Source organism: Burkholderia sp. S171, assembly GCF_009766085.1.
Taxonomy (GTDB): Bacteria; Pseudomonadota; Gammaproteobacteria; order Burkholderiales; family Burkholderiaceae; genus Caballeronia.
Window position 1 is genome coordinate 57,672 of record NZ_LMUF01000013.1, and the last position, 53,130, is coordinate 110,801.

General features: G+C 58.5%; 62 protein-coding genes, 1 tRNA gene and 2 pseudogenes (2 of these 65 running past the window's edge). 19 read left to right on the plus strand and 46 right to left on the minus strand.

Annotation, left to right across the window (positions count from 1 at the left end; all coding sequences use genetic code 11):
* A protein-coding gene (locus GSQ93_RS08760) for a UvrD-helicase domain-containing protein (protein WP_158935279.1) crosses the window boundary here: on the plus strand, positions 1-791 show its end. It extends 1,315 nt beyond the left edge of the window; only the last 791 of its 2,106 coding nucleotides appear in the window; the start codon falls outside the window, past its left edge; the stop codon is at positions 789-791.
* A gap of 86 nt (positions 792-877) precedes the next feature.
* Here GSQ93_RS08760 and GSQ93_RS08765 read toward each other — a convergent pair whose 3' ends face one another.
* On the minus strand, positions 878-1,783 hold the full coding sequence (locus tag GSQ93_RS08765) for a cytochrome c5 family protein (RefSeq protein WP_158935280.1): 906 nt from the start codon (positions 1,781-1,783) through the stop codon (positions 878-880).
* A 321-nt stretch (positions 1,784-2,104) separates the two neighbouring features.
* Here GSQ93_RS08765 and GSQ93_RS08770 point away from each other — a divergent pair.
* Positions 2,105-2,180, plus strand: a tRNA-Arg gene (locus GSQ93_RS08770).
* 65 nt (positions 2,181-2,245) lie between these two features.
* Here the strand turns inward: GSQ93_RS08770 and GSQ93_RS08775 are convergent.
* From GSQ93_RS08775 to GSQ93_RS08800, 6 genes and pseudogenes are all read right to left on the minus strand, one after another.
* Positions 2,246-3,325, minus strand: a complete 1,080-nt coding sequence (locus tag GSQ93_RS08775) for a site-specific integrase (protein ID WP_158935281.1) — start codon at positions 3,323-3,325, stop codon at positions 2,246-2,248.
* Positions 3,326-3,390: 65 nt separating this feature from the next.
* A pseudogene (locus GSQ93_RS38030) lies at positions 3,391-3,540 on the minus strand (helix-turn-helix domain-containing protein); the annotation flags it as partial.
* A 5-nt stretch (positions 3,541-3,545) separates the two neighbouring features.
* On the minus strand, positions 3,546-4,118 hold the full coding sequence (locus GSQ93_RS08785; protein WP_158935282.1) for a hypothetical protein: 573 nt from the start codon (positions 4,116-4,118) through the stop codon (positions 3,546-3,548).
* Positions 4,112-6,880 carry a toprim domain-containing protein gene (locus GSQ93_RS08790; protein WP_158935283.1) on the minus strand — a complete coding sequence of 923 codons (2,769 nt, stop codon included), beginning with the start codon at positions 6,878-6,880 and terminating at the stop codon, positions 4,112-4,114. The genes GSQ93_RS08785 and GSQ93_RS08790 overlap by 7 nt, the downstream gene beginning before the upstream one ends.
* A gap of 88 nt (positions 6,881-6,968) precedes the next feature.
* Positions 6,969-7,364 carry a hypothetical protein gene (locus tag GSQ93_RS08795; protein WP_158935284.1) on the minus strand — a complete coding sequence of 132 codons (396 nt, stop codon included), beginning with the start codon at positions 7,362-7,364 and terminating at the stop codon, positions 6,969-6,971.
* A gap of 21 nt (positions 7,365-7,385) precedes the next feature.
* Entirely contained in the window at positions 7,386-7,634 is a 249-nt protein-coding gene (locus GSQ93_RS08800; RefSeq protein WP_158935285.1) for an ogr/Delta-like zinc finger family protein, read from the minus strand.
* Positions 7,635-8,009: 375 nt separating this feature from the next.
* On the opposite strand from GSQ93_RS08800, the gene GSQ93_RS08805 reads away from it, so the two are divergent.
* Both GSQ93_RS08805 and GSQ93_RS08815 read left to right on the plus strand, forming a co-directional pair.
* On the plus strand, positions 8,010-8,678 hold the full coding sequence (locus GSQ93_RS08805) for a helix-turn-helix domain-containing protein (RefSeq protein WP_158935286.1): 669 nt from the start codon (positions 8,010-8,012) through the stop codon (positions 8,676-8,678).
* A 483-nt stretch (positions 8,679-9,161) separates the two neighbouring features.
* A complete protein-coding gene (locus tag GSQ93_RS08815; RefSeq protein ID WP_158935287.1) occupies positions 9,162-9,551 on the plus strand; it encodes a hypothetical protein in 390 nt (129 codons plus the stop codon).
* A gap of 234 nt (positions 9,552-9,785) precedes the next feature.
* On the opposite strand, the gene GSQ93_RS08820 is transcribed toward GSQ93_RS08815, so the two are convergent.
* Positions 9,786-10,115, minus strand: coding sequence for a helix-turn-helix domain-containing protein (locus tag GSQ93_RS08820; RefSeq protein WP_158935288.1), 330 nt, complete (start codon positions 10,113-10,115; stop codon positions 9,786-9,788).
* Entirely contained in the window at positions 10,099-10,353 is a 255-nt protein-coding gene (locus GSQ93_RS08825) for a type II toxin-antitoxin system RelE/ParE family toxin (protein WP_158935289.1), read from the minus strand. The genes GSQ93_RS08820 and GSQ93_RS08825 overlap by 17 nt, the downstream gene beginning before the upstream one ends.
* A gap of 163 nt (positions 10,354-10,516) precedes the next feature.
* Here GSQ93_RS08825 and GSQ93_RS08830 point away from each other — a divergent pair, with 163 nt between their 5' ends.
* Positions 10,517-10,987 carry a hypothetical protein gene (locus GSQ93_RS08830; RefSeq protein WP_216857591.1) on the plus strand — a complete coding sequence of 157 codons (471 nt, stop codon included), beginning with the start codon at positions 10,517-10,519 and terminating at the stop codon, positions 10,985-10,987.
* 53 nt (positions 10,988-11,040) lie between these two features.
* Here GSQ93_RS08830 and GSQ93_RS08835 read toward each other — a convergent pair whose 3' ends face one another.
* The 26 genes from GSQ93_RS08835 to GSQ93_RS08955 form a co-directional block, all read right to left on the minus strand.
* The gene (locus GSQ93_RS08835) at positions 11,041-12,075 is read right to left on the minus strand and encodes a phage late control D family protein (protein ID WP_158935290.1); all 1,035 of its coding nucleotides are present in this window, start codon (positions 12,073-12,075) and stop codon (positions 11,041-11,043) included.
* On the minus strand, positions 12,072-12,497 hold the full coding sequence (locus tag GSQ93_RS08840; protein ID WP_158935291.1) for a phage tail protein: 426 nt from the start codon (positions 12,495-12,497) through the stop codon (positions 12,072-12,074). Before GSQ93_RS08840 ends, GSQ93_RS08835 begins: the two co-directional genes overlap by 4 nt.
* Before the next feature lie 15 nt (positions 12,498-12,512).
* Entirely contained in the window at positions 12,513-15,116 is a 2,604-nt protein-coding gene (locus tag GSQ93_RS08845) for a phage tail tape measure protein (protein ID WP_158935292.1), read from the minus strand.
* A gap of 3 nt (positions 15,117-15,119) precedes the next feature.
* Positions 15,120-15,242 (minus strand): GpE family phage tail protein, encoded by a 123-nt coding sequence (locus GSQ93_RS08850; RefSeq protein WP_158935293.1) that lies wholly within the window; start codon positions 15,240-15,242, stop codon positions 15,120-15,122.
* 32 nt (positions 15,243-15,274) lie between these two features.
* Positions 15,275-15,559 carry a phage tail assembly protein gene (locus GSQ93_RS08855; protein ID WP_158935294.1) on the minus strand — a complete coding sequence of 95 codons (285 nt, stop codon included), beginning with the start codon at positions 15,557-15,559 and terminating at the stop codon, positions 15,275-15,277.
* An 84-nt stretch (positions 15,560-15,643) separates the two neighbouring features.
* Positions 15,644-16,153, minus strand: coding sequence for a phage major tail tube protein (locus GSQ93_RS08860; protein WP_158935295.1), 510 nt, complete (start codon positions 16,151-16,153; stop codon positions 15,644-15,646).
* Positions 16,154-16,169: 16 nt separating this feature from the next.
* A complete protein-coding gene (locus GSQ93_RS08865) occupies positions 16,170-17,345 on the minus strand; it encodes a phage tail sheath protein (protein WP_158935296.1) in 1,176 nt (391 codons plus the stop codon).
* A 48-nt stretch (positions 17,346-17,393) separates the two neighbouring features.
* Positions 17,394-17,720, minus strand: a complete 327-nt coding sequence (locus GSQ93_RS08870; protein ID WP_158935297.1) for a hypothetical protein — start codon at positions 17,718-17,720, stop codon at positions 17,394-17,396.
* A 26-nt stretch (positions 17,721-17,746) separates the two neighbouring features.
* Positions 17,747-18,160: a phage tail assembly chaperone gene (locus GSQ93_RS08875; RefSeq protein ID WP_158935298.1), complete on the minus strand. Its 414-nt coding sequence runs from the start codon at positions 18,158-18,160 to the stop codon at positions 17,747-17,749.
* Positions 18,161-18,162: 2 nt separating this feature from the next.
* Positions 18,163-20,124, minus strand: a complete 1,962-nt coding sequence (locus GSQ93_RS08880) for a hypothetical protein (RefSeq protein ID WP_158935299.1) — start codon at positions 20,122-20,124, stop codon at positions 18,163-18,165.
* A gap of 2 nt (positions 20,125-20,126) precedes the next feature.
* Entirely contained in the window at positions 20,127-20,669 is a 543-nt protein-coding gene (locus tag GSQ93_RS08885) for a phage tail protein I (RefSeq protein ID WP_158935300.1), read from the minus strand.
* The gene (locus tag GSQ93_RS08890; protein ID WP_158935301.1) at positions 20,666-21,586 is read right to left on the minus strand and encodes a baseplate J/gp47 family protein; all 921 of its coding nucleotides are present in this window, start codon (positions 21,584-21,586) and stop codon (positions 20,666-20,668) included. Before GSQ93_RS08890 ends, GSQ93_RS08885 begins: the two co-directional genes overlap by 4 nt.
* The gene (locus tag GSQ93_RS08895) at positions 21,583-21,945 is read right to left on the minus strand and encodes a GPW/gp25 family protein (protein WP_158935302.1); all 363 of its coding nucleotides are present in this window, start codon (positions 21,943-21,945) and stop codon (positions 21,583-21,585) included. Before GSQ93_RS08895 ends, GSQ93_RS08890 begins: the two co-directional genes overlap by 4 nt.
* Entirely contained in the window at positions 21,942-22,598 is a 657-nt protein-coding gene (locus tag GSQ93_RS08900) for a phage baseplate assembly protein V (protein ID WP_158935303.1), read from the minus strand. Before GSQ93_RS08900 ends, GSQ93_RS08895 begins: the two co-directional genes overlap by 4 nt.
* 84 nt (positions 22,599-22,682) lie before the next feature.
* Positions 22,683-23,144 carry a phage virion morphogenesis protein gene (locus GSQ93_RS08905; protein ID WP_158935304.1) on the minus strand — a complete coding sequence of 154 codons (462 nt, stop codon included), beginning with the start codon at positions 23,142-23,144 and terminating at the stop codon, positions 22,683-22,685.
* The gene (locus GSQ93_RS08910; RefSeq protein ID WP_158935305.1) at positions 23,137-23,574 is read right to left on the minus strand and encodes a phage tail protein; all 438 of its coding nucleotides are present in this window, start codon (positions 23,572-23,574) and stop codon (positions 23,137-23,139) included. Before GSQ93_RS08910 ends, GSQ93_RS08905 begins: the two co-directional genes overlap by 8 nt.
* A complete protein-coding gene (lysC, locus tag GSQ93_RS37735; protein ID WP_254073816.1) occupies positions 23,567-23,806 on the minus strand; it encodes an Rz1-like lysis system protein LysC in 240 nt (79 codons plus the stop codon). The genes GSQ93_RS08910 and lysC overlap by 8 nt, the downstream gene beginning before the upstream one ends.
* Positions 23,694-24,128 (minus strand): hypothetical protein, encoded by a 435-nt coding sequence (locus GSQ93_RS38035; RefSeq protein ID WP_158935306.1) that lies wholly within the window; start codon positions 24,126-24,128, stop codon positions 23,694-23,696. The genes lysC and GSQ93_RS38035 overlap by 113 nt, the downstream gene beginning before the upstream one ends.
* Complete coding sequence (locus GSQ93_RS08920) at positions 24,125-24,925, minus strand: N-acetylmuramidase family protein (protein ID WP_158935307.1); 801 nt, start codon at positions 24,923-24,925, stop codon at positions 24,125-24,127. Before GSQ93_RS08920 ends, GSQ93_RS38035 begins: the two co-directional genes overlap by 4 nt.
* Positions 24,926-24,927: 2 nt before the next feature.
* Positions 24,928-25,194, minus strand: a complete 267-nt coding sequence (locus GSQ93_RS08925) for a phage holin family protein (RefSeq protein ID WP_158935308.1) — start codon at positions 25,192-25,194, stop codon at positions 24,928-24,930.
* A 3-nt stretch (positions 25,195-25,197) separates the two neighbouring features.
* Complete coding sequence (locus tag GSQ93_RS08930) at positions 25,198-25,536, minus strand: putative holin (RefSeq protein ID WP_062084921.1); 339 nt, start codon at positions 25,534-25,536, stop codon at positions 25,198-25,200.
* Between the two features lie 15 nt (positions 25,537-25,551).
* Positions 25,552-25,758, minus strand: a complete 207-nt coding sequence (locus GSQ93_RS08935; RefSeq protein ID WP_158935309.1) for a tail protein X — start codon at positions 25,756-25,758, stop codon at positions 25,552-25,554.
* Positions 25,758-26,249, minus strand: a complete 492-nt coding sequence (locus GSQ93_RS08940; RefSeq protein ID WP_158935310.1) for a head completion/stabilization protein — start codon at positions 26,247-26,249, stop codon at positions 25,758-25,760. The genes GSQ93_RS08935 and GSQ93_RS08940 overlap by 1 nt, the downstream gene beginning before the upstream one ends.
* Before the next feature lie 120 nt (positions 26,250-26,369).
* Positions 26,370-27,029 (minus strand): phage terminase small subunit, encoded by a 660-nt coding sequence (gene gpM, locus GSQ93_RS08945; protein ID WP_158935344.1) that lies wholly within the window; start codon positions 27,027-27,029, stop codon positions 26,370-26,372.
* A gap of 2 nt (positions 27,030-27,031) precedes the next feature.
* Entirely contained in the window at positions 27,032-28,036 is a 1,005-nt protein-coding gene (locus GSQ93_RS08950; RefSeq protein WP_158935311.1) for a phage major capsid protein, P2 family, read from the minus strand.
* A gap of 45 nt (positions 28,037-28,081) precedes the next feature.
* Positions 28,082-29,098, minus strand: a complete 1,017-nt coding sequence (locus tag GSQ93_RS08955; protein WP_158935312.1) for a GPO family capsid scaffolding protein — start codon at positions 29,096-29,098, stop codon at positions 28,082-28,084.
* Between the two features lie 162 nt (positions 29,099-29,260).
* Between GSQ93_RS08955 and GSQ93_RS08960 the strand changes: the two genes are divergently transcribed.
* Both GSQ93_RS08960 and GSQ93_RS08965 read left to right on the plus strand, forming a co-directional pair.
* Entirely contained in the window at positions 29,261-31,042 is a 1,782-nt protein-coding gene (locus GSQ93_RS08960) for a terminase ATPase subunit family protein (protein WP_158935313.1), read from the plus strand.
* Positions 31,039-32,076 carry a phage portal protein gene (locus GSQ93_RS08965; RefSeq protein WP_158935314.1) on the plus strand — a complete coding sequence of 346 codons (1,038 nt, stop codon included), beginning with the start codon at positions 31,039-31,041 and terminating at the stop codon, positions 32,074-32,076. The genes GSQ93_RS08960 and GSQ93_RS08965 overlap by 4 nt, the downstream gene beginning before the upstream one ends.
* A gap of 126 nt (positions 32,077-32,202) precedes the next feature.
* On the opposite strand, the gene GSQ93_RS08970 is transcribed toward GSQ93_RS08965, so the two are convergent.
* From GSQ93_RS08970 to GSQ93_RS08980, 3 genes are all read right to left on the minus strand, one after another.
* On the minus strand, positions 32,203-32,535 hold the full coding sequence (locus GSQ93_RS08970; RefSeq protein ID WP_158935315.1) for a hypothetical protein: 333 nt from the start codon (positions 32,533-32,535) through the stop codon (positions 32,203-32,205).
* Positions 32,536-32,880: 345 nt separating this feature from the next.
* A complete protein-coding gene (locus tag GSQ93_RS08975) occupies positions 32,881-33,408 on the minus strand; it encodes an ImmA/IrrE family metallo-endopeptidase (protein ID WP_158935316.1) in 528 nt (175 codons plus the stop codon).
* A complete protein-coding gene (locus GSQ93_RS08980; protein WP_158935317.1) occupies positions 33,408-33,779 on the minus strand; it encodes a helix-turn-helix domain-containing protein in 372 nt (123 codons plus the stop codon). The genes GSQ93_RS08975 and GSQ93_RS08980 overlap by 1 nt, the downstream gene beginning before the upstream one ends.
* 402 nt (positions 33,780-34,181) lie before the next feature.
* Here GSQ93_RS08980 and GSQ93_RS08985 point away from each other — a divergent pair, with 402 nt between their 5' ends.
* Together GSQ93_RS08985 and GSQ93_RS08990 are read left to right on the plus strand one after the other, a co-directional pair.
* Positions 34,182-35,321 (plus strand): site-specific DNA-methyltransferase, encoded by a 1,140-nt coding sequence (locus GSQ93_RS08985; protein ID WP_254073812.1) that lies wholly within the window; start codon positions 34,182-34,184, stop codon positions 35,319-35,321.
* Positions 35,318-36,178, plus strand: a complete 861-nt coding sequence (locus tag GSQ93_RS08990) for a NotI family restriction endonuclease (RefSeq protein WP_158935318.1) — start codon at positions 35,318-35,320, stop codon at positions 36,176-36,178. Before GSQ93_RS08985 ends, GSQ93_RS08990 begins: the two co-directional genes overlap by 4 nt.
* A gap of 591 nt (positions 36,179-36,769) precedes the next feature.
* Here GSQ93_RS08990 and GSQ93_RS08995 read toward each other — a convergent pair.
* The 3 genes from GSQ93_RS08995 to GSQ93_RS09005 form a co-directional block, all read right to left on the minus strand.
* Entirely contained in the window at positions 36,770-37,165 is a 396-nt protein-coding gene (locus GSQ93_RS08995) for a type II toxin-antitoxin system VapC family toxin (protein WP_158935319.1), read from the minus strand.
* Positions 37,165-37,377 (minus strand): AbrB/MazE/SpoVT family DNA-binding domain-containing protein, encoded by a 213-nt coding sequence (locus GSQ93_RS09000; protein WP_158935320.1) that lies wholly within the window; start codon positions 37,375-37,377, stop codon positions 37,165-37,167. Before GSQ93_RS09000 ends, GSQ93_RS08995 begins: the two co-directional genes overlap by 1 nt.
* Before the next feature lie 140 nt (positions 37,378-37,517).
* Positions 37,518-37,940: a type II toxin-antitoxin system HicB family antitoxin gene (locus GSQ93_RS09005; protein WP_158935321.1), complete on the minus strand. Its 423-nt coding sequence runs from the start codon at positions 37,938-37,940 to the stop codon at positions 37,518-37,520.
* A 140-nt stretch (positions 37,941-38,080) separates the two neighbouring features.
* On the opposite strand from GSQ93_RS09005, the pseudogene GSQ93_RS09010 reads away from it, so the two are divergent.
* The 5 genes and pseudogenes from GSQ93_RS09010 to GSQ93_RS09030 all read left to right on the plus strand — a co-directional run.
* Positions 38,081-38,563: pseudogene (locus tag GSQ93_RS09010) on the plus strand (terminase); the annotation flags it as partial.
* Positions 38,560-39,597 carry a phage portal protein gene (locus tag GSQ93_RS09015; RefSeq protein ID WP_158935323.1) on the plus strand — a complete coding sequence of 346 codons (1,038 nt, stop codon included), beginning with the start codon at positions 38,560-38,562 and terminating at the stop codon, positions 39,595-39,597. The pseudogene GSQ93_RS09010 and the gene GSQ93_RS09015, both read left to right, overlap by 4 nt.
* Before the next feature lie 2,259 nt (positions 39,598-41,856).
* Entirely contained in the window at positions 41,857-42,126 is a 270-nt protein-coding gene (locus GSQ93_RS09020) for a helix-turn-helix domain-containing protein (RefSeq protein WP_158935324.1), read from the plus strand.
* Positions 42,123-43,487, plus strand: a complete 1,365-nt coding sequence (locus GSQ93_RS09025) for a HipA domain-containing protein (RefSeq protein ID WP_158935325.1) — start codon at positions 42,123-42,125, stop codon at positions 43,485-43,487. Before GSQ93_RS09020 ends, GSQ93_RS09025 begins: the two co-directional genes overlap by 4 nt.
* Before the next feature lie 264 nt (positions 43,488-43,751).
* Positions 43,752-44,096 carry a hypothetical protein gene (locus GSQ93_RS09030; RefSeq protein ID WP_158935326.1) on the plus strand — a complete coding sequence of 115 codons (345 nt, stop codon included), beginning with the start codon at positions 43,752-43,754 and terminating at the stop codon, positions 44,094-44,096.
* Between the two features lie 38 nt (positions 44,097-44,134).
* Here the strand turns inward: GSQ93_RS09030 and GSQ93_RS09035 are convergent, their stop codons facing one another.
* Positions 44,135-44,380 carry a hypothetical protein gene (locus tag GSQ93_RS09035; RefSeq protein WP_158935327.1) on the minus strand — a complete coding sequence of 82 codons (246 nt, stop codon included), beginning with the start codon at positions 44,378-44,380 and terminating at the stop codon, positions 44,135-44,137.
* Between the two features lie 121 nt (positions 44,381-44,501).
* Here GSQ93_RS09035 and GSQ93_RS09040 point away from each other — a divergent pair, with 121 nt between their 5' ends.
* The 3 genes from GSQ93_RS09040 (at position 44,502) to GSQ93_RS09050 (ending at position 46,453) form a co-directional block, all read left to right on the plus strand.
* Positions 44,502-44,975, plus strand: a complete 474-nt coding sequence (locus GSQ93_RS09040; protein WP_158935328.1) for a hypothetical protein — start codon at positions 44,502-44,504, stop codon at positions 44,973-44,975.
* Between the two features lie 406 nt (positions 44,976-45,381).
* The gene (locus GSQ93_RS09045) at positions 45,382-46,047 is read left to right on the plus strand and encodes a DUF433 domain-containing protein (RefSeq protein ID WP_158935329.1); all 666 of its coding nucleotides are present in this window, start codon (positions 45,382-45,384) and stop codon (positions 46,045-46,047) included.
* A complete protein-coding gene (locus GSQ93_RS09050; RefSeq protein WP_254073814.1) occupies positions 46,013-46,453 on the plus strand; it encodes a hypothetical protein in 441 nt (146 codons plus the stop codon). Before GSQ93_RS09045 ends, GSQ93_RS09050 begins: the two co-directional genes overlap by 35 nt.
* On the opposite strand, the gene GSQ93_RS09055 is transcribed toward GSQ93_RS09050, so the two are convergent.
* Positions 46,454-47,578 carry an aromatic ring-hydroxylating dioxygenase subunit alpha gene (locus tag GSQ93_RS09055; protein ID WP_158935330.1) on the minus strand — a complete coding sequence of 375 codons (1,125 nt, stop codon included), beginning with the start codon at positions 47,576-47,578 and terminating at the stop codon, positions 46,454-46,456.
* A 255-nt stretch (positions 47,579-47,833) separates the two neighbouring features.
* Here GSQ93_RS09055 and GSQ93_RS09060 point away from each other — a divergent pair, with 255 nt between their 5' ends.
* Positions 47,834-48,925, plus strand: coding sequence for a GGDEF domain-containing protein (locus GSQ93_RS09060; RefSeq protein ID WP_158935331.1), 1,092 nt, complete (start codon positions 47,834-47,836; stop codon positions 48,923-48,925).
* Positions 48,926-48,956: 31 nt separating this feature from the next.
* Here GSQ93_RS09060 and GSQ93_RS09065 read toward each other — a convergent pair whose 3' ends face one another.
* Genes GSQ93_RS09065 through flhF form a run of 3 tightly spaced genes read right to left on the minus strand, consistent with a single transcriptional unit; the run spans position 48,957 to position 52,378 of the window.
* Positions 48,957-49,688, minus strand: coding sequence for an RNA polymerase sigma factor FliA (locus tag GSQ93_RS09065; protein WP_158935332.1), 732 nt, complete (start codon positions 49,686-49,688; stop codon positions 48,957-48,959).
* A gap of 31 nt (positions 49,689-49,719) precedes the next feature.
* Complete coding sequence (locus GSQ93_RS09070) at positions 49,720-50,652, minus strand: MinD/ParA family protein (RefSeq protein ID WP_158935333.1); 933 nt, start codon at positions 50,650-50,652, stop codon at positions 49,720-49,722.
* A complete protein-coding gene (gene flhF / locus GSQ93_RS09075; protein ID WP_158935334.1) occupies positions 50,645-52,378 on the minus strand; it encodes a flagellar biosynthesis protein FlhF in 1,734 nt (577 codons plus the stop codon). The genes GSQ93_RS09070 and flhF overlap by 8 nt, the downstream gene beginning before the upstream one ends.
* Positions 52,379-52,928: 550 nt before the next feature.
* Between flhF and GSQ93_RS09080 the strand changes: the two genes are divergently transcribed.
* Positions 52,929-53,130, plus strand: the start of a protein-coding gene (locus GSQ93_RS09080) for a cysteine hydrolase family protein (protein WP_158935335.1). The gene runs 467 nt beyond the window's last position; only the first 202 of its 669 coding nucleotides appear in the window; the start codon lies at positions 52,929-52,931; its stop codon lies off the right edge, out of view.

Genomic DNA, 53,130 nt, shown 5'->3' on the forward strand with positions numbered 1-53,130 from the left:
AGGCGAAGGTGTCGCTGTTCGAAGCCGTGTTCATGGGTGGCATCGAAGCGCGTTTGTCGGCGCGGCAGGTCGAGCCGTTGCGCGCGTTCTGCGAATGGATGCAGCGCCTGGCCGATCGGGCGGGGCGCGATCCGGCCACCCAGGTGCTCGACGACATGATGGAGGCGATCCATTACGAGGCCTATCTCTACGATGCCCACGACGAACGGCAGGCGCAATCGAAGTGGCAGAACGTGCTTGAATTCTGCGAGTGGCTGAAGAAAAAGGGCACAAAGCCGGAGGCGGAGCCGTCCGAGGATTCGGAGGCCACGGGGTATGACAACGCCGATGGTTTCGGCGATGAAGGCAAGAACCTGCTCGGCCTGATCCAGACCGTCGCGCTGATGTCGATGCTGGAAGGCAAAGACGAAAACCCCGATGCCGTGCGGCTGACGACCGTGCATGCGTCGAAGGGGCTGGAATATCCGCACGTGTTTTTGGTTGGCGTCGAGGAGGGGATCATGCCGCACCGGGGCAATCCCGATGCCGACGCGGACGCTCCGGTCGACACGGGCCGTATCGAGGAAGAGCGGCGGCTGATGTATGTGGCGATCACCCGGGCGCAGCGCAGCCTTCATGTGAACTGGTGCAAGAAGCGCAAGCGGGCGCGCGAGACGGTGGTGTGCGAGGCGTCGCGGTTTATCCCGGAAATGCTTCTCGACGATGCCCCTCCGCCGACCGAAGAGGAAGCGCCGATGTCGCCGAAGGACCGGATGGCGCGACTCAAGGAGTTGCTGCAGAAGCCGGCTTGAAGCTTTTGGGTCGGCGTTGGCTGCAATAAACAAAAAACCCTGCGTTTGCGCAGGGTTTTTTATTGGCGTCGCCTGATGGACGGCGGCTATTTGACGGCTGCGACCATGTAATCGACGGCGGCTTTCACGTCGGCATCGGATGCAGTCGATCCGCCCTTCGCCGGCATCTGGCCCTTGCCGTGCAGTGCGTAGTTGTAAACGGTGTCCATCGGTTCCTTCAGGCGGGGTGCCCAGGCGTCCTTATCGCCGTATTTCGGCGCATTGAGCACGCCGGCCGCGTGACAAGCCTGGCAGACCTGCGTGTAGAGCGTCTTGCCAGCCTGCGATGCGTCCGCGCTCGCGGTGCCTGCCGCCGCGCCTGAACTTGCTTGCGGCACGTTTGCCAGCGCCGCGACGGCGGCGGCTGCCTGGGCGTTGTCGGTTGAGGCTGCGCCTGCTGCTGCCCCACTCGCCGGTGCTGCCGCCGATGCGCCCGCTGCCGCGCCTGGCGCCGGTTGCGCCGGTTCGGCGAATTTTGCGCCGCCGTCGTTAGCCATATAGACGACTGCCCGGGAAATTTCAAAGTCGCTATAGTCGTCGGGGCTGGTGCCGCCGCGTGCGGGCATGCCGCCTTTGCCGTTGAGCGCGTTGTGGAGCAGGGTGTCGTAGCCTTCCGCGATGCGGGGCGCCCAGTCGCCGGCATTGCCGAACTTGGGTGCGCCCGCTACGCCGGCTGTGTGACAGGTCGTGCAGACGGCCTTGAAGACCTCTTCGCCGGTTTTGTACACGCGGGGGGCGTTGGCGTCGCGTATGTCGACCTGCGCAACCGGGGCGACGCGCGCGGCCACGGCTGTGTCGGAGAGGCCATCGGTGCCGGCGCCGGTGCGCGTCGTGTTGTTGACGTAGACGGCCAGCAGGACGATCACGACGATTGGAACGGCGAACCCGGCGACTATTGCCGCAATGAGTTGGCCAGGCGTTTTGATCGGGACTCCGTGGGGTGCTTCACTCATGCTCGTCTCGTCTCCCTTTATTTGTGAGTCGGTTCAGCAACAGCGTGACCGTAACAGCGACTTTCTGGGGCGTTCGTGATCGTTTTCACCAGCACGGTCGATTATAGACGGAACGTTTACGTGGCGGCGCACCCGCAAAGGCCTGTCGCAGCGCGTGTTAACCCGGATTTCGGTGCTTGGGGCGTGGGTGCTTGCGGGTTGCGTCATCGGTTGGCCTGGTCCTTGCGGTGGACGGATCGGCGGAAAACAGGTATTGTTTCGGACTCGCAGCGGCCCTGCCTCCATTGTTTTGTATATGGAACGCGGTGCCCTCGGTCATACGCGCCCGTAGCTCAATGGATAGAGTACTGCCCTCCGAAGGCAGGGGTTGCTGGTTCGATCCCAGCCGGGCGCACCAATACTGGTAAAGGTTCCAGCGATTTCGCCCGCTCCCGCCACCTCCGAACTACACCTAAATTACACCTAAACCGCCGCTAGCTTCACCTGCGCCGGCGCCTCGGTCATCGACTGCACCCATTGCCCCAGGTGATCGGCCGACAGGTGCGCGTACCGCTGCACCATCTCCAACGTCTCCCATCCCCCGAGTTCCTTGATCACCTGCATCGGCGTGCCGCGTTGCACGTGCCAGCTCGCCCAGGTGTGGCGCAAATCGTGCCACCTGAAATCACGGATGCCGGCTTTGCTACAGGCGTCGCGCCAAGCCTGGGTCACGGTTTGATACACCGGCCGGCCGTGATAGACGAACACGCTCGCCGTGAATTCCGGCTTGCGCTTTTTCGCCACTTGCCGGCGCAGTACCGCTACCGCCGAATCCGACAACGGCACCGCGATCGCTCGCCGGGCCTTCGCCTGGTCGGGATGAATCCAGGCCAGGCGTCGAACGAGATCCACCTGCGACCACTGCAAGCCCGTCACGTTCGAGCGGCGCAGCCCTGTTTCGAGGCTGAATTGCGCCATGTCGGCCAAATGCACTGGCAGCACCGCCAACAACGCGGTCGCTTCCTCGGGCGTGAGCCATCGCACTCGTTTCGCCGCGACCTTGGCGCGTTTGACCACCGGCGCCCGGTCGATCCACTCCCATTCGACCGCAGCATTGAGTACCGCATTGAGCACACCCACCACGCGATTGACTGTCCCGGCGCTAACCGTCTTGCCGCGCGGCTTTTCGCCTTTGAGCGTGCGCAGCACTTGCTGCTCGGATCGTTTGGCATGCGCGATTGTGTGAATCATGGCTCGATCAATCGCGCGCAGCTCGACGCCTGACAAATGACGATCGAGCCAACGCAGATGCGTTTTCGTCGTCTCCAGACTCGAAATCCCGTCACGGTCGGCGACGTACCGTATGACCGCCTCATTCCAAGTGTAGCGGGGCTTGTGGCCGAGCTTAGCCTGGTCCCACAGATCCGCCTTCAGGCGGTCGTGGAATTCCTGCGCTTTGGCTTTTTCGTCGGTGCCAGTGCTGCCAGATAGAACCGGCCCGCCTCCCGGCGGGTAGAGCTTGTAATACCAGTTGGGACTTGAACTACGTTTAAAGAGCGACATGGTTGAGTTTCCTTAGCCTGATCGCCCTGCACAACTCGCGGGGTCCATTCTCCCGCCAGATAACGTTGAAGGGCAACCAATGAGAAGATCCAGCGTTTCCCAACCTTGCGGCCTGGCAACTCGCCGGCCTTGGCCTTGAGGCGCACGGTTTCGGGATGTGCGTGTAGCAGCGAGGCCGCGTCCAGCAGCGTGAGGGTCTTCGAATCAGCATCCATCCTGCTCACCTCACGCACCCACGCAGCCGGACCACACGCAGTGCAACTCGTGGACACCTGGCGGGCAGGTGGATCACCGGTAAGCCATTGATTTCAAATAAAACTGACGCCATCAAATGCCACGAGTCAGGCACGGACAACACGTGGAACTCGTGGCCCAAAAAATAGGCAGCCCCTCTAACTGATGGCAAATCGAGATCAACTCGTGGCGCGCCGGTGTCTCCGAATTCCTTTGCTTCGTAGCCTTCTTTCTTCTTTTCTTTCAATAATTTAGAGAGAGAAAAAGAGGACGGCTTGCGGCGACGGTGCAAAAACTGACTCGTGGCAAAAACACGGTAACTCGTGGCAAACGCCGTATAAGTCGTGGCGGCACTCTTTACAAGAATCAATGACTTAGGCGCGGTGGGTATCGAAAACCACGTGGCACGTGCGCTGCCCGTGCCTTGCCGCCGGCCGATTCCGCCCGCCAGCCCTTTTTCGTTCGTCGTTCGTGCTTTTGGTCGGCTTGAATGAGCCAGCGAGGCGATACGGCCGCTCGGACGTCGACACCGGTTCGTGAGGTGGGCGACGTTCAGCACAGATCCTCCCGCACCGACACGTGCAGGCCGAAGGCTTCGAGGCGGCGCAGCGAGATCGGCGTCAGGTAGGGCACGCGGCGCATGAAAATACGTCGCTCGACTTCCTTCGTGCCGACCACGACGCCGGCCTGTTGGAGCTGCTTCTTGAACACGCGATCGGACTTGACCGGCAGCCCGTTCCATTTGTCGCGCAAGCTACCGGTGTGGGCGATGTGATCCATCACGTGCCCGGTGCGCAGCAAAATGCAGAACTCGCCGTCGACCATGTCGAAGGTGTACGGGTGTTTGTAGTTGCCGCCATCAATCTCGGAGAGCACGGTTTCGAGAATCCACACCCACGGCTCGCGGTCGGCGCTTGTTTCTGCAATGTGGCCGTTCATCTCGGCGAGCAAGTCGTGAAAGAACGCGCTTTCGCTGTCATCCGTGCCGGCGAACTCACATAGGTAGTGCCAGGCCAGCGCCACGGCCGAGTAATTGCCGGCCATGCGCAACGCGCCGTCGTCGGCGCCGCTGGCGCGGCTGTTGGTGAGACACCGCTCGCGCAGCGCGCGGTAGTGATCGAGCACCTCGCGCTTGTTCAAAGCGGCGAGGAATTCCAGCCATTCGCGTACCGGAAAGCGGGGCAGGTCGTCGGGTAGCAGTGGGCCGCGTTTGCCGGTCAAGGTGGTACGGACCAGCTTGCCGAGCAGGCTGCGCACGGGCACGTCTTCGCCCGCCAGCATGACCGGTGCGCACAATAGGTATTCGGTCATATCAGCGCCGCGCCGAGTCACCGTGTACTGATAGTTTTCCTGAAGCAGGCCGACCGCCTTGTCGATCACTTCTTGCCGGCGGGCGGATAGCTCTTCCCAGCCGACCGGGTGGCTCGTATGGCTGATGCTCGTCAAGAGCCGAAACTCGGTCTGCAAGCTCTGCCCGGAAAACATCGTGAAGGCGATCGAGCGTTCGAGCCGTTTGATGAGCGTCGATTTGCCGGCGCCCTTGTCGGCCTGCACCGTGATGTGCGGCCAAAACCCAAGCATTGCTTTCAGGTGGCCGCCGAGCGCCCACACCAGTGGAATGGCCGCCGCGTTTTCCTTGAACGTGTCTTGGTACGCCGTGATGACGCGGCGAGCGTCGGTCCTTGCCCCGCTCGGAAAGGTCAGGTTGTGATACGGGCACTGCTTTTCGGCGTCGGTGAAATAACAATCAGGGCCTTCATTCACCGTGAGCGCTCCGTCGCGCCAGGCGAGGCCGACGAAGTTCGCCGCGTTGCGCGCGCCGAGGTCGGCCGTGCGTTCCAGAATCGAGACCATGCGCGAAAATTCGGCGGGCTTCCAGATCGGGCCGAATTTCAGCCAATGCGTGTTGTTGTGGAGCTGGTCATCGAGCATCACCTTGCGCGTGAGCTTCGAGCCGTGTCGAGGCGTCTGCACGGTCGCCGCGAAATAGACGTTCGGCGCCTGGTCGACGTCGCCGGTCATCGTCGACGACGCGCTTGCGACCGCGACGCGTGAGAGCGAGGCAACCCGAAAGCCGCACAGGTCGCCGTAGGTCGGTGTTTCAACGTCCGAATCCTCCTTGCGTTCCATGCGGGTGATATAGCGCGTGAAATCGAGGTGGGTGCGAAACCGCCAGTAGAGCGCGTAGTCGTGTTCGGGCAGATAGACGCGGCGCTTTCCTTTATGCGTGGTGTTGCCGGCCATGCCGGGGATCAACCATTGCTCGAACGTGTTCAGCGCTTTGGCGAGTGAGGCGGCGTCGCGCATCAACAGAAAATCATTGACGTCATTGATCGGCGTCGTCTTGTTCGCGCCGTCTGCCAGGTCTTGAACCCAGTCGGATTGATCGACCAGGCTCGCCGATATATTCAAGGCGGTCAGGCGCTCGTAAATGGTCCAGGCGGCTTCCGGGCCTGGGCGGTGCCCTGCACGGTGATGCCCGTCGGGAAAGGGGCCGTCGTTGTCCATGCAGATCACGACTTGCTTGCCGATCAGAAACGAAAAGTCGATGTTCCCGGCGTTGCCGATGCCACGGATCGAGACGGCGGCCGTACCGTGCATGTTGCACGTATCGATCGAGAGGGCATTGATCGAGCTTTCGACCAGGATGACGCGGTGCGCGCGGGCAAGCCTGCGGGGGTCGGCCGTCCAGCCGTAGCCGTCTTTCTCGCCTTGCGTTTGCGTTTTCACGTCCCCATTGAGGGCGGGGTCGATAAAGCGCATGTCAACGGCGATCACTTCCGCGCCGTTCACCGGTCTGACGATAAAAGCCGCCGAGGGTCCGCAATAGCCGACATCGCCAGGCTTCTTTGTCGAGCTGGTGTAGTCGTTATAGCCAAGGGTCTTGGCCTTGATCGCCGCGTCGATCGCGGCGTCGCTAATGCCTCGACCGGTGAGGTAGGCGCGCACCTTCTCGGCGTTGGTAAGGGAACGCTCGGCGATGTAGTCACAACGCGATTTTTCTCGAGCCGGTGCCGAGTTGGTCGGCGCGTCGTAGGGGATGCCGAACGCGTCGTGCAGGTATTTCATCGCCTCCGACACCGTGCAGCCTTGGACGTGCATCACCAGGTCAATGCACGAGCCGCCAGCGTCGCCGCTGTGATCTTTCCAGCCGGTGCCGTATTTCGGGTGTCCCTGATAGATCGAGAGCGATGGATGTTTATCTGGATGGTGCGGCGAGTGATAGAGGGCTTTGTCACCGCCCTTGCCTTGTTTCAGTCCCAGACGGTCGGCGAGTTGGTGCAGATCGATGCGGCGTTTGAGATCTTCGATGGAGGCCATAACGTTTTTATTCAAATCGAGGGCGTGAGTTATCCCCGGCTGCAGCTCGGAAGTGAGCAGCCAGACAGGCGCTTTTGTGGGTTTGGTCTTACTGAGAAAGGGGCGTTTCGGTAATGCCGTTGGCAAGCAGGTGTCGAGTGCTCGGCACTGGCAGGCTTGCGAGAGCTGGCGTTTTCACCAGGTCGATCAACTCGCCAACAGAGAAAACGCGCAAGCGTCCAGTTCTAACGTCACGAATGAAAATCGAATGGCTCGTTGTCAATGACATATCAACATAAGCCTTGCATGCCTTCGAGTCGTGCTCGCCATAGGCTTGCAACGTGGCGATTTCCGCTACGCGTTGCGACACATTTTTCGTCTCGATCAGATGCGACACGCAACGGTCGATCAGCAACAGGCGATCGTGGTCGAGGTGTTCGCCCTGACGTTGGGAGATGTAACCAAGGGCGGCGTAATGCAAAGTTTGTTCAGTGGTGGTCGTCATTCGTTACTCCGGTTCGTTCTCTCAGTCCAGCAATTGAAGTTGATTCATTACGCGCTCACGCACATGCGGCGAAAGAGGCAAACCGATAAGTGGGTTCGGTTTGGCGCTCGGCGAGAGCGTTCTTACTGCTTCGAGTTGGGCGACAAAGGTATGTCCGCACTCAGCGTCAAAGCACACAAAAACTATTTCGCGCATCGTCGAGGACAGTTCGCGCGACGTGCGAGCGGTAACGCGACTTCTGCAATGTGGACAGCTCAGGGTTATTCGCATGGTCTCGATCTTTCCGATTTAAGAAAAAGGATTTCCGCCCCCGGCCTATTCCTTATCGGTTGCTCAAATTCCTATCGATTGCTTTCTATTCCCGCTGTCCCGACGGCGCCGTGGCATATTTTTTTAGCCCTTCCAAGTAGATAATCCGCGCCATTGATGCGGTGCTCCGCGAGTCCAATTTTGCGAGGCGTTGAAGGGCTTCGATTTCGTCGGCACTCATGGCGATGGGAACCCGTTTCGGTGTCGTTAGAGATACGTTTGAGCTTGGCATAAAGGTAATTGAGTGTGACTATATGAAACTGAAGGTTACTAAATGTAATTATATGCCTTACTGTTTCCTAACGCACATACTTTATGAAATTTATTGGAATCGAGATGAACGATAAAAAGCTTGTTATTCAAGCGATTGTTGACAGAATGAAAGTGGTAGTTGGCGTGTCCAAAGACGTCGAATTGGCCGACGCGCTCGGGGTATCGCGTAGCCAAGTCGCCGTCTGGAAAATTCGGGATCGCATGCCGTTAAGCGAATGCGTAACCATTGCCGAGCAACACAAGGTCAGCCTCGACTGGTTGGTGCTCGGTCGAGGTCAACCAGGCATCGAAGAACCCGAATCAGCGTTGCAAAGCGCAAATATCCAAGCCGGACCGGATTCTTATAAAGAAATCCCCGCTTTCGATTTGGCGGGCTTCTTAGATGACGGCAAACCGCAGCTCGCCGTAAGACTGCCGTGCGAGTGGTTACGCGATGAGGGGATTTGCGACGGCGATCTATTTGCTTTGCGAATGCAGGGGAGCAGCATGGCACCGACGATGGTAACCGGGGATGTGTTGCTCGTGGACCGCCAGGATCGTGAGATAGACGGCGTGTATGTCGTGCGCTTCGCCGACTCGATTCGGGTGCGCCGCGTGCAACGAATGCACGACGGCGCCCTTAAGTTGATGAACGATAATCCGAACTATCCATGCGAAACGTTGGATGCGAACCAGGCCGAGCAAGTCGAGTTCATCGGCTATTGCGTCGGGAATTTGCGGTACGCGCGCTAGTGGCCGTCTCGGCCTCTTTCTTTTCCGCTTGTTGCTCGTGTCGATCTTTTCGGACGGGCTTTCGAACGCGACGCCTCGGCCGATCAGCTCGCCTACGATGCGCACCGGGTCAGTGAGAGAGCGGCCGAGGCGATCGACCCGGCATACGATCAACGTGCCGCCCTAGCGCGCCGCGCGCAGCATATTCGCCAGCTCGGGCCGTCCTGTCTTCGGCTTGCCGCTCGCCTTTCTTTCGTAGACTTGACCGCATCCGGTGCGCGGCGTCGCGTTGCAGATCGAGTGTCACTTCCGGCGCGTCAATAAAACGAAAGTCGGGGGTTTCTTTTACGTTGATTAGTTTACGGGGTTTCTATACCGATTGTGGGCAAAAAAAGGCGCCTAGACGCCCTAAATTCAAACGGTATAAAAAACATTCGTTTTCTTGACTGCGATGAGACGGGTCTAGAGAATCGCGGATATTTGCCACCAACACGAAAGGCGAAAATGTTCATTCCTATCCTCGGTGTCTTCGTGCTCTTAGCATGGGTAGCAGTTTTGCATCGAAAAATTGCCCGGCTTGACGCCGAAATACTGGCGCGACGCACCTATGACAATGAGCGGAATCTCCGCATATTGTGGGCAAATGAACGCGACGCCTGTGACGAGGCCGGCGATCCAGACTCGTTCTATGAAACCTATGGCAAACACGTATCACGCCAAGAATTAGATATCGATGCCGACTTAGGCGCGATAGAGCGAGGCGGAAATGGGTATTTCGGCCTCGTCCGAACCCCTGAGCAAATAGTGAGAGGAAGACAGCATTATGAGGCGCGCGGAAAGCGAATGCGCGAGGCTTACCATAAAAACGAGAAGCTATCGGCGGCCGACGATTGATTCCCGTTACTGGCGCTCGCGCTCGATAAGCGCCCGCAAGCGGGCTTCGTCGGCGGGGGTGATAGCAACTTCCGGCATACCCCTTCGAGCACGGTGTAGCAGGTTCCAAGGGCCGCATTGAATTGATCGGAGCCGGGTTCAAAGGATTCATGCGCGGCCTTGATGCGCCGGCGCAAAGCGCGCTCAGTGTCCGCGATGCTTTCCTCGTAGGTCGGTTCTCGATCGCGGCGGCGATCAGAAATCAAGTTGCGCCGCCGTGATGCCGAGTGCGCCGGCGATCTTTTCGCGCGACGAGGCGCGTAGGCGTGCGCTGCTTTCTTGCTGTGCATAGGCCGATTGAGAGACGCCGAGCCGTTCGGCGACTTCCGCTTGCGTTAGCCCAAGGTGTTCGCGCCATGCGCGCGCCGGCGGTATGTCATTCGCGAGCGTGCGGCGCACGACTTCATGCGGGATCAAGTCATTGTCGCGCGCATGCTGCGCGATGTATTCGCTATAGGGGATCACGACAAAGGCCGGCTTTCCGTCCGGGCCGTTGATCGTTTGAATGTTAGTAGGTGCGTTCATCGCGTTTCCTCACTTCCTGTATTTCGACGATTTTGATTGAGCCATCCCAATCTAAAAGTACCCTGTAGTTACCAACTCGCAGACGGTAGCCGTATTCATGGTTTGTCAGCGCCTTCACGTTCTGGCAATCCGGCATTGCGGCCAGTTGTTCAACGGCGTCGACGATCGCAACACGAACGGGCCTATCGAGCTTGCGCGCCTGCTTCGTTGCTTTCGATGTCCAGTTGATTTTGTTCATGTCGGCATTATAAGTCTAATATAAGGTTACGGCAAGGGCGAATATAAGGTTTTGCGCGCCGGCTCCGGTGCGGCCGATTCCTTCGCGGGCGTGCGCGGTGAGGGTGCTTAGAATGCGGTATGGCGTAAGGGCCAATCGAGAAACAACAAAGGAACGAATGACAATGAGAACGACGCTTGCACGGGCAGCTCGGCCGGCGACACTCGCCGCGCTTTGCATCTTCACTTTCAACGCTCATGCGGACCAGGTGCCGCCGGCCTTGCAAAAGAGTCTCGCGCCTTACTCGATCAAAGACGCGACGATCGAGGGCGGGGCGTTGAAAATCACCGTGAACCGGTCGACCGTAACGCGCGCTATCTATTCGAACATCGTCACTATGGGCGCGTGCTCGCCGCTATGGGGCGATCAAAAGAAAGCGTGGGGCAGTGCGTCTATATCGCGGGTTGAGGTGCGCAACGCGATCGGCGCCCAGGGCTTCGCATTCCAGGGCGGCCGAAAAGAGTGTCACGAGCTGGGCCAGGCGAGCGGGGTAGAGGCGTCAAAACAATATCTCGCCGCGCATACATTGGTTTGCATCGCCGGCGCAGAGTGCCGCGAGCGTCGGCCTGGCGAAGTGATTGCCGGCGACGAATGAAGCACGGGCAGCGCAAAGAGAAGCGGCCAGGGTTTGCAGCCCTGGCCGTTTTTTTATCCGCCTTTTCGAAAGTGCGAGCGGTGTCGATCGCTTGTCGGGTCGTCTCGCGTTTCCAGCTCTAACGCGGTCGTGAATCCGCCGTCGCTGATTGAGTGCTTTACCTTTTTCGCGAGCCAAGAAAGCGCATCAATATCGGGTTTGAACCCGTTGAGATAAACGGGAATCTCCGGGTACAGATCAGGCCGGCCGAGCGCCAAGGTGTAATCCATCGTCGCCTGACTTCGCTTTGTTCGGTTGAATTCGGCAGTAGCGGCCGCCCGTGCGTCGGCCTCGGTTGCATACGTCTCAGGCAATACCTTCATGTTGTGATTGTTTTCGCCGCCCACAACGACAGACTTGCGTTTCGCTCGGCCGGTCGCGTGATAGTTCGCGCGAACGCCGGCATAGTTCTCGCGCTCGGCGATGTGATATCGATGTGAGTCGCCATCGGCGCGCGTCAGCTCGATCGATTCGAGCTTAGTGCCTTTCGCGGTCGTGCCGTGCCCGATCGGCATAAACAGCAGGTTCGAATCCTTCACGTTCATCACGGCGTCGTAACGCTTCGCGAGGCGCGTAAGAAACGACATATCCGACTCGTGCGTTTGATCGATGTGTGCAATCGTGATCTTCGAAAGGGCCTCGGCAATTGCGGGTTTCAAGCTGTGTTTGCCGGCGATCTTGCGAACGATCGCGCCGATCGTTTCACCGTGCCAGCTTCGTTCAATGCGCTCGCCTAATTCTTTCGTGAGCGATGCCGAGCGCGCGCGAATGGTGAGCGTATCCGGGGCGCCGGCGTGCTCGGTTTCGTCGACCGTGAAACTACCCTTATCAACGATGCCAGTATCGGACCAGCCAAACGCGACGCGCAGCACGGCGCCGCGTGGCGGGATCGCGAGTAAGCCGTCTGCGTCGTCGAGCGTAATGTCGAGCTGGTCGGCTTCATCAGAGCGCGACTCAGAAAGAGACAAGCTAATCAGGCGCGGGGCGATCTTGCTCGTTAGGTCGCGACCGTCGAGCGTGATTTGATACTCCGGGGTCGGTTGCTTCATGCGCTTTTTTCCTTGCTCGTTTCGGTCTTGGTTTTCACGAGTCCATCGTCGACACGCATGAGGTTGATTGTGAATTCGACGCGGCGAGGCGTGCCGTTCTTGTCGTGCAGCGTTTGCCCTTCGTCTAAGCCCTCAATGATGAAAGCGCCATAAACAGATCCGCCGCCGTCGACAAGGGCATACGCTTCGCCGTCATCGCCCATTCTGCGCAGCGTCGTAAGTGATGCGAGCGTGCCGCCTACTTGCGCAGGGGCGAGCCATCCCGACAGCGTGATCGAGTCGTCGCCGGCGCCGGTAAATTGGCGAGCGTTACGGCCGCCTACGCGTGACGTGCTCGCGTGCTTCCAGCTCGTGCGCCGTTGCAGCTCCATATAAGCCAGGGTCGACAGGCCGAATACGAATTGTCCGAGTGATGCCAGCATGCTTTCTTTCTCCGGTTAGTCACTCAGGCGCGAGCCGTTGCGCGCACGTTTCTCGCGTTCGATCTTTTCAATCGCGGTCTTTACCTGGTTCGCGATTTCCTTTGGATCGTTGCCCGTGATGTGAAAAATGTATTGATCGCCGCCAGCCCCGCCGGCCGATGCCCCGCCGGCCGAATTTCCGGCCGCCTGGCGGGCCGCGAGTGCCGGCCGGATGTCAATAGATGCCCCAGGGCCGCCGAACGGCGTAGCGCCTGCCAGGGCCGCGCCAGGTGCGCCGAATGAAGTCACCGCGAGCGCGGCCAGGCCGGCGGCCGCCTTCGAGATTCGCCCTTGCTCGCCCTCCATGCCGAGGGCGGCGCCCTGGGTGATGAAGCCGCCCAGCTCGCCGAAAACGCGCGAAGGGCTATGGATGCCGAGCTTTTCTTTGAACCATCCGACCGTGCTATCGGCGGCGCCCGTGATTGCATCCTTGACCGCGCCGAGGCCGCTCGTGATGCCGTTGACCAGGCCGGCCAAGATGTTCGCGCCGAATTCCGAAAACTTCGCCGGCATGTCGACGCCGAACCATTGCAGGACCGCCGCGAACGCCTGGTAAAACAAACCCATTGGCGACCAGTTGAGAATGAGGGCCGCGACGCCCGACAGGCCGCCGGCGAACGCTTGTTTAACCTGGTCCCATAGGCCGCCGAAAAACGCCTTGATCGGCTCCCAATATGTATAGATCAACAGGGCAGCGGCCGCGATCGCGGTGATCGCGAGGCCGATCGGATTCATCAGCATGGCGCGGCCGGCGAACATCGCGGCCGAGCCGAAAGCGCGCCAGGCCATACCGCCCAGGCCGAGCACGCGCGCCAGGATGCCGCCTTGCATGCCGAGCGCGGTCATACTGAATTTGACGATCGCGAGCGGGCCGAGCACGCCGGCCAGCATCACCATAAGGGCGCCGCCGACAGTGAGAAGCACAGCCAGGGCCGCAACGGTTTTCATCAGGCCGTTAGCGAGCACGGGATTTTGGCGAGCGAAATCGCCCATGCGTTGCGCCATGTTGCCGAGCCAATCGACAACGCTTTTAATCTCAGGCGAGATTGATTCGCCAAACGCGACCAGGCCGTTTGTAAAGGTGCCGCCGGCCGCTTCCCAAAGATTCGACAGCGTGCCGAGTTGCTTATTAACGCGCTCTTGGAGCGACGCTTGTGCGGACATTTTGCCCTGCACTTCGTCATAGCCGGCTTTGCCCTTCTCAATCATCAGCGAAATCACTTGAAGCGTTTCGGCGTCGTCTCCAAAGATCGTTTTCATCACGCCGAGGCGCTTCTCAGTCGTGAGGCTCTTTAGCTTCTCGAATTGCTTAAACATGTTGTCGAGGCCGCCAAACTCGCCCTTGCCATCGGTGAAGCTAAGTTTCTGCTTCGGTGCAAGTTGCTTGTTTGCCTTGGCGACTTTGCGCGTGTCCATACCGAGTTGAAAGACTTTGCGGTATGCGTTGCCGGCCGCGCTTCCTTCCATGCCCGATTGATCGGCCATCACGAGCAGCGGGGCGAGCGCCTTCGCGCCTTCAAGGCCTTTCTTTTTAATCGTATCCATCGCGGGGCCGAGCTTGGCGAACCCGTTGAGCATGTTGTTATCGTCGACGCCGAGATAAAACGCCTTCTGGATCACGTCCGACAGCGAGAGCATGTCTTTCTCGGTCGTGCGCGTGGCGTCTTGCAGCTTCGAGGCAAACTCGGCCGCCTCGGTCGGCGTCTTTTTGAGCTGCACGGCGAGATAGGCGGTCGCCTCGCCCATGCCGCCGAGGATGGTTTGCGCGCTCATGCCCTGGCGCGTAAGCATCGTCATCATGTCCTGAAAATCGGAGGTCGTGCCTGGCAGCTTGTCGCCGAGTTTCATCGCGAGCGCGTTGATCTTTTCGAATTCCGGCGGGACTACGCTACCCGCACGCATCAGGGCGCCGGCGAGCTGCGTCGCCGAGTCCTCGGCCTTGGCATAGGCCGCAATAGGAACGAGCGTTGCAGCGCCGACAGCGGCGCCCCCCGCCATCATTTTCGCGCCAGTGCCCGCCATCGAGCCGGCCCGCTCTTTCAGCTTGTTCATTTTCTCGCGGGCTTCTGCGAGGCGCTTCGTGCGTGTCGTCAGCTCGGCGAGTTGGTTTTGTTGCGTCGCCATCGTGGCGGTAGTCGCGGCCATGCTCGCGCGCAAGGTGCGCTCGTGCTGCGAAAGATTGCGCGTATCAATGCCGGCGCCATCGAGGCGCGTGCGCAGCTCGCGTACCTTGTTCGCCTGGGCGTCGTGTGCAATGGCGAGCTGCGCGGCCGTGCGTTTCGCCTTCTCAAATTCGGCGTTCATCGCCTTTGTAGGCGTGTCCGTCGACGCGATCGCGCGCGCCAGCTCGGCGACGCGCGATTGTGCGCCTTGCAAATCGCGCTTGGCGCCGACCAGGCCGGTGCGCATATCGCGAAACGCGGCAACGTCCTTTTGTGCTTTTTGAAGTTTGCCGAGTTCGGCGCGCGACTCTTTAAGCGACGCGGCCAGGCCCTTGTTACCGTTGAGAATGTTTCGAATGGGCCGCGTCGCACCGTCGACCATATCGAACAGCACGCGCAATTTGAGGTCGTTTGCCATCGTCTAATCTTCGCTTGCATAGGGTGAGCGCACGCGCGCACGCTCACGCCAGTTCGCCAGCTCGGCGAGTGAAAGGCCGTGCATATCGGCGGGCGTCCAGTGAAAGACGCTCGCGATATCGGCCATCGCTTCTTCTACTTCGTCGGGTATACCGTGCTCTAGCGTGCCCGATTCGGCAGCAAAAAATCTGCGAACGCCACCCCCAATTGCACCAGGTCGGCCGGGTCCATCGCACGCACGTCGAATTCGGTGAGCGTGGGCGTTGAGATGCGCGGCAATACCTTGCCGAGCGCGTCCACGTCCAGATTCACCAGGGCGTTAAGCGAGGTTCCGCGCAGCTCGCCGGCAGACGGCTTGCGCAAGGTGATTTCAGTGATGGTTTGATCGCCGCGTTGAATCGGGGTATCGAGGGGGATCGGTTCGCTCTTGATTTGTTCGGTCATCGTTTTCTCTGCTTAGATTGGGGTGTTCGTGGTGCTCGCCTGGGCGTTACCAGGCGAGCGGGGCGAGGCTATGAAGTGAGCGGGTTACAGGCCGATCGCGGTGCGCAAGTCGGCGAGCAAGTCTTGACCGTTGACGATTTCGACCATGTTGATAAAGTCGATTTCAATGATCGTTGCACCGTTGATCGAAAGCTTGTAATAGCTGCACGAGGTACTAACCTTGAAAGCGGTGTCGTCGCCAGGTTTCGCGCTACCAAAGTCGATTTCTTTGTGCCGGCCGCGCACGACGACTTCGACAGAATCGGGGCGTGTGCCTTCCTCGGCCTGGTAGGCGCCGGCGAAGCGCAATTGCACGCCGTCATGCTTCGTAACGCCGTACTTTTCCAGCACGGCGCGCATGATGCCGCCGCACGTCCATTCGAGCGAAATCTTTTCTTGTCCCTGGTCAATTTCAATCGGGCCATTCATCCCGCCGGCGCGGTAATCCTCCATCTTGCGCGAGAGCTTCGGCAAGGCGATTTCGACGACTTCGCCGCGATAGTTGTCGCCGTCTTGAAACAGGTTGAATGCCTTTAGCTTTTTCGGCAATGCCATGTTTTCTTACTCCTGGTTAAGCCTGAATACGCGATGCGAAGTCGGCGAGGTAACGGTCGGTGATGCGCTGGCGCAGCATCAGGTTTTCAATCGGCGGTACGGGCGTGTAGTCGTAATCGATGTAGAGCTGCCCGTTCTTGAGCGAGTCGAGCGTGTTCGGTTCTTCGTCGTACCAGGCCGAGCCGCCGATCAGATAGCCTTGCGCGACCAGCTCGCGAAACTTCTGATTGATGCTTTCGATCAGGTCGCGCACGAGCGACGGGTGCATGGCCTTGTCGACATATTCCATGTGCGCCTCGGCGATCGTGTCGGCGACGACTTGAGCGGTGCGGGTGTAGTTCTCGAACGGGAAAAGCGCATCATCGGAACAGGTACGCGAACCCCAAAAGCGAAAGCCCTTGCCCGAATTAATCAGCGTCGTTACGTCTTGCTCGTTCAAATAACCCGCGTCCGTCGCCGGGTCTTGCAAGTCCCAAAACACGTCCTTGCTGATACCCGTTACGCCATTGACGCCGACATTCGAAAGCGTCTTGTGCCAGCCGGTTTCTTCGTCGATCTTCGCGCGCAAGCCGAGCGCGATCGCCGTCGCGGGAATCTCGGTTGCTGCGTTAATCGTGATGTCCCATCCGATCCAATCAGGCCAGATCACCATGATTTCGCGTTGGCTGAATTGCTTGCGATACGTGGTCGCTTCTTCCTTCGTCGCTGCACCATTGGCCGACACGTAAGCAAAGCCGCGCAGCTTTTGCGCGATGGTCGCCATCGCTTGAGCGACCGCCTCGGTATCGAGCTTCGGCACGCCCAGGATGCGAGGTTTAACGCCGAGCTTAGATTGCGCCGTGAGCAACGCTTGCATGCCCGTATAAGCGCCGGTTGCAGTCGTCGTGCCGATCACGTTTGAGGTCGTTTCGGCCGCGTCTAGGCCTTGGGCCACGCGCACGACGATGGTAAGGGGCTTGGTTTGTGCCGCGATACCGGCGAGCGTCGCGCGCAAGGTGCCTTTTGTGCCGGCCTTGCCGATCGCGCTTGCAACGTTCGTGATGAGCACGGGCGTATCGAGCGGGAACGTCGCCGGGTCGGCGTCCTCGGCCGTCGCAACCAGGCCGATAACAGCCGTCGATACGGTGCGGATTGGGCGCGTGCCTTCGTTGATTTCGATGACTCTTACGCCGTGGTGATATTCGGTAGGCATGGTGTCCTAGTGCTCCGGTGAGGTGAGTGGATACGGGGCGTGTGTAGATCAGCCGACGATTTCGGCGCCGGCGAACAGGTAGCGGCCGGGGTTGGCGGTCATCTCCATGTCGCCGCGTTGCTCGGTCGGCGCCGGTGCGGCGAGCGCGCGCTCACAGAAGGCGCGCAGATCGTCGCCAGTAGCGGGCGCCGTATCGAGGTTCACATGTGCCATGCCGATCGATTGCGCGCCCGCGTTTGCAGCGTCGGTATCGTAGAAACTGGCAACGCAAACACTCGCCGTTTTCGCTTCCAGGTCGATATTTACGCTGCGAATAATGTGATGCGATGCGGGCACGCCAATCGATGCAATCAGAATGGTTTTCTTCAAAGGCATTTCATTTACTCCAGAGTGAAAGGGATTTACTGCGGTAAAAGAGGCCAGTCGACCGTTTCAGGGAAATCCGGCTGTTGAGGCACATCGCGTAACGCCTGGCGGTAATCGCGAGCTGCGCGCTCGGCTTGGGCGTCGCCTTTGTCGATCGCCGTCTCTACGAGCGCGTCAGCTTCGATAAGGCGCCGGTCACGCTCAACGCGGAAAGCCTCGGCGATTTGTGCCGCCAAGACGGCCGACATATTCGCGGTCCAATACGCTTCGAGGTCGGCTTGCGACGGCTCGGCAACAGTCGCCACGTTCCAGCGAAAAATGTATGCGTGCTCTTGTTGCTCGAAACCTTCGTTCGGAATCTTGCAAGCCATGAGGTAATCGCGGCCGCCTTCGAGGTCGGGGTATTTCAGTTTCATCACCGCCCAAAGATCGTTATTCGTCATGTACATGGTTATTGATTCCTTAAGACTGCGAGGTGCAGCCAAATACAATTGGCCGTTGAGCTATTGCCGCAAGAGCGCCCGCCCACAACTACCCAGGGCGCGCTATCGCCGATGGTTCCGTTTCCGATCGGGCCGACTTCTTGAACGCCGCTATCCCATTGCACGCGCGCGCCGGCTTGGGCCTTGCTGCCAGGATCGAAGTTGCCAGAGGTCCACATGTAGCCCTGGTATGAGCCGTCTACTTGAACCTGCACGCGGCCATCCCACCAGATTTGCATGCTGTTACTGCTGTTGGTGACTACGTACCCCTGATTCGCCCATCCCCCGTTACGGATAGGGACGCGGTTGTTGATTTGACTGTTAAGCCAGTTGCTCAGATAGCCGCCCCATACGCCGCCGTAGATGTTGCCGTCCTCGCACAAGCGGCCGCCGCCGTTTGCTGCCCAAACCTGCCCGCCAAACTGAGCGAGGCCGCCATCGTTGAGTTGCATCGTCCAGCGCGTGAGGTCGTTGCTGATAAAGCCAACAATGCCGCTCGAATCGCCGCGCATGGTTTGGCCGTAACTGTTGCCCTGGCCGTAAAACCGAATCGCGCTTGCGGTGAACATATTCAGTTGACCGGTGTAGTTAGAGCCGGTCGTTTGAGCTGGTGAGGGCAAGTTAGCCGAATGCCATACGGTGCCGCCGGCGCCCCGGGTGATTGCCGTGCGGCCGAATGTCCATGCGTTTGCTTGCCCGTCTAGGTGCATCGAGATCGTCGGCTCGGTGGTCGTGCTTCCGCCTTCATAAGCGTCGATCGCCGCGATGTTCCGCACGCCCTGGTGCGTCCAGCGAATACCCATATAAGCGGCGCCGGCGTTGGGCGTGTCGATTTGCATAGCCGGTGTTCGGTCGGTGCTCCATGCGGCGTAAGCACCGCCGATGCCGGTCGTATCGGGCGCGAGCACTCGAAAAGCGCCATTGGCGTAACTCGTGCGCGTTTGAAAGGGCGCGTTGCCGTTCAGCTCACCGCCGGCTTTCGTGTACGGGTTCAGGTTGCCGTTATCGTAGGGAACCAGGCCGCCCGCCCAGTTGGGGCGCGCACGCGGCAGCGACAACACGCCGTTGTCGTCAAGCGTCGCATTGATCGCGCCATTAGCCGAGTTGACCGCTTCAATCGTTTTGCCAATCGAATTCGAACGCAGAAAAGGGGCGTAGCCGTTCGCGTCGAGAAGCAATCGCGGGCTATACGTGCCCGTCGATTTGAGCTGCACATCGCCGCTCACTTCCCCCCCACTCACGCCGAGGCGCGAGTCGAGCGCGCTTTGCAAGCCGCTCACGTTGGCGATGGTGTGCCCGTGTCCTATCGGCGACTTGCTATCGAGCGCCGATTGAAGGCCGTCGATATCGACAATCGCGTGTCCGTGTCCCTTGTCGGATTTGCCCGCGATCGCGGGGCCGATCGCGGCAATGAGGCCGGCGGGCGTTACGGCGCGTCGGTTGTCGGTGCCGGCGATCGCCTGGGGAATCGTCGCCAGTTGCACAACGCCCTGGCGATCAACGGTCGCCGGCGGGTTCGTGAAAGTCGCATCGCCGAAAGAGATGAGTGCCGTGTCGATTGACTTGAACGCCATATCGGCCGCGAGCAAAAGCATTGCCGCCGGCGACTTCTCCATGATCGGCGTGGCCTGGCTGTAGGTGCCAAACAGCACGCCGTTTTCAAAGTACAGGCCGAAACCATAGAGCGTGTATTGATCGTCCGTATCGTCTTTCAACGTAACGTGAATCATGTCGGCCGCGACGTTCTCGCCGGCCAGCGTGGCGATGCGCTTGCGCTCGCCTGGCAACACTTTGAGCGTCTTATCGGTCGAGTCAAAGGCGACAGTGCTCACGCCGATTTGCGTGACTTTGTGCGCAGCCGTGCCCGTGTTCCCGGTCGAGACGAGCGCAGCTCTCCCGGCATCAGTGACAGTAAAAAGATTTCCGGCCATGTTTATTGATCCGTGAAAGTAAGACGGCGATACAGGGCCGGCCGCAAGGCGCCGGCAACGCCGAGCGCGCCTTGCATACCGAAACCCTGGGTGAATGAGTAGTGCGCGCGCACGGGCTTGGTCCGCTCGATTTCCGCGATGATGTCGGCGATGTATTCGGCGGTCGGTGCCTCGCCGGCGCGTGATCCGACCGTCAACACAACGTCAAACGTTCCAGGCTTGCCCTTCGGTGTCATCTGGAACCATTCGCGCAACGCGATGTTTCCGCCGAACGCGGCGACGACTTCGCGCACGGCCGCAGCGGTGCCGTTTTTGCGAGCGATCGAGATAGCGGCCTTAACGCGGGCGCGCTTCACTTGCTCGGGCCAATAGTCTTTCCAGGCATCGATTCCCAAGTGCCAGGCGAGCCAGGGCAGCAACGCGAGCGGGATCGTGTCCGGGTTCATGAGCTGCGCGATCGGCGTCGGGATATCGGATATGCCGGCGTTGACCGTGGCGAGGTTGCGCTCGGTGGTGGTCGAGTTCGGCGGGAGTAGCTTGCTCATTCCGCGCCCCCGTCATATACGCCGCCGTCGATCAGCTCGATCAACTCGCAATACGCCGCTTGCCGTCTTGATACGGTGATGCCGCCGATCGGCGAAATGAGCTTTACCTTTTGAACGCCTGGCGCACGCATCGCCGAGAGCAAACCATCCTCGGTGATTTCCATACCCATACGGTGCATCTCGTCGGTATATGCGGCCGTGCGCTTTTGCGCTTCCTTGAGCACGACAGAGCGATCAGGACCGGCGAAGAAAATGAGCGTTGCTCGCGCCTTGTAGCGCAAGATTTCCGCACCGCGCACCGTTACGTCATCGGTGAGCGGCCGCACGTTGTCGGCTTGCAGGGCGGCCGTAATCTTGTCGAGCAGGTCTTGCGACGCGGTGCCGTCGCCTTCACGCGACAGGATCGTGACGACGACTTCGCACGGGGCGGGGCTAATAGCCGAGGCATCGAGCACGCGGCCGTCAGTGTTCAACGCATGCGAGATATACGCACCTTCGGGGCCGGCAACGGAATAGCCTTGCGGGGCGAGCTGCGTGCGCTTTCGCAAGTCGGTGTCCTCTTCATAGACGCCCTCAATATCGTTTGCCGGGTCGGGTTCGACGATGGTGAGGCGCTTGATACCGAATAGGGCCGCTACCTGGTCTAGATCCTCTTTGACCGCGTAGGCGAGCATGACGGCGCGCGCAGCATCGTTGACGCGTTGACGCAAGACGACTTCGCGATACGTGCTTTCCTGCAATGAAATGTTCATCGGCTCGGACTCGAGTTCGAGCGCGGCCGCGATATCGGCTTGATCGTCGACGGGATAGAGCGAGACGAGTTTCGCTTTGCGCTCGGCGAGCAAAATCTCGTAGTCGATGACTTCGACAACGGCCGGAACAGGGAGGCGCGAGAGATCGATCGGGGTCGCGCTCATGCCGCACCGCCGTTCGAGAGTTGCACGCGGGTCGCTACCTGGTCGCCCGATTCGGTTGTCGTGCCTTCAATGTCGAGCACTTGCACGCCCGCGCCCGTCTCGCTCACGTCCGTCGAGAGCTGCACGCGGGTAAGCCGCAAGCGAGGTTCCCATCGCATGAGCGCAGTTGCGGCAGCGGCATACAGGCGCACGCGGGTCGTGTCGTTGTTCGGTGCGTCGACCAGCTCGGGCAGCTCGGAACCAAAATCGCGGCGAGCTATGCGTGTGCCGAGCGGGGTCGTCAAAATCTTTTCGATTGACTGATACAGGTGTGAGAGGCCGAACGTTGCGCGTCCGGTCTTGGCGTTCATTCCTTTCATATCGGTTCGCTCACTGGTTTGCCGTCGCCCTGTTCCATGTGCGAGTGATGCGCTCCGCTCTTGCCGCCGGCGATCACGTCATCGCTTACGGCAACGGTGCCGGAAATGACCATAGCGGGGCCGCCGCTTGTGCCGGCCTTGCCGCTTACGCCGCTTTCAAATGAAAACGGGCCTTTCACAACCATCGAGCGCGTGACTTCGACATCAGCATCGAGCGTCACCTTGTCGGCCTTTACGTTGGCGGTTTTCGTATTGATATTCACCGCGTCGGGGGCGGTGACATTGACCGTTGCGCCGGCGGGTAAATCGACGTTGAGAATGTGAGCGGCAAAGTCGTATTCGACGAACGCACCGTCGCGATATCGCCGAATGTGTTTATTGGGGTCGAGGCTCGGCGATTCGAAATCCTCGGTATAGAAACCGCGCAGTGCGACGGCTTGCGCCGGGTCGCCGCTCGGGCACAACAGCATCACGCCTTCGCCGATCGAGGGCGCAAGCCACTCGATCGTTTCTCCGGCACAAGGCACGAACCATTGAATCCAGTCGGTGGTTAATTCGCCGCTCTCTACGCGACACAACGCGCCGGACAGACCTATCACGGTGCCTTTGCGTAAGCCGTTCAAAAACTGGCGTGTGGATTCGTTTGAGTTCATTCCCCAATGGTGCCGAGCACGCACGCGCGAGTCGACAAGGCGCAGTTGTTCGCGCCTTGGGTACATAGTTAGAAAACCGAATGGTTATTTGACGATGTGTTTAAGCAACATATTGCGAATCATGTCGCGCTCGGCATCGGTAAAGCCGAGCAGCACGCGCGCCGGATATTTGTACGTGACGCCGCCAGGTGCGACGCGATCGCTTTCGCCGTACTGGTGGACACGAGCGATTCGAGCGATGCGCCCGACAAACCCGATCGCCAGGCCGTTCGCGTCGGACTCGGCGCGCAGATAGCGCGCCTGGCGCAGCTTGGCGAACATCGCCGCGCGTTTGATGCGTCCTTGCTTGCCGCGCAGCTTCTTGACGTGCCGGGGCTTGCGCGCCTCATAGGCGCTTTCGTCGGGGTTCTTTTGTTGTGCGATGCGGGCTTGTTGACTGCGCCGCAGCTCACGCGCGATATCGCGCAGGGCCGCACGCCTGGCGGGCGCTTGGAGCTGCGAGAGAAGGCCGCCCGCCCAGGATTCGAGAGCTTGCAATTCATCCATTGGGGAACAGGGTATCGAGGTCCCACTCGTTCACAGGCTCGTCGACGTGCGTGATTGTCTGCACGCCGGCGGGATCGGTGTCGACGACGACGCTTTCGGTGAGCGTCAGTTTGATCGATAGATCGAAGGTCGTTTGCGTCAGGTGATCGACTTCGAACGTGATGCCGTTCTTTCGCGTGTCGTCGTTTGATACGAGGTCGGATTGATTGCGTTGAACCCAGGCCATCAGCGCGACGAACACGGTATCGGCGTCGCCGGCGAAGTCGAGCAGGATCGCATTGAGCACGAATCGATATTCAAACGAGAGCGAGGGCGCGGCCGTGGCGACGATATGCCCTTGATCGATGAAAACGAGCAGCTTGTCGGGATCATCCTTGAGCGAGGGAACGGCCGAGGCGATCGCCTGGCGGAAACTCGCGGCCTTATTCATGAGTGCCCCCCTGGGCGCCGGCCAGGTCGTGCGCCTGGCAAGCGAGAACCATATCGACGCGGGCTGCACAATCACCCCAGGCAGCGCGCGCGACGTCGAGCGCGTGCGCCAGGTCGCCGTTACGGCGCGGCGACATTGCCGGCATCGTGCATGCCGTTATCGGCGCGCACTGTTGAAAGGAGGTCGGCGGTTCCGGTGAGCGCGGGGCTTGTGTACAGGCGCACAACGTCATCAGGGATAGCGCCATCAGCCCAGGCGCGCACGGTTTCGCTTTCATGCTTCAAAGCCTCTAGTTCGGTTTCACGAGCGGCCAGGTTGGCCGCGACGCCCTGGCGGGTGCGTTCGAGCTGCGCGAGCTGGCGGGCGTGCTCGCGCTCGGTTTTCTGTAACTGCGCGATCGTGGAGTCGCGCCGGTCGACCGTCTCTTGTGCCGTGCGTGAGGCGTCCAGGGCGGCCGCCAGGTCGCCGCGTAAGGCTTGGACATAGGACCATGCTCCGACGAGCGCCAGGGCCGCCACAAGGCACGCAATGAGACGCGAGGCGATCGTGCTCATGCGGTTTCCGCTTCCCGCTCGGCATATTTCGCATACGCTTGGGCGAGCTTCGAGTCGTATAGGTTGCGCGCGTAATCCGCCCCGTTGTAGCCCTTGGCGAAGGCCGCCCACTTCTTACCCTTTAGAGCCGCGAGCAAGGCCGTGTCGGCCGCGATAAAGCGCACAAACCCGTCGAGGTGATCGCCTTCGCTTTGCTTCATGCGTACGACGAAATCGGCAATGCTCGAATACTGCAAGCGTTTCCAGTGATAGCCCATGATTTGAAACGCGCCCCAGCTCGCCGACTCATGCGCCGCGTCGACGTTGATGCGTTCGGCCGAGGCGAGCCGGGTGTATTCCGCAGCCCCGCCCATGTATCCGCCGGCAGTGCTCGATACGATGTTCGGATATTTCACGGCCAGCGGCGCCGGGTCGATATCGCGATCGGCCAGGGCTTTATAAAACTTGTGGCGCTCGAAAAGGATCTTCGGCCGGCCGTCAGGCAAGAAACCTTGTCCGCGTGATTCAACTTCATTCACTGCACGCACGGCCGCGACAGGTACGCCGAGGGTGCCGGCCGCTTTCACGAGGTCGGAATCTCTCAGGTGTGACGGCAGCGCAAGGCCTGGCAGAGCGATAAGCGTTTTCGGGCCGACAATGCCATCGATCACCACGCCGCGAGCGCGTTGCAGCGTCATAACCGCGGATTCGGTTGCATGGTCAAAAATGTGTGTCTCATTGACCGGAAAGCCCGCACGCGTGAGGCGCTTTTGAAGCAATGCAACATCGTCGCCTATATCGCCGTATCTCAGAATCATTGTTATCCGCTCCTAAGTAGACGCGCGACATTGCCCCGCGCGCCGAAAACCAGAATCGTGAAAAGGATCGCCCGCACGGCTTCGAATATGCCGATCGCCTTAGCGTGGATCGCCAGCTCGATCGCAGAGCCGCCCAGGACCACGAGCAAGAGCCATGCAAACCAGGCGACGTGATGCCGATAGCGCGCCCCGTCTCGGCGGTAAGTGAGGATGCGAAACGCCGCGATGATGTAGGCGATTAGCGCGATCAATGCGAGAGGGTTGTGCATAGGTCAGCCCCTTTTGAACAACGCCAACAGGTCGAACGTTTTCACTCGCTCGATCAGTTGAAGCGTTACCGTGATCGCCAGCGCGGCCGCGAAGAAAGCAGCAACGCCCGTGCTCTTTATCGGCGTCCACTGCACGACATCGGACGCGGCCAGGTATCCGGCAATAGTCGAAATCACCAGGTAGGCGAAACGCTTGCCGATCGATAAGTCTTTCGAGGTCACGACGACGAGCGCGGCGCCGGTGAATGCGCCGATCAGTGCGTTACCGTCGACGCCAGGAAACAAGCTGGCAATGCCAATGCTGGCCGATGCGACGGCGAGCGCGGTACTAGGTTCGGCCATACGGCGCACTCCTGGTTAATCCCAAAGTTTTACGGTTGAGATGGTTGGTTGATCGTTCGGTGCATCTGGCAAGTCGACGGCTTGGCCGTGCGGCAATATCGGGCCGAGGTCGGCAAGCCCCGCATTCAATTCGAGGGTTGCCTCCACGACGCCGCGCGTGCGTCCGTAGTGGCGAAAGCAAAGGGCGTCGACGGTATCGCCCTGTTGTGCATAAACGCGCATCAGATCAGCTCTATCGTTGTGCGCGAGAGGCCGCGCATATCGTTGATCGCGTGGCGCGCGTTGCGGCGATCGGCGTCGATCGTTGTCACCAGCTCGTCGGCATCAGCGACGCCCGACCTCGTGCTATCGAAGTCGCGATATTTTTCGGTCAGGTCCGCACGCGCGAGGAAATAGACCGCACGGCGATATCGCGCGAGCTGCACACTCTCGCCGCCGATTTTGTCGGCCGGCAGTTCGGCCAGGCTTGCGGCGTTCGCGGCCTGGTGCGCAGCTCGCCAGGTCGACAGCTCGCGATTTACTTCGTCGATTGCGGCGATCACCGCATCGCGCAAGCGGGCATGTGTCACGGTGCCATCGAGGCGCACCGCTTCGCGCATGGCGGCCAGGTCAACAGGCGGAAACCAATCGATGTTTTCGACAATCAGCGACGCGGCCGGCGGGTTCGGTTCGGGGGTAATGCTCGGCGCGGCGATCGCGTTAAAACTCGTCATGGTTTCAGCTCGGAAAATGTGGGCGGTGGGCCGGCGTCGGAAATGCGTAACCATCAGGCATTGCATTTCGTCGGCCGGCGCCGCCCAGCCGGGGGGGGCTAGTTACGTGCGGTCGGCGGTTCAGCCGGCCGCATTGCTCGCTTTCTCAATACGAGCAATGTCTTGCTTTACGCCGACGCGCGAATCGAGTTCGAGCGCACGGCGTAGGTGTTGGAGGGCGAGCGCGCTATCGATGCTTTGCACGGCGTAGCCGATTGCTTTGTGCATCTTGGCGCGCACCTGGTCGTGCATATCGGCCGGCGCGGTGAGTTCCGCGACTTCGCCGAGCTGCACGAAATCGATCGCAATGCCCTTTTTGAAATCCGCGAGTGCAGCCTCGGCGAATTCCTCGGCGATCGCGGTCGCGAGCGGCCGGTCGTATTGATCGGGCAAGGTCATTCGATGTTTGATCGCGTACCGCGCGATATCGAGCGCGCCGGCGTAGTCGCCCGCATCGATGCGCCAGATCATCACCGTAGTTAAAACGTCGTCTTGAGCGCCCCGCCCGCCACTCAACGCGCCGGCCACGTAGTCGACGTAATCGGGTAACAGCTCGTCGCGCTTTACCTTGATCTTTTGCTCGATCGAGGCAATCGATTTCAAGCGGCGCCGATCGGTCGACAGCTTTACAAGCATCAGCTCATAGGCGTTTGCGCCGGCGAGGGATTCGCCAGGCGCGGCCGAGGCCGCAGCTTGTTCGGCCGACACGCGTTCAAAATGGCGTTGGGCGGGGCTTTTCATCATTAGACCGCCGTGATGTTTTCGACCATGCAACCGGCGCCGAAATCTTCGACGACATACGCATCGTTGCTCGATTCGAAGTTCTCGATACGGTCGCGCTTGGCGTTGTCGACGATCGTGCGACGGCGTGCGCCCTCTTGCCAGTAGATCGACAAGTTATCGAGGCGTTGCACCATCATGGCGTTGGCCGGGAAGTAAGGAACGGACACAGCCGGCAAGCCGCCGATGCGCTTCTGACTCACGATCATGTCGGCCGCCGCTTGCTCGGTCGGTTTGTTGTCCTGGTTCAAAATCGGGAAATACTTATCGTGCAGCAGCTCGCGGCCGCAGATCACGACGAGCGCCGTATCCTCGCGGTGCCATGCGTCCACCAGGCTATTCACCGCGTCATACACCAGGGCGTCGAGGTTCGCGTAATCACCGCCGGCGCCGACTTGTACCTTATCGGCGGCCTTGCCGTGATCCATCACGCGGGCCGCAGCTTGATCGCGATACGCTTGCAGCCATCCGATATTCACGTCTTGCAGCAAGGGGTTTGTGCCGCGATTGGACGTCGCCGCGCGCGTCTTGCCGTTGAATCCGATCGTGATGCGATCGAGCGCCATGCGTTGCACGATCGCGTCGCGTAAGCGGGTTTGAAAGTCCGCAAACTTCGCCCAGGCGTCGAGCTTCGCATACGGCACATGCGAATCGAAGTTCGTTTGCGAGGCGAAATACTTGTGCGAGTCGATATCGGTCGGGTCGGTCGTTTCGCGGTCTTTCACCTTCGTGTCGGTGGTGCTCGCGATCGGGCCGCCGATGCCGAGGCCGAGCTTTTCGCCCTGTTGTTCCGATACCGGCATCACGTTGATTTTCGACAGGAACGTGCTCGATTCCTGCATGCGCGTTTCGAGCTTTTGTTGCACGCTCGGGTCGACCGCAAACTTAGCGGCCGCGCTCGGCACGCCGTTGAGCTGCGCGATTGCTTCCAGGTAGGCATTGAAAGCGAGGCGGGTTTTGTTCTGCATGTTGTGTGTTACTCCAAGGGTCGAGGAAGTGCCGAGGGCGTCGGTTTAGCAGTCGGTTTTGATATCGGCGTTGGCGCCGGTTGCAGCCGGCCGCAGGGGGTGCCCGTTGCCGGTTGTCGAGAGCTGTGTTTGCAACTCTGCGAACGCTTGGCGATCGCGCTCGCCGGCGGCCGTCAGCTCGGCGACGGTCTCTTGCAGCGCGGCCAATGTCGCCGCCTGTTCGTTACCGTGCGTGGCGATCGCTTCGACCGCTTGCGTTACGTCAGCGAATCGCGTGTCGTCTTTCGCGCCCTTCTCTTTCGCGATGCCGAGCAGCTCGGCAACGCGAGCGAACAGCGAGGGCGTAGCCGGCGCCGGGTCCGCTTCCAGCTCGATCACTGTTTCGTCGGCGACCGTAAAGAGGTTCGTCGGGCTTACCTTGCGACTTGCGAACGGCGAGGCCGCCGGGTTTTGAGCTGCGAAGGAAAGGATTTCAGTGCCGAGGCTCGCGGGGCTATCGGTCACGGCCAGGCCGATCAAATAGGCTTGCTTGGTGTCGGCGAAAGACGGGTCGACTTCGCACGAGGTATAGATTTTTTGCTTGGCCTTCGTCAGTGCGACGAGTTCGGGCGTCGGTGCAATTTGCGCATAGAGGCCGAGCTTTCCAGCGAGCACGCCCGTTTCGTCGCGGGTTTCGAGTGCGAGAACGTCGCCGTATGCCTTGAACGGGCCATCGGGAATGATGCCGCGATAGTGTTCGAGATTCAGGCGTGCGCCGTACAGCTCAGGGCTGTAGTTCTTCGCCATTTGCGTGAGCCATTCGCGCGAAATGTTGCGGCCGTCCGTGGTCGCGCCTTCGACAGCGATGCGGAAAAACTTCGTTGCCGCATGCTTCACTGTGTCGGCGTTCGGGCCGGCCAGTGCGATTGATCCGATGCCGAGGGCGCCCAGGCCATGCGCGGCAAAATCGATCGGTGCAAGTACGGTGCTCACGGCGAGCGTCGCCGCGTGTGCGTCCATTGTGAAAGCGAACGCGATCGCCGCAACGGCGAACGACATAAGCGACAGCTTGCGAGATTGCATCGTTAGGTCTCCAACAGGGTTATTACAGGGTCGTTTAAGGGTTCAACGTGGGTTCACATATTGCGTTCGAGGGCGCAATGTCTCAATGGGCGGCGAGTGTTTTCGCTTTGGATACAAACACTTAGCCCCCTTGCGCGCGCGCGTCGCGGGTACGCTTGCCGCATGCTAGAAACTGCCGACATTGCCCCCGTTCTGGAAAACAACGCCGATCCTCGCCGTATAGCCCGCGCGCTCTACTGGCAGGGTTGGCGCGTCTCGTCGATTGCGAAACACATTGGAGAAAAACGCCCTACGGTCGAGGCATGGAAACAGCGCGACAAGTGGGCCGATGCGCCGGCGATCGAGCGCATAGAGGCATCGCTAGAAACACGCATGGCGGTGCTTATCGCGAAGGATGAGAAAGACGGCCGCGACTTCAAAGAGATCGACTTGCTAGGCCGCCAGGTTGAACGCCTGGCGCGCGTGCGTAAGTACGGCGAGACGGGGAAAGAAAGCGACTTGAACCCGAATATCGAGGCGCGCAACACGGCGCCCCGAAAAGAGAAGGCAACGCGTAACGCGATCAGCGACGATCAGGCGCAGCAGATTCGCGAGGCCTTTCTCGATTCGTTGTTCGATTATCAAAAGGTCTGGTATCGCCAAGGGCATCAGCGAACCCGCAACATCCTCAAGTCGCGCCAGATAGGCGCTACCTGGTATTTCGCACGCGAGGCCTTAGACGACGCGATCAACACGGGCCGTAATCAGATTTTCTTGTCGGCCAGCAAGGCGCAGGCGCACGTTTTCAGGCAGTACATATGCCAGTTCGCCCGCGAGGCCGCAGACGTTGAATTGACCGGCGAGCCGATCGTTTTGCCGAATGAGGCGATCCTTTATTTTCTCGGCACGAACGCGCGCACCGCGCAGAGCTATCACGGCAATTTTTATTTCGATGAATATTTTTGGGTTGGAGGATTCCAACAGCTCAACAAAGTCGCCTCCGGTATGGCGATGCACAAGCAATGGAGAAAGACGTATTTTTCAACGCCTTCGAGCATAGGCCACGGCGCCTATACGTTTTGGAGTGGCGAGCATTACAACAGGGGGCGCGCAAAGGTCGACCATTTGCATATGGACGTAACGCATAAGATGCTCGCCGGTGGGCGTCTCTGCGAGGACAGGCAATGGCGCCAGATTGTGACGGTCGAGGATGCCGTGCTCGGCGGTTGCGACTTGTTCGATGTCGACGAGCTGCGCCTTGAATACAGCGCCGAGGAATACGCAAACCTGTTGATGTGCCAGTTTATCGACGATACCGCGTCGATTTTCCCGCTCGCCGACTTGCAACGCTGCATGGTCGATTCCTGGGATGAATGGGCCGATGACTTCAAACCGTTCGCCGCTCGGCCGTTCGGATATCGCCCGGTTTGGGTAGGTTATGACCCTGCCCTATCGGGCGATTCCGCCGGCCTTATCGTGCTCGCACCGCCGGCCGTGCCTGGTGGCAAGTTCCGCGTGCTGCATAAGTGCCAATGGCGCGGCATGGATTTCGAGGCCCAGGCCGAGGCTATTCGCCAAGTCACACAGCAATACAACGTGACGTATATGGCGATCGATACGACAGGCATCGGCCAGGGCGTTTATCAGCTTGTGCGCCAGTTCTACCCGCACGCCGTCGCGCTCAATTACTCGCCTGAAGTGAAAGGCCGCTTGGTGCTCAAAGGCTTAAACGTGATCGGCAAGGGCCGGCTCGAATTCGATGCCGGTTGGACTGATTTAGCTCAGTCGTTTATGGCGATCCGAAAGACGATGACGGCGAGCGGCAAGAAAGTCACGTATGAGGCCAGCAGGAATGAGGAAACAGGCCACGCGGATTTAGCGTGGGCGTGTCTGCACGCGCTCGGTAACGAGCCGTTAGAAGGCATCACCGCAAACAATACCGGCTTTATGGAGTTCTCAAATTGAGTAAGCGCAGACAGCACACGCACGCCGCACCGCCGGCCGCACTTTCAAACCCGCCAAAGGCCGAGGCCTTTACGTTCGGCGACGCCATGCCAGTGATGGACCGCGCCGAAATACTCGATTACGTCGAGACGTGGGCCGCCGGCCAATGGTTTGAACCGCCGGTGTCGCCCGCCGGCCTGGCGAAATCGTTTCGAGCTGGTGTACATCACAGCTCGGCGATTTACTTTAAACGCAACGTGCTTTCGGCCACGTTCATTCCTCACAAGTTGCTCACGCGCGAGGAATTCGATAAGTGGTCGCTCGATTTCCTGGTGTTCGGCAATGGGTATCTTGAGCGGCAAAAGTCGAGGCTCGGCGGAACGCTCGCGCTCAAACGCGCCCCGTCGAAATACTTGCGCCGGTCGACAGACTTGCAGAGGTTTTACCAGGTCAACGGGTGGCAACAGCAACACGAGTTCGAGGTCGGCTCGATCCATCATTTGATGGAACCAGACATTAATCAGGAGGTGTACGGCTTACCCGAATATCTCGGCGCCCTACACGCGGCCTGGTTGAATGAGTCGGCGACGCTCTTTCGCCGGCGGTATTACGAGAATGGTTCGCACGCGGGTTTCATCCTGTACATGACCGATGCGGCGCAAAGTCAAACCGATGTCGACAACATGCGCGAGGCTTTGAAGAACAGCAAGGGGCCAGGCAATTTCCGAAACCTTTTCATGTACGCGCCGAACGGCAAGAAAGATGGCATCCAGCTCATACCGGTGTCTGAGGTCACGGCAAAGGATGAGTTTTTTAACATCAAGAATGTGACGCGCGATGACTTGCTCGCGGCGCACCGCGTACCGCCGCAGCTTTTGGGAATTGTGCCGAGCAATACCGGCGGTTTTGGAGCGGCCGACACGGCGGCAAAGGTGTTCGGTGCAAATGAAATCGAACCGTTGCAGAGGCGATTCGCACAGATCAATGAGTGGCTTGATGATGAGGTAGTGCGCTTCAGGACGTATTCGATTGGAGAACCAAAGCTCGACCAGTAGGCCCATTTTCGACAGTGGCGGGTACAGGCATCGGGCGTCCAGCTGTTGGCGCGCTGGCGTTTTCGTTGAGATCTTGCGACAAAAAAGGCGGCTCGCTAGAGCCGCCATGAGCATGCATTGGCAGTATCAAACGCCCAAGTAGTGCGGTTGCCGCGCTGTCGTTTCCACGGAACTGAAGTCGTCTTCGAAATGTGCTAAAAGCATCTCGATAAATCTGCCGTGGTAAACACCGTAGACAACCTTTGTTAGGACTTGGTTTTTGTTTTGAATGAGCGTTAATCGCAACGCCCCAGCCTCAACCGTAGGCCGCAACCAGGCCTTGTAAAGCCACTGCGGTGGCGTATGACAAAAGTCACCGTCACTGTCATACGTCCACGTTTCGATCTTGTTAGTATCGATGTCGTTTTTGATCGCCTTAAGGAGGGCGGCCGGATTGTTGACGCGAATTAGAATAGTCATAAAAGCCTTGTGAGTTGTCTAGTGGCGACCGCGAGACCCCCTCACGGTCGCCTGGAACTACTTAAACGCTTGGCGCGGATCGCCAGTGCTGACAGACATGTTCGAGTCGGCCCAGCCGGAATCGAACATAGCTGCTCACACGGACAATCTTGGGATGCAGGCTCTGTGCGAACATGCAACACCTCCGTAAAAGCATGCCCCGATAGAAACTCACAACTTGACTGTTCGGAATTGGATAACTACTATTCCGGTCGCACACAGGTAGGTCGCGAGAGAGCGCCAGGAGCAGTTTGGCGTTCCTTTGCTGGAGCGCATTGAGGAGCGTCAACTCTTCAATGCGCTTTTTCATTTTCCGGCCTCGTAGAGCTTAAGTTGGTAGTCCGCAGCTTCGTAGGAAACACCACACTGGTGCGCGACTTGGCTCGCGGTCATGCCGGTAACGAGGTGTTTGGGGACGAGAAGCTCCCCTTGAAAGGCTTTGGCCTGCCATTCAGGATCCTCGAACGACTTCAACGTGTCACCGAAATGGCGGTGCAACGCGGTAGACCGCGCATGTAACAGGTAGTGACCTGCTTCATGCGCAACCGTCCCTCGATCTCTGCCCTCGTCCGAGCAGGCTCGGTCGTAAATGTCCTCGCGAATCTTAATGGTGACCCAGTCGCCGTCCCTTTCGGTCAATCCGTGCGATTCCCCCAATTCATCGCGATCGGCAACTTCGAAGTGATATTGCTTATCTAGCAGCGGAAACGCGTGCTCAACCAACTGCAGAACCGGAAACCATAGCCGGCCTTCCAGGCCCAGCGATCGCCGAAGATCTTGGGCTACCGCCCGGATTTCGGAACGCTTCATCGGCAAAGCGCGGAAGGCGTGCATTACTTCTCTCCGTTCGGTTTGGACAAAAACATGCTTTGTCGCAGTTCATTCAATTCTTGATCTGACATCTCGTTGAATCGCCGCGCAAGCGCTACAGCTACGCCCCGGCGCAGTGCAGACGTTCCATCCAAATCGATAATTACACTGCGCTGAGATTCATCGATCGCTTGTCGAAGTTTTTCCGCTTCAATTTTGGGCAGCGCGTACATCGTGACAAGCCTACTGAACCATTCCCCCGGAATGCTCTTCCTGCCGGTTTCAACTGCGGACAAGAATGCGGAGGTGACTTGAAGTCGTACCGCCATGTCCCTGAGCAATTCTGAATGTTTTTGCCGCAGGCTCCTTACGTAATCGCCAAATGCAGTAATCATTGATGCTCCCCCTCGTGACTGCGTGGATTAATCCTAATAATTCATGTTAACCACATGAGGTTGATTGGTCAACCTCATGTGGTTAACTGTTGCAAAGCTGCACTCGGCAGAGAGAAGAGTGATGGGCCTATTCGTGAATAGGCAACGTGCAACCGCCAGGAAGTCATATGGCGCAGGGTTGCAGTCCCCTCCGCGCCTGCCAGGTTCTCTTAGGGGGCGCTTTTGATGCAGCAGCGGAAAACGCTTTGATGGGGCCACCATTGCGACCCGCCAGCATGGCTCCGACGGAAGGCAGATGCAATTTGATGCGCTCAACGATGACGGCTCGAAGGTCTAGCGGTTACCATTACCGCTAGTGAAGAACGACCGCCTGTCGGCTTACAAACTCTGTGGAGGATCCGCGTGGCGAAAACAATGACCCCGACGTTAGAGCACGGCATCGACGAACACGTCGCAGCGCGTGCCAGTGCATATTCAAACCGTGTCATCGATGACAATCATAGCGATGAGTTCGACACGTTTTCTAAGCGATCGGACTTAGCGCCATTACTCCTATTGGGCAACGCACTGGCTGTATTACAGGCGCTTCCGGACGCCTCTATTGATTGCGCCATGACGTCGCCACCTTATTGGGGGAAGAGGGAATACGATAGTGGCGGGATCGGAATGGAAAAAAACTATCGCGATTTCGTAGCAGACCTTGCCGCAATTGCGTCAGAGGTAAAGAGGGTTTTGAAGCCAGAGGGCTCGTTTTGGTTGAATTTGGGTGACACATACGTGGGGAAAGGACTTGTTGGCATCCCCTGGCGCGTGGCGTTTGAGCTGACGGACAATCAAGGTTGGATAATGCGAAATAGTGTCGTTTGGAATAAAGTAAAGAGTGGCATGGACAACTCTAAGGACCGCTTGGGCAATCTGCACGAAAACGTGTTCCATTTCGTAAAACAGGCGAAAGGTTATTATTATGATGCTGACTCCATTCGTGCCAATCCACGCCAGACAAAAATCGTAAACGGTGCCGTAGTATCGGGAACCGGAGTGTCCGGAGTGCGGTATAGAAGGCAGATCGAATTGTCAACGGCGCTCACGCTGGAAGAAAAGTCTGCCGCCACTTCTGCATTAAACGCGGTTTTAAACGATATTACGAATGGTCGGATTTCAGATTTTCGAATGATTATTCGAGGACAGCAACGGACGACTCATTCAGACGCGGAAAACGTATCTGGAAGAGCCAAGGAACTGAGAAGTAAAGGCTTCTATTTTCTCAAATATCATCCTAAAGGTAGCAAGCCGACCGACGTCTGGAACATCGTTCCGGAAGATACGCAAGGACGCGACGCTCATTTTGCTGCATATCCGGTCGACCTGTGTCGCATACCAATTTTGGCCACTTGTCCTGCCGGTGGCATCGTACTTGACCCATTTTGCGGGACAGGAACCACGCTTTACACGGCACGGATGTTAGAACGCCGATCAGTAGGCATCGATATATCTCGCCGATACCTTGAACTCACAGAAAGCCGGTGTGAATTATTAATATGACGAATAAAGTGGTGGAGCTTTTTGGGCACGCTGTTTCACGTAAAAACCTGAACTGGAATGAAGTGGCAGCAGCGCAGACTTGCGAATTTACTGGAAAGAAATGTTATAAAACTCGAAAAAGTAACCCATCGATATCGATTGGAACGTGTACTGTTAATTACGTGCAGGACAAGGAGTTAGGGGCAGTAGTAATTTGTCCAACCAGACTGGTTCAACGCCGGCAGATATTTATTGATTGTTTACACTTGCTTACGGGGCATGAGGTCGGTAATGAGCTGCATTTGCTCAAAGAGGTGAAAATTCCCGGGGGCAATGTCGATTTTTTTCTAGTCTCCGTTCGAGGCGGGCGCGTCTGCGATTTTGTCGGTATCGAACTACAGACACTTGATACTTCAGGGACGGTATGGCCGGAAAGGCAGCGCCTTCTGCGCGACTTAGGCGTTTCTCGCGCTGATAGCGCCGAAAATCTGGATACGTCTTTTGGCATGAATTGGAAGATGACTTCAAAGACAATTTTGGTTCAAATGCATCATAAAATCCAGACGTTCGAGCATTTGAACAAAAAGCTGGTCTTGGTGGTGCAAGATACGCTTGTGAATTATATGACTCGCCAATTTGATTTTGGTCACTTATCGAACCCAGCAACGCTGGCTAATTCGTTGCACATGCACGCGTATGGTCTGGCAAAGGAAGTAGGGGGGGACTACAAACTGAACTTGCATTCGCGACTTGGTACTGACGCCCTCGGCATTGCGCGTTGCCTAGGACTACAGGCTGAAGCGCGTGTTGAACTCGATGAAATTCTTCGCTTATTGCAGCGTCGGGTATCCGTGGCAACCTTATTCACGCCGATTTGACTCGATACTCGCAGGCGGTAGACGCATCAGGATTGCGCCGTAACGGGCCATAAGGTGGTTGATCCTCTACACCTAAATTGTACCTAGGGCAGTCCAGTTTAAGCTGGATTGCCCTTGATCCTCGTTCAGCTTGAATGTCCGCGTGGAAAGCTGATCGTCCCTTATGGGTTGCGAACGGACATGGGAAGCACGCGCTCTCGATAGACGGTGACGGGTCGACTAGGTACGTTCGCTAACGGTGGAGCGCCCGTAAATTTCGTGGCACTGGTTCGGCAGGGAGTGCGCAAAGCGCACTACACCTAAATTGCACCTGGAACGGTCCGTTTTGACCTTGATTCACCTTGTGCACCCTTGGTTTTACACTTTGCGAGTTGTGTAAGGCATTGATTTTAAAGGGTGCTGCTGGCGCTTGTACTCCTCCGAAGGCAGGGGTTGCTGGTTCGATCCCAGCCGGGCGCACCAATCTCCGTACCGATCTAGGTTCCCAACGTTTGCTCCGTTCCTCGGACTTCCAAGGACCGAGCACGTGGTGACTTCAGCTAGACACGTGGCAAAAAACGGGATCGGACCTGTCGGCGCCCGAGCAGACTCTCACGAGCGGGGCGGCTTTGGGAAAAACACGGTGTCCGGCAGACCGTTGAAATGTGCGTCACACGTAAGCAAATCCGCACCCTGCTGCCTTGCTGTCGCATAGACGATCGCATCGGCGGTCGCCAGTTTGTGTTCCCGATGCAATTCGGCCGCCAGCAACGCGATGGCCGTGTCCAACGGTACAACCGTACATTTCTGGGTGTAGGCAATAACTTGGTCGGCTTGTTCTTCACCGACCTCGCGCACCAGCCATTTCGACAATTCGAGCTGTACGATCGTCGGCACGATACAGCGAGACTTGTCCGGAAATTCCTTGCTCAGCTTCTTGCCTAGCGCACTGCCGACCAACCACTCGATCCAGGCCGACGTATCAATCACGCGCATTGATGTCGCCATTAGTACCGGTCCTCGCGGTCACGATAGTCGTCTTTCCTGGCACCCTTCGCGATGCCAGCCAATTGCTCCAATTCGGGTACGGGCATGAGTAGCACGCCTTTGCCCTTTGGAATGAACACGAAGTCTTGTCCGGCCTCCCAATGCTGTTCTTCACGAACCGCTTTGGGAATGGAGATCTGAAATTTGCTGGATAGCGTAGCGGTGGCGGGCATTGCCTTACCTTCTATTGATCGATATGAATTTGGTAAGAATACACCTGTTTTCCGTGGCATGCCGAGATGACGGGAGCGTCAGGTTACGTCGCTGCATCGTCCTCTGATTCGGATATGGGCGCCAATCTCCAGATTCACACTTATGCGGAGATCACGTTCAACTCTAAGCGCATGCCGAGCGCGGCGAGCGCCGATGCGACCGTGTCGATTTTCGTTGCATGTTCAAGGTCAATTACGCGGTTCACTTCCTGTGGCCGCGTGCGCATCCGGCGGGCCAACTCGGCGGGGGTGACTTGCTGCGCCAGCATCGCATTAAGCAACAGCACTTTCGCTGCAACGCTGGTGCGTAGTTTGACTAAGGTTTCGCCGTGCTTTGGTTCGGACGGTAGCGGAACCGGGCGTTTATCTTCGAAGTAAAAATCCATCGCGGTAGCCAGAGCATCGGCGGCCATCTCGGTAGCTTCCTCGCGCGTCTCGCCAGCAGTGATGGCTTCGGGAATATCGCGGAACGTAACCGTAAAACCAACCTCGTCGGCCTTGAGTCGGGCAGGGTAGCGGAACATTCTGTTCTCCTGTGTTTCGACAGCCATCGTTTAAGTTCGCTCTCTTCACTGGCATCCCGGTTCGTTGCGTCGCCCAAATACAAGCAAAAATGTTTATAGCAGCAATTGAGAAATGACGGCGTTTGCATGCGGCCGACGACGCACCGCCGGCCGTGCCTGGTGGCAAGTTCCGCGTGCTGCACAAGTGCCAATGGCGCGGTATGGATTTCGAGGCCCAGGCCGAGGCGATTCGCCAGGTCACGCAGCAATACAACGTGACGTATATGGCGATCGATACGACAGGCATCGGCCAGGGCGTGTATCAGCTCGTGCGCCAGTTCTACCTGCACGCGGTCGCGCTCAATTACTCGCCTGAAGTGAAAGGCCGCCTGGTGCTCAAAGGTCTAAACGTGATCGGCAAGGGCCGACTCGAATTCGATGCCGGTTGGACCGATTTAGCTCAGTCGTTTATGGCGATTCGCAAGACGATGACGGCGAGCGGCAAGAAAGTCACATATGAGGCCAGCAGGAACGAGGAAACAGGCCACGCGGATTTAGCGTGGGCGTGTCTGCACGCGCTCGGCAACGAGCCGTTAGAAGGCATCACCGCAAACAATACCGGCTTTATGGAGTTCTCAAATTGAGTAAGCGCAGACAGTACACGCACGCCGCACCGCCGGCCGCACCTTCAAACCCGCCCAAGGCCGAGGCCTTCACGTTCGGCGACGCCATGCCAGTGATGGACCGCGCCGAAATACTGGATTACGTCGAAACATGGGCCGCCGGCCAGTGGTTCGAGCCGCCGGTGTCGCTCGCCGGCCTGGCGAAATCGTTTCGAGCTGGTGTACATCACAGCTCGGCGATTTACTTTAAACGCAACGTGCTATCGGCCACGTTCATTCCGCACAAGTTGCTCACGCGCGAGGAATTCGATAAATGGTCGCTCGATTTCCTGGTGTTCGGCAATGGGTACATTGAGCGGCAAAAATCGAGGCTTGGCGGAACCCTCGCGCTCAAACGCGCACCGTCGAAATACTTGCGCCGGTCGACAGACTTGCAGAAGTTTTACCAGGTCAACGGGTGGCAACAGCAACACGAGTTCGAGGTCGGCTCGATCCATCATTTGATGGAACCGGACATTAATCAAGAGGTGTACGGCTTACCCGAATATCTCGGCGCGTTGCACGCGGCCTGGTTGAACGAGTCGGCGACGCTCTTTCGCCGGCGGTATTACGAGAACGGTTCGCACGCGGGTTTCATCCTGTACATGACCGATGCGGCGCAGAGTCAAACCGCTGTCGACAACATGCGCGAGGCTTTGAAGAACAGCAAGGGACCGGGCAATTTCCGAAACCTTTTCATGTACGCGCCGAACGGAAAGAAGGACGGCATCCAACTCATCCCCGTTTCGGAGGTCACGGCCAAAGATGAATTCTTCAACATCAAGAATGTGACGCGCGACGACTTGCTCGCGGCGCACCGCGTACCGCCGCAGCTCATGGGAATCGTGCCGAGCAATAGCGGCGGGTTTGGTGCGGCCGACATGGTGGCCGAGGTTTTCGGTGCGAACGAAATAGAGCCGTTGCAAAGACGTTTTGCGCAACTCAACGAGTGGTTCGGAGATGAGGTCGTGCGCTTCAGGCCCTATTCCATCAAGCCGCCGGACCGCGCTACGTAAGCGACGGGACCTTTCTTCCAAGCAGGCAATCTCGCCTACCGGCCACGTACCACCCGCCATTGGCTAAGATGTGAACTGCCAGAGGATGGATCAGCGATAAGGCGCGTGCTACAGCGCGTGCCTATGCTTAAGCAGTTGTAAGTCCCTCTCGAACTGTTCGGCCATTGATTGGGTGTAAATACGCGTGATGTAACCCAAGTTTTGAAAAATAACAATCTTACTAAGATCCGCTTGCCGTTGACTCCAAGTCACCCCATCGGTCACTAAGAGGAAATCCATATTAGGAGTCTTGGCTTTCGATATTTTCTCAATATCGCCTATTAGTCGCTCTTCGAGCCGGTCGCCCCGTATGCTTTGGTTTCGATAAGAATACGAGGGTCAGCGGCCGATGGGATCGCAATATCGCACTTCGCAACTCGTCCTTCTTGGCCGACAAAATTGCAACGTAAAGCATAGGTAGCAAATGTGCGCTTTACTATATTCTCAACGAAGGTTTCCCTTACGACTTGTTTGCGTAACCGGTTCTTACGGCGGGATTGCTTCTGATGTAGGCGTTCAGTCCACTGCCTTGAATTGCTAAATTCTTCATAGCCTCGACGTGGATGGCACCTGGCTTTACATAAGTGTAAGAATAATTTCTGATCGCTCCGAGTTTGAATTGAACATTGATGAAGTCCGGTCCTATCTCGTAGGACGCAACCCCTGAATCCCCGTGCAGATTTTTATAAGCTGGAATTTTTGCCATCCTTCTTTGAGTGCGTGGCGTAGTTGCCGATTGAAGGATAGGTTAACTTAGGGCAGTCGACCGCATAAAATCATATCAATCGCAACGCCCTTGGCCTATCGCTGTGCAACGGTCCGAAATAAAGGGGCTTCGTCGCAAGGTAACGGCGCACAAAGATTTAGTCGGGAACAGCTCGCATCGTTCGGCAGTGACGGCGCGAGCAATTTTGTTGCACGAGCGACCACGAAGCGTTGGTATGCTGATTACAGATTTATTTTCGTGATGAGGGGGGGAAGTGGACGTTCTTGGTATCGAGCCTAAAATTTGGTTTCCAGTGGTCACCCTGATAGTCGGCGGCGTATTAAAGGGGGCAGGTGATCTTGTGACGCATCGTAGAACCACTGATAGGGAGCGTGAGGCTCGCCAAGAACAACGGCGCGATACTGCGCGCATCAGGCGGATCGATTTCCAGCGCACTACGTTACTTGAACTGCAAGAGGTAAGTCAGGGACTTGTGCGAAGTACGGTGACATTGCACCTTGAGGATACTGAGGGGTTTCGCAAGACCGGTGATTGGGGAAAGACCCCGACGTCCGAGGTAGCTAACGAGGGGGCGAGGGCTGGGCATGCGGGCTTATCGAAGCTACAGAGTCGTGTGCGAAATGAAGCCGTCAGGCGGTTAGCCCAAGAGCTGTCTTCGGCATGTACGTCCGTGACTACTGCGCGCTCCGAGGAACATGCGAACAACGCATTTAGGCAAATGGCCGATGCTCCGATTGAACTCAATGAACAGATTGGAATCGTGCTTCGTACTCTTGAGGACGAAGAGGACGGCGTCTTGGAGTCCCCACTTGCCTAAGAATGGCCGCGCGCCCAATGCAGCTAATTTGCAGCTTGGGGCAGCATAAATTGGCCTTTGTTAAGTTTAATTAGCCTTGGTTTTACGTTGTGCGAGTTGCGCAAGTCATTGAGTTATAACGAGATATTTGCTCGCGTTTAAAACTCCGAAGGCAGGGGTTGCTGGTTCGATCCCAGCCGGGCGCACCAATCCCATCAGAAACTTACACCGCTGTCGCTCTCTGCCGTCAAAGAGCTCTGGGGCGGAGCAATTCTGCTGCAGCTTGTGCAGTTCTCTTGCGTCACACCCCGTCCTATTAGTCGCCGGTAATGATGCCGCTGCGCTTTGCCGATTGGTACTTCGCTCCCCCGCCTCCAATGGCCCGACAAGGGACAAAATCTTGGACAGCGCTTGCGCGAAGGATCCGGTATAGCTTGGGCTGCATGCACCCACCAAAGCTCTCGCACGCCGAGTTGTTCTGGTATTACCGGAACAATTGTCGCGAGCAACCAATCGGCGACGGTTATTCCCAAAAAATAGGAACTATTCGCCGCAGCCGTCATCTTTTACCAATATTCTGATATTGTCGAAACAATGCCGTGAAATCGCGCAGCTCCTTCTATCTTCCTGCAATATCAGAACTATGGCCCGCCCTCTGCCTCGCCCGCTCGCCAATACGGAACCACTCGCCCGCGATATGACCGCTCTGGGCCTGCTTGTGCGCAACAGGCGCGCACAAAGTGAAATGCGCATTGACGATGCAGCTGGCATGGTGGGCGTCTCCACTGATGTGCTGTCCCGGTTGGAAAACGGCAAGTCGGTGAGCCTGGACAAGCTTTTCAAGGTGCTGGAGGGTATGGGACTAACAATGCTCATCATGACAAAGAGCGAGGCGGCGGATGTGCTCCGGTCGCATAAGGAGCAGTCCGTAGCCGGCAGTTCTCACCCAGAGGAGAACGCCCGATGATGCATACGCTTAAGGTCACGACCCAAGGCGAGAGCGTCGGTCATCTCGGCTTTGACGCTCTGCAGGACCAGTACAGTTTCAGGTACGACGCAGTCTGGCAGGAGCGCAGAGGGGCCTTTCCGCTTTCGCCGCACATTCCACTTTCCGGGCGGGCGCCGGCCGCCGGTACCGTACACCGGTTCATCGCCAACCTGCTACCGGAAGGGCGGGCATTGGAGGTGGCTTCGGCCGTGTATCAGATGTCGAAGGACAATGCCTACGGCCTGATTCGCATGCTCGGCAAAGAGCCCGTTGGCGCATTGAGTTTTCTTGCTGAGGCGCCGCCGGGCGAACTGTCAGAAGACGCTCAAGGGACGGACGGTAAGCCCATCCGGCGGCAAATTCCTGACGAGGAGTTGAGCGCACGCATCCGCGAGCGAGATGTCATTCCGTTCCCGGTGTGGGATAAAAAGGTTCGCCTGTCCGTTGCTGGTTTTCAGGACAAGCTTCAGGTGATGGTGGAGGGCGACAGGCTCTCGCTGGTTGACGGTTCGCTCAGCTCGACACACATCCTGAAACCGGAGCCGCGCAATGCGTCCACGCCATTCATGGTGGCCAACGAGCACTACTGCATGACGCTCGCAGCGCGCATGAAGCTGCTCGTAGCGCCGGTGGCCATCCGTCGTATTCCCGAGCCGATACTGCTCATCGAGAGGTTTGACCGCAAGGCTACGGTTGACGCGTCGGATGGCGTCGCCATTCAGGCCGTGCGCCGGCTGCACGTTATCGACAGCTGCCAGGCCCTGGACCTACCGGTAACGTTCAAGTACGAACGCAACTTCGGCAATACGCCGGATGTTCGCAACATTCGGGAGGGCGTGAGCTTCGAGAAGCTGTTCTCGCTGACACCGTATCTGGATAACCCCGCGGCTGCTCGGACCTTCATGGTCCGATGGGCACTGCTGCAATTGCTCATCGGTAATAGCGATGCGCACGGCAAGAACCTCGCCTTCTTCGTGAACAGTGCCGGTCTGGTGCCCGCGCCGCTCTACGACCTTGTCTCTATCAACGTGTACGGTGAGAACGTCGAGCAGGACATGGCGATGGGTTATGGCGATGCCTTCCGTCTCGAGGACATTACCGCATTTGCGCTCGCGGACTTTGCCCATCGCACCGGCACGCGGCCATCGTTCCTTGCGCGCGAGATGACGCGCATGGCGCAGGCCGCGCTGAAATTTGCGCCGGAGCTCGCCAGCTCGGACGCGTACGTTGACGAAGAACGTGCACTGGTGCAGCAGGTGTCGGATTTCGTCTGCGCGCAGGCGAACCACCTACTGCGCCTGGCGCCGATGGTGCTCGAGGTTGATATGCAATTGTTCTAAGCTGCCTGGAATGACGTTTTGCGTGTATCCCGGGCACGCCTTCCGTGAGCAGGCGGTGCGGGAAGACGCCGCGGCGGAGCGAGCGATATCTTTCGAGGTTGGTTTGCCCATCCAGGCTGAATATTCCCCAGAGTTGGGACGCGGGGGTTTTCAACGGGGGCAGGGTTCGATAACCTGAACCTTCGCATCCGCACTAACGTTGATTCTCGTGCACACGCCCATATGTGGTGATGTTGATAAACGATCGTAGGCAGGCCGATGAGCATGACCAAAGATGAATCTACCGAGCACGACAGCGCGCGTGCCGAGTTGCTATGTTTCCTCGTCGCGATCGCGGCGGCATCGTACGCCCTGAATCAAGAATGGCGCGTGGACCATGTCGTCGAATGTTGCCGTCGATGGCTAACGAAGAACCAGTTGAAGATGCACTGGCTCGAGCGGGTCAGAATGGGCCAACTTGCGCTGAAGATCGCCAGTAAAGACTTGTTGGAAGCTGGCGTCGCGGTTCGGCTGTCAAGTGTGCAGGCACTCTTCACCGATGAAATGGAACTCAACGGTTCGAGCACAATGGTGCAGCGGATGAGGGTCCTTTGTAACGATGCCCTCTAACTACGACCGGACGATAACCACCTCGCCCCGTCTTCGCCTCAAGCCGCCGTATTGACAAACATCCCGGTGGCGCCGGATACGCCTTGTTGCTGAAGGTTGCTCGCCAGACTCTGCAGGAATGTTTGCAACTGGGTATTCGTGCTGCTCGATGAGGATCCGGACGTCGAGCCCAGCGACGAAAGCAGATTCTGGAAATCCGATGTCAAACCGCTGACGCTGCTCGAATCGGACGATGAACTCGTCGTGCCGGTGGTCGACGTAGTGCCGCTTGAGCTGGAAGTCAACGAATCAGCCAGATCGGCGATTTGGGATGCAAGATCGCCACCTCCGCCACCCCCATGCCGATGATGCCCGTGATGAGCCGGCGCTGCGCCAGAAGGCGAAGCGGGAGCGGTTGTCGCAGCCGTGCTAATCGCCGCGGTTGCGGCTGAACCGGCAGTGGTTGCGGCGGTCGCCGAAATCGCACTGGTGCCGGTGTCACTGTCACTAGTGCTCGTCGATGTCGGATCCGGGCTTCCCTGCCCACCAGCCGCCTGGAACAGCGCGCCGAGAAATTGCTGTAGCGCTGCGGCTACCGAAGTCGCCGACGGCGCCGAGGCGCTAGAGGTTGAATCGGTCGCGGCTAGCGAACTGGTGCTCGAACTGGTCGAAGACGTGTCGCTCGACGACGTCAATCCAAGTTGCGACAATGCTGCGGAAATAGCTTGCAGCAGCGGGTTTGTGCCGCCGCTACTGCTTGTCGATGTGGTCGACGAAGAATCCGCGCTAGGCCCGGTCTGTTGGTTTGCGCGCGTGCGGTTAACCGCCCACGGCTCGGCGCTAGCAGCCGATCCTGTCAGTGCTGAAATGGACATGCATTGCTCCGAGTGGTTAGCGTGAATTCTTGCTGGAACGACGAATGGGTGTAGTGGCCGCTACCGTCGTTAACGGCCTTGTATTAGAGATCTTTTGAGGATTCGCTCGGGCGCTTATTACGCGATATTTCTGACGCTTAGTAAGGCGAAACGGTGTCTATCCGTAAGCATCGACTAGCTCCAAACAGGGTGCTGTTGCTCGTCATCAACCTTCCCGATATCTCAGTCGCTAAGCGGTCTACAGATTGAAAGATCGGGGCAGATTTTCGCGTTCGCCCGTTTGGCGGAAAGAGCATTGCCGCGCGCAGTGGTTTTGGGCGAACAGGGTGAGCTTGCCCCAAGCGAGACACACCGACAGCACGCGACTGATCGACAAAAAATGCCACAAAGCTTCGTCAAGTCGATGTCGCGCTTACCGGTAGAATGTCCGCATGGAACTCACTGGCATTGGCCTATACACCCTTCAGGAAGCAGAACGGCTCACGGGCGCTCAAGCGCGCGAAGTGAGCCGCTGGCTGTTCGGCTATACGTTCAAAGGTGGTGTCGGTGCTCCATTGTGGAAATCTCAACTCGCAGATCTCGATGAAAAGGTGATCGGTTTTCGCGACCTGATGGAGTTGCGTATCGTCAAGGCGTTCCGCAATCACGATGTTCCGCTTCAGGTAATTCGTGCTGCGATAGAAGGTGCGAAGGCAATGTTTGGAACCGACTATCCTTTCACTGCACATCGGTTTTTGACCGATGGCAAATCGATTTTTTCCGAAGCGTTGCAAGAACACGGCGACGCTGAAATGACCGATCTCGCCAAGCGACAATTGGTGTTTGAACATATTGTTCGGCCGGCGTTGTACACCGGAATCGAATTTGCACGCGACGGCCAGGCAAGCCGTTGGTTTCCACTCAAACGCAGCAACGCGATCGTGCTCGATCCGGAAATCGCATTTGGGAAACCCGTGCTGACCGGCTATGGCGTGAGAACGGAAATCGTCGCTGAGGCTTTCAAGGCTGAGAAAAATAAGAAAATGGTCGCGTTATTGTTCGATATCCCGGTCGCCGCAGTCGATGCTGCCATCCGCTACGAGCGAATGGCAGCATGAAGTATTTCTTCGACAACAATCTCTCCCCCATCTGGCTCACGCCATCCGGGAGCTGTGCGGAGTCGAAGAAACGGTTGCGCGTGTCATACATCTGCGTGACAGGTTTGCGGCGGATACGAAGGACCACGATTGGATAAAAGAGCTAGGCGAAGAGGGGCGTTGGGTTGTTCTATCGCAGGATGCCTTTCGTAAAAACGACACCGAGCGCAAAGCCCTGCGTGATTCCGGCCTGATAACGTTCGTGTTTCATCGACAGTGGACAGAGCGCCAGCACTGGGACAAGGCACAAAATCTGGTCAAATGGTGGCCAGCAATACTCGATCAAAGCCGGAGAATAAAAGGTGGTGCGGCGTTCCGAGTGCCATGGCGGTACAGCGGTGGAAAATTCGAACAGATTTCGCTGTAGTTAATAAGCAAAGTGGGACAGTGGTTGGACCCCACTCACCTCCGTCCCATACCCCCACTCCCGCGCTCTCAAATACCCCCTATACGCCACCGACAACCGATCACACACCTGATGCAACTCAGCCTGCGGATCAAGTGGCAGCCGCTTCGGCCATTGCGATTCCACTATCGGCGTGTCCTGCATCAGTATTTGCATATTGAAGTCATACAGATCCTGATCCGAGTGCGCTGACTCATCCTCGAACACCGACACCATCCACGCCCGCGTCTCCGTTTCGCTCACCGGCGACGCCACCAGCAACAGATGCAACGCGCCCGCACCGTGCTGCGCGACCTTCGACAAACTCGCCACCAGTGGCCGTTTCACGCGATACACATAGTCAATATCCACGCCCTCCTGTCCCGGCAATCCCGCTGGTTGCCAGAACCGACACTGCCGCGCCTCCAGCCCGCCCTCCGTCTCAATCACTTCGTAATCCTGCACTTCTGTATGCGATGCATCGCCGAGAATGCCGGCATGCACGAACGGGAAGTGCGCCATATCGAGGAAATTCTCGACCACGCGCGGCGCCGATGAACGCACCGTCTGCGCCGCGAGATTGATCCGGCGTGTTCCTGGCTTGTCGAACTCCCCGTACTCCGGGAAGAAATCGAGTGGACGAGAAGGCTCGCCGAGACACGTCCACACCACACCGTATTTCTCCTCCACGCGATACGTCCGCGCGCAAGCGCGCTTCGGTTTCGCGGAGCGTATCGAAGGATTAGAAGGAATGTGGATGCACTGGCCATCGACGTCATAGCGCCAGCCGTGATACGGGCACGCAATCAAGCCGCCCGTCACCGTGCCCAACGACAACTGCGCCCCGCGATGCGGACAGCGATCGCGCCAGACATGAACGTCGGTGGAAATATCGGGCTGCGCGGCCGACTCTTTATCTTCCGACTCGTTGCGCCAGACGACCAGCCGTTCGCCCGCGACCACAAACCCACGCGACTCCCCGGCGGGCACATCGGCGCTATTACAGACAGGCAGCCATTCGCCGAGCAACGCGGAATCGAGCACGGCGCGGGCGTCATCGGCGGCATTCGTGCCGTCAGCGGAAGAAGCGGATTCGAGTGGTTGCATCGGGCGTCGAAAAACCTACGTAGTAGATAACAACTTAAACAACAATTCCAAAACACCCTGGCGCGATGAATGCGTGCCAACCGATTCAAAATCGATCGCACCAAGTCAGTATCAATCCGCCAAGAATCTAGTCGAATTGTGCACTTTTCAGCCACTTCCCGGCGACGCAGTACGATTGCGATTCTGCACTACGCAGTCGCTGTAGAAAACGTGGCATCGATCGGCACTTCGAAAATCGTCATCAGGAGACTCAGAATGGGGCAGGCGAATGACCCCTTGCACCGGCACCGCGGTTACGTATGGTCGCCTCATCTCGATCCGGAAAAAGAGCAGGCGACGCTGCGAGTCGTACTGGGCTGCCTTGCGACGGCCGTGTACGGCGCGCTCGCGTGGTCCGTTCCATCGCCCGCCGCGACCGCCAGTTTCCATGCGCTCGCGCTCTATCTGATCTACGGCGTGGCGACACGGGTAATCATCAGCAGAATGCAGCGACAGTCGAATCTGCGGCTCGCATCCACGACTGTCGCCGACCAAGCACTGCTCACGGTGGTTCTCGGCGTCGGTGGAGCGCTCACCTTGCCCATGCTGTGGGCCGTCTTCCTGTTTCTGATCGGCGCGGGCGGGCGTTACGGCAAACACGCGCTGGCGTTGTCTTGCGCAACGGCGCTGGTGGGAATCGTCGCGTTGTCCGTCTTGCAGCCGTGGTGGATGATCAACCGTTCCGCGGCACTCGGAATCGGCTTGAGCGTGCTCGGGGCGTCGGTCTATCTCGCAGTGCTGGTCGGCCGCCTCGGCAGTGCGAACCGCGACCTCGCGCTCAAGGCGGGCACCGACCCGCTCACGGGCTTGAGTAACCGCTACATGCTGGAGCAGACTATCGGCCGGGCGGTGACGGCGATATCGACGGGACAGGAAGGCGCGACTGCGCTGCTGCTGATCGATCTCGACGGCTTTAAGGAAGTCAACGATACCTACGGACACGAAATCGGCGACATCGTGCTGCAAACTTTCGCGGCACTGCTGGCAGGAAGGGTAAGAATCACCGACACAGTCGCGCGGCTCGGCGGCGATGAATTCGTCGTGCTGGCGCGGCACGTGACCGGCAGTCACGCCGTGCAGACGGTGGCAAACGGCGTGCACGCGGTGCTGGCGGAAATGACGTCGGTGCAAGACCGGGTGGTGAATGTATCGGCGAGTATTGGTGCTTGCCTGATTTCACCGGAACTGAGCCCTGGTTACAGGGATATTGCTGTGCTGATGCGAGCCGCCGATCGCGCGATGTATCGCGCCAAAGGGTTAGGCAAAGGCCAGACGGAGTTCGCGCAGGGAGCGGATTTCGAAACCTGATCTGCGTTCAAGAACCCTCGACCGCCAAATATCATGCCTCCACGCCGGACCACGCTTGTTCCCGCAACTTCGCCCGCAAACGCGCAACGGCCTGGCTGTGCAACTGGCACACACGCGATTCGCTGACTTCCATCACCGCGCCAATTTCGCGCAGGTTCAGCCCCTTCTCGTAATACAAGCTCATCAGCAGCTTTTCGCGCTCAGGCAATTTATCGATTGCATCGACCAGCGCGGAGCGCAAGCTGCCGTCGAGCAGCGCGGAGAGCGGGTCGGCTTTATCGACGCAATAACGGTCGAGAAACGGCTCGTCATCGGAAGACCGGTCAAAGTCTTCGTAATAGATCAATTGACTGCCGTGCAGATCCTGCAACATGGCCTGGTATTCGATCAGCGGCATGTTCAAGTGCTCAGCCACTTCCTGTTCACTCGCCGACCGGCCGAGATGCTGCTCAACCTTGTGCACGGCCGATTCGACTTCGCGCGAGGTCTTGCGCATGCTGCGCGGCAGCCAGTCGTTGGCGCGCAGCTCGTCTAGCATCGCGCCGCGAATCCGCTGGCTGGCGTAGGTCTCGAACTGAGCGCCCTGATCTTCCTTGTAGCGGCTGGCGGCATCGAGCAGACCGATCATGCCGGCCTGGATCAAATCGTCCAGATCGACACTGGCTGGCATTTTTGCCACAAGCTGCAGTCCGAGCCGGCGCACCAGCGGCGCGTAGCGGGTCAGGACTTCGGACTGTGACAGTTTTCCTTGGGCGTTATACATCGCATTCACCTTGTTCCTTCTTCTTGCGGCATCACACGGACGCGGGGCTGCTCATCGCAAGCTGCATCAATGGCGTTTCGGGGCGGCGTACCGCGCCGGAGTTGGTCGAGCGCTCCAACCCTTGCTGCGTTTCCGCTCGCGAGGGCTGCACGGGCCATTCAAACTGCGACGCTTGCGGCATCGGCCAGTACTGCAATTCAGCGGCAATCTGCCGATAATCCCGGGCGGCGGCCGTCGCCGGAAAAGCTTCCACTGCGCAACGCGACAATTCGTGCGCTCGCGCCACGCGCGGATCTTCGGCCACGCAACCCGCCGGCATGAGTTGCACCGCGAGGTAGCGGCTGGCGACGCCGGCGAGGTTATCGAAGGCGATCTGTGCATCGGCGCCGTTCTTCACGTGATTCACGACGACCCGGAACCGGCCAATAGCGTGCGCATAGTGCAGACGCTTGATGCATGCGTACGCCTCGGTGATCGCGGCCGGTGCAACGCGGGTCACGATCACGAAGTCGTGCGCTTGCACGGCCAGGTTCGACAGCGCGCCGCTGCGATCAAGCTGGGTATCGATCAGGACGATATCGGCGGGTCCATCGAGCAGCACGCGGCTATGCGCGGCGTCCTGACTGATGCGTTCGTCGCGAGGCGCGGCGATCACCGAAAAGCCGAACGGCGTGCGCGTGACGGCGTCCTGCAAGAAACGCTTGCCGGACAAGACCGCGCCCAGTGCACCGTTGTCCGGCACCTTCGTCAGCCGGGTCACCGACAACGCGTTCTGGCGCTCATCGATCACCAGCACGTCCTTGCCTTGCGCGGCGAGAGCGGAAGCCAGGTTGACGACCGTCGATGTATTGCCGGTCCCCCCTAATCCACCTGCCGGGGCGCCGCAGACCGCCACGACCCGAGAGCCGTTGCGTGTCAGCAAGCGCCGCAGGCCTTCAGCCTGATCGGACACGAACTTATCCAAAATGAACCTCATGCAGTTCAGTGGAAGCGCGCGCGGAGAGCGCGGACAGGAGCGGCGGCACGTCGTCGTCTTGCGGCACGAACGGCGAACCGTCACGCGGAATGCAGAAGGCGCTTTTAATCAGGAAGCGCTTGGTCGCCACATACAGGTTTTCCGGCACCTTCTGACCCGTCGATACGTAATGCACGGGCAGCTTGTAGCGGATCACGGTGTCAAGTACGCCACCCAGGTTCGTGGCTTCGTCGAGCTTGGTCAGGATGCAGCCCGCGAGCGGCGGCTGGTCCGGCGCGCTCTGGTAGGCCTGCACGACTTCGTTCAACGTGTCGCCGTGGCTGGTTGCGTTCAGCAGCAGCAGGCGCTGCACCGGATGACCGGCGCCGCACAACATGGAGATGTGATCGGCGACAGTACGGTCACGCTGGCTCATGCCGATCGTGTCGATCAGCACGATGTGCTTGTTACGCAGTTCGGAGAGCGCGAGTTGCAGGTCGTCGGCGTCTTTGACCGCATGCACCGATACCCCGAGGATCTTGCCGAAAATACGCAGTTGTTCGTGTGCGCCGATCCGGTAGCTGTCGGTGGTGAGCAGCGCGACCTTGCTGGCGCCGAAGCGCATCACGCAGCGCGCGGCGAGCTTCGCGGTGGTGGTGGTCTTGCCTACGCCCGTCGGGCCCATCAGTGCGAAAACGCCGCCGCGGTTCATCATCGATTCTTCGCTGTCCATGACGGGCAGGTTGTTTTCGAGCACTTGCTGAACCCATTCCATCGACGCTTCGGCTTGTTCGATCTCCGGCATGTTGTCGATCACCAGGCGCACCAGCTGAGCCGAGAAACCGGCGGCGAACAGGCGCTTGGTCAGCTCGGCGTGATTCGGGCTGCGACGTTGGCGATCGCCCCACAGCAAGCCGGCGAAGTGCTCTTCCATCATGCCGCGCATTGACGATAGTTCATGCATGACGGTGTCGTTCATCACTTGCTCCACGCGGGTGCGGATGGCTTCGGTAACGGCGGCGGCGGCCGATGCCGGCAGTCCCGCGAAGGCGCCTTCCTGCATCGAAGTGGCGGGGTGGGCCGCCGGGGTTTGAGTGGCTGCGTGCAGTTGCGCGGTTTTTTGTTCCGCGCGGCGAGCGGCGAGTTGCGCGGCTTCGCGTGTCCATCCGTGGGCTTGCGCGGAGTCCTGCGGCGTGACCGTCACAGGACTGCCTAATCCCTTTGCGATGGCAGCCGACGCGCTCAGCGTGCGTTGCGGCGCGCTGTCAGCCGCTGACTGTGCTAACTGTGCCGATTGCGCGACCCGGCGGGCATGCTCGATCAGCCAGGGATTCGATTCGGCCATCGTGCGCGATGTGTCATCTGCCAGTGCTTCGGGCTCCAGATCATCCAGCGGTTCGGGATTGGCGCCGAACACCGACGAAAAGACATCGCCGCTGGCGTACGGGTTCGAACCCGCATTCGAATTTGAATTCGAGTGAGACTGCGAAAGTGATGGTGACAGTAACTGCGCGTGTGATTGGTTTCCGCTCGCCGCCTTCAGCTTCATCTCGCGATGTTCCGCGGCGGCTTTCGGCGAGATCTTCGCGAGATCGCCGTCCGCAACCGCGACGATCTCAACGCTGCCGTCTTCGGTTGTCCGGTTCGACAACACGACCGCATCGGGGCCCAGTGCCTCACGGACGAGCCGAAACGCGTCGCGACTTGTGGCACCGATGAATTTGCGGATGTTCATTTACCCCCCGATGAGCTCGCGCTCACGCTGATCTGTTGCGGTTGAACGGCAGCGCCACGTTTTGGGCGACGAACCGTTTTCCAGTGAATGAATTATTGCAAGGGTGGGTTGCGGGCCATCGGCTGATAAGAGCCGGGAAAGCGGGGTAATTCGGGAGATCGATAGTGGAGGCGGTGCACGGGTTGCATCGGGGAAATGCGTGCCGGATCAAACATCAGACAATTGATTCGATGTTTCAGTGACGGTGACGAAAGACCTCACCAAATGTTTCATTACGAGTCGTGTTATTTCGTCGCAGCGTTGGGCCGATTATTTCGCGGCGCGCTTTATTAATGCGCAACACAATACCAGGCAGTTCGTGATAATGATTTTATTAAGTTTTTGAAACGACTTCAATTAAGCTTAAAAATCGATGAACAATGATTAACTCGATGAAATTTCTATCGTGCCTTAAGACGAACCTACCTATAATAAATCGAAGGACAATTTAAATAAATTGCAATAGCAGAGCAAGCATTTCACGTCCTGACATTAATCAAGGAATACCCAAATGCCTCAAAAACTATTTCACGCACAACCGTTTCCGCTTCCGTTTGATTCACACACAACTGCATTGGTCGTGATCGACATGCAGCGTGATTTTGTTGAACCGGGAGGCTTTGGCGAAGCATTGGGAAACGACGTCTCCCTGGTGCGCAGCGCGATTGTCCCGTGCGGGAAAGTGCTGAAGGCGGCGCGTGATGCAAAGCTCC

What these genes read in the sequence shown, in the direction of transcription:
- GSQ93_RS08765 (WP_158935280.1), bottom strand. Translation starts at nt 1,783, where the DNA reads ATGAGTGAAGCACCCCACGGAGTCCCGATCAAAACGCCTGGCCAACTC.
- GSQ93_RS08775 (WP_158935281.1), bottom strand. Translation starts at nt 3,325, where the DNA reads ATGTCGCTCTTTAAACGTAGTTCAAGTCCCAACTGGTATTACAAGCTC.
- GSQ93_RS08790 (WP_158935283.1), bottom strand. Translation starts at nt 6,880, where the DNA reads ATGGCCTCCATCGAAGATCTCAAACGCCGCATCGATCTGCACCAACTC.
- GSQ93_RS08795 (WP_158935284.1), bottom strand. Translation starts at nt 7,364, where the DNA reads ATGACGACCACCACTGAACAAACTTTGCATTACGCCGCCCTTGGTTAC.
- GSQ93_RS08800 (WP_158935285.1), bottom strand. Translation starts at nt 7,634, where the DNA reads ATGCGAATAACCCTGAGCTGTCCACATTGCAGAAGTCGCGTTACCGCT.
- GSQ93_RS08805 (WP_158935286.1), top strand. Translation starts at nt 8,010, where the DNA reads ATGAACGATAAAAAGCTTGTTATTCAAGCGATTGTTGACAGAATGAAA.
- GSQ93_RS08815 (WP_158935287.1), top strand. Translation starts at nt 9,162, where the DNA reads ATGTTCATTCCTATCCTCGGTGTCTTCGTGCTCTTAGCATGGGTAGCA.
- GSQ93_RS08820 (WP_158935288.1), bottom strand. Translation starts at nt 10,115, where the DNA reads ATGAACGCACCTACTAACATTCAAACGATCAACGGCCCGGACGGAAAG.
- GSQ93_RS08825 (WP_158935289.1), bottom strand. Translation starts at nt 10,353, where the DNA reads ATGAACAAAATCAACTGGACATCGAAAGCAACGAAGCAGGCGCGCAAG.
- GSQ93_RS08830 (WP_216857591.1), top strand. Translation starts at nt 10,517, where the DNA reads ATGAGAACGACGCTTGCACGGGCAGCTCGGCCGGCGACACTCGCCGCG.
- GSQ93_RS08835 (WP_158935290.1), bottom strand. Translation starts at nt 12,075, where the DNA reads ATGAAGCAACCGACCCCGGAGTATCAAATCACGCTCGACGGTCGCGAC.
- GSQ93_RS08840 (WP_158935291.1), bottom strand. Translation starts at nt 12,497, where the DNA reads ATGCTGGCATCACTCGGACAATTCGTATTCGGCCTGTCGACCCTGGCT.
- GSQ93_RS08845 (WP_158935292.1), bottom strand. Translation starts at nt 15,116, where the DNA reads ATGGCAAACGACCTCAAATTGCGCGTGCTGTTCGATATGGTCGACGGT.
- GSQ93_RS08850 (WP_158935293.1), bottom strand. Translation starts at nt 15,242, where the DNA reads ATGGCCGATATCGCGAGCGTCTTTCACTGGACGCCCGCCGATATGCAC.
- GSQ93_RS08855 (WP_158935294.1), bottom strand. Translation starts at nt 15,559, where the DNA reads ATGACCGAACAAATCAAGAGCGAACCGATCCCCCTCGATACCCCGATT.
- GSQ93_RS08860 (WP_158935295.1), bottom strand. Translation starts at nt 16,153, where the DNA reads ATGGCATTGCCGAAAAAGCTAAAGGCATTCAACCTGTTTCAAGACGGC.
- GSQ93_RS08865 (WP_158935296.1), bottom strand. Translation starts at nt 17,345, where the DNA reads ATGCCTACCGAATATCACCACGGCGTAAGAGTCATCGAAATCAACGAA.
- GSQ93_RS08870 (WP_158935297.1), bottom strand. Translation starts at nt 17,720, where the DNA reads ATGCCTTTGAAGAAAACCATTCTGATTGCATCGATTGGCGTGCCCGCA.
- GSQ93_RS08875 (WP_158935298.1), bottom strand. Translation starts at nt 18,160, where the DNA reads ATGTACATGACGAATAACGATCTTTGGGCGGTGATGAAACTGAAATAC.
- GSQ93_RS08880 (WP_158935299.1), bottom strand. Translation starts at nt 20,124, where the DNA reads ATGGCCGGAAATCTTTTTACTGTCACTGATGCCGGGAGAGCTGCGCTC.
- GSQ93_RS08885 (WP_158935300.1), bottom strand. Translation starts at nt 20,669, where the DNA reads ATGAGCAAGCTACTCCCGCCGAACTCGACCACCACCGAGCGCAACCTC.
- GSQ93_RS08890 (WP_158935301.1), bottom strand. Translation starts at nt 21,586, where the DNA reads ATGAGCGCGACCCCGATCGATCTCTCGCGCCTCCCTGTTCCGGCCGTT.
- GSQ93_RS08895 (WP_158935302.1), bottom strand. Translation starts at nt 21,945, where the DNA reads ATGAAAGGAATGAACGCCAAGACCGGACGCGCAACGTTCGGCCTCTCA.
- GSQ93_RS08900 (WP_158935303.1), bottom strand. Translation starts at nt 22,598, where the DNA reads ATGAACTCAAACGAATCCACACGCCAGTTTTTGAACGGCTTACGCAAA.
- GSQ93_RS08905 (WP_158935304.1), bottom strand. Translation starts at nt 23,144, where the DNA reads ATGGATGAATTGCAAGCTCTCGAATCCTGGGCGGGCGGCCTTCTCTCG.
- GSQ93_RS08910 (WP_158935305.1), bottom strand. Translation starts at nt 23,574, where the DNA reads ATGAATAAGGCCGCGAGTTTCCGCCAGGCGATCGCCTCGGCCGTTCCC.
- lysC (WP_254073816.1), bottom strand. Translation starts at nt 23,806, where the DNA reads ATGACGTTGTGCGCCTGTACACAAGCCCCGCGCTCACCGGAACCGCCG.
- GSQ93_RS38035 (WP_158935306.1), bottom strand. Translation starts at nt 24,128, where the DNA reads ATGAGCACGATCGCCTCGCGTCTCATTGCGTGCCTTGTGGCGGCCCTG.
- GSQ93_RS08920 (WP_158935307.1), bottom strand. Translation starts at nt 24,925, where the DNA reads ATGATTCTGAGATACGGCGATATAGGCGACGATGTTGCATTGCTTCAA.
- GSQ93_RS08925 (WP_158935308.1), bottom strand. Translation starts at nt 25,194, where the DNA reads ATGCACAACCCTCTCGCATTGATCGCGCTAATCGCCTACATCATCGCG.
- GSQ93_RS08930 (WP_062084921.1), bottom strand. Translation starts at nt 25,536, where the DNA reads ATGGCCGAACCTAGTACCGCGCTCGCCGTCGCATCGGCCAGCATTGGC.
- GSQ93_RS08935 (WP_158935309.1), bottom strand. Translation starts at nt 25,758, where the DNA reads ATGCGCGTTTATGCACAACAGGGCGATACCGTCGACGCCCTTTGCTTT.
- GSQ93_RS08940 (WP_158935310.1), bottom strand. Translation starts at nt 26,249, where the DNA reads ATGACGAGTTTTAACGCGATCGCCGCGCCGAGCATTACCCCCGAACCG.
- gpM (WP_158935344.1), bottom strand. Translation starts at nt 27,029, where the DNA reads ATGAAAAGCCCCGCCCAACGCCATTTTGAACGCGTGTCGGCCGAACAA.
- GSQ93_RS08950 (WP_158935311.1), bottom strand. Translation starts at nt 28,036, where the DNA reads ATGCAGAACAAAACCCGCCTCGCTTTCAATGCCTACCTGGAAGCAATC.
- GSQ93_RS08955 (WP_158935312.1), bottom strand. Translation starts at nt 29,098, where the DNA reads ATGCAATCTCGCAAGCTGTCGCTTATGTCGTTCGCCGTTGCGGCGATC.
- GSQ93_RS08960 (WP_158935313.1), top strand. Translation starts at nt 29,261, where the DNA reads ATGCTAGAAACTGCCGACATTGCCCCCGTTCTGGAAAACAACGCCGAT.
- GSQ93_RS08970 (WP_158935315.1), bottom strand. Translation starts at nt 32,535, where the DNA reads ATGACTATTCTAATTCGCGTCAACAATCCGGCCGCCCTCCTTAAGGCG.
- GSQ93_RS08975 (WP_158935316.1), bottom strand. Translation starts at nt 33,408, where the DNA reads ATGCACGCCTTCCGCGCTTTGCCGATGAAGCGTTCCGAAATCCGGGCG.
- GSQ93_RS08980 (WP_158935317.1), bottom strand. Translation starts at nt 33,779, where the DNA reads ATGATTACTGCATTTGGCGATTACGTAAGGAGCCTGCGGCAAAAACAT.
- GSQ93_RS08990 (WP_158935318.1), top strand. Translation starts at nt 35,318, where the DNA reads ATGACGAATAAAGTGGTGGAGCTTTTTGGGCACGCTGTTTCACGTAAA.
- GSQ93_RS08995 (WP_158935319.1), bottom strand. Translation starts at nt 37,165, where the DNA reads ATGGCGACATCAATGCGCGTGATTGATACGTCGGCCTGGATCGAGTGG.
- GSQ93_RS09000 (WP_158935320.1), bottom strand. Translation starts at nt 37,377, where the DNA reads ATGCCCGCCACCGCTACGCTATCCAGCAAATTTCAGATCTCCATTCCC.
- GSQ93_RS09005 (WP_158935321.1), bottom strand. Translation starts at nt 37,940, where the DNA reads ATGTTCCGCTACCCTGCCCGACTCAAGGCCGACGAGGTTGGTTTTACG.
- GSQ93_RS09020 (WP_158935324.1), top strand. Translation starts at nt 41,857, where the DNA reads ATGACCGCTCTGGGCCTGCTTGTGCGCAACAGGCGCGCACAAAGTGAA.
- GSQ93_RS09025 (WP_158935325.1), top strand. Translation starts at nt 42,123, where the DNA reads ATGATGCATACGCTTAAGGTCACGACCCAAGGCGAGAGCGTCGGTCAT.
- GSQ93_RS09030 (WP_158935326.1), top strand. Translation starts at nt 43,752, where the DNA reads ATGACCAAAGATGAATCTACCGAGCACGACAGCGCGCGTGCCGAGTTG.
- GSQ93_RS09045 (WP_158935329.1), top strand. Translation starts at nt 45,382, where the DNA reads ATGGAACTCACTGGCATTGGCCTATACACCCTTCAGGAAGCAGAACGG.
- GSQ93_RS09050 (WP_254073814.1), top strand. Translation starts at nt 46,013, where the DNA reads ATGCTGCCATCCGCTACGAGCGAATGGCAGCATGAAGTATTTCTTCGA.
- GSQ93_RS09055 (WP_158935330.1), bottom strand. Translation starts at nt 47,578, where the DNA reads ATGCAACCACTCGAATCCGCTTCTTCCGCTGACGGCACGAATGCCGCC.
- GSQ93_RS09060 (WP_158935331.1), top strand. Translation starts at nt 47,834, where the DNA reads ATGGGGCAGGCGAATGACCCCTTGCACCGGCACCGCGGTTACGTATGG.
- GSQ93_RS09065 (WP_158935332.1), bottom strand. Translation starts at nt 49,688, where the DNA reads ATGTATAACGCCCAAGGAAAACTGTCACAGTCCGAAGTCCTGACCCGC.
- flhF (WP_158935334.1), bottom strand. Translation starts at nt 52,378, where the DNA reads ATGAACATCCGCAAATTCATCGGTGCCACAAGTCGCGACGCGTTTCGG.